Below are 54,816 nucleotides of genomic sequence, written 5' to 3'. Positions count from 1 at the left end.
CCGAACTGGCCGAGCGCCGGGCCGAAACCGTGGAATTAGTCCGGGAGCTGGGCGAGCTGCGTTTCGTGAATGCCGGCGGCACAGGTTCGGTGGAAAGCACTGTCCAAGAACCCGCTATCACCGAGATTGCCGCGGGTTCAGGGCTGTTCGCGCCCGCGCTGTTCGATTCCTATCGTGCATTCCGACCCACCCCTGCCCTGTATCTGGGCTTTCCCGTGGTCCGCCGTCCCGATGAGCGAACGGTCACCATCCTCGGCGGCGGTTGGACCGCATCGGGTCCAGCCGGCAAGGACCGGCTGCCAAGAATCGAGCACCCCAAGAAGCTGCGCTATCTGTCCATGGAAGGAGCCGGCGAGGTGCAGACCCCGCTCACCGGCCCCAGCGCACATCGCATCGCCATTGGCGAAACGGTCTGGCTGCGCCATGCCAAGGCCGGCGAACCTGCGGAACGGGTTAATAAGGTTGCGGTGTATTCCAAGGGCAAGATCATCGAGCAGTGGCCCACCTACCGCGGGGAAGGCAAAGCATTCCTGTGAGCACCTTCAAGAACTTCGCGCGCACCGTCGTCGCGCACCCGGCAGCCATCCGCTCCCCGCGCAGCATTGCGGAATTGGCGCAGGTCCTGGAACAGGCCGCCGATCTGGAGCAGCCGGTGCGCACCGTCGGCGCAGGCCATTCCTTCACTCCGCTGGCGGATACCGAGGGCATCTTGCTGAACCTGGATGGCTTCCAGGGAATCGAGGAAGTCGACGCCCTCACCCACGAGGTGACCTTCCGCGCCGGGACCCGGCTATGGCAGATCCCCGCACTGCTCAAGCCCTTCAATCTCGCGTAGGAGAATATGGGCGATATCGACAAGCAATCTGTAGCCGGAGCCATCAGCACCGGCACCCACGGCACCGGCCTGCGGTTCAGCGGATTCAGCGGAACGGTCACCGGGGTGCAGCTCATGCTGGCCGATGGCAGCCACCTGCGCGCCAACTCTCAGGAGAACACCGAACTATTCGAGGCCTCCCGGCTTGGCCTGGGAGCGCTGGGGGTGCTCACCCACGTGCGGCTGCGCTGCGTCCCGCACTACATGATGCGTGCGGAGGAAATCATCGAACCCATCGGGCTGATCGCCGAAAGCTTCGTCGAGCGCGCACGGGAAGAAGACCATCTGGAATTCTTCTGGTTTCCGGGCACCGGCAAGGCCCAGGTGAAGATCAATACCCGCCTCGACGGCCAAGTCCCGGCCGAGCAGCCGCCAGCGGCAGCCCGCTGGCTGAATGATGAAGTTGTCTCCAATGGCGCACTGCAGCTGCTCAGCTCGGTGAGCGCGGCGCTGCCGAAGACCACGCCGGCCTTGGCCAAGGTGGCGTGCGCAGCGTTGCCCGAAAGCAGCCGCATCGCACCGTGGAACGAAGTGTTCACCAGTGCGCGGCGGGTGCGTTTCACCGAAATGGAATATGCGCTCCCGCTGGCCAACTTCGATGAGGCTTTCGCCAGGGTGCGGGCGTACTTCAAGCGTTCGGGAACCGGGGTCTTCTTCCCTGTCGAGGTGCGCACCGCGGCCGAGGATTCCACCTGGCTGGGAACTGCCAGCGGCCGGCAAACTGCATATATTGCCGTGCACCGCTACATTCGCGATCAGGCTCCGGGATACTTTGCAGCCATGGAAGAGATCTTCCGCTCCCTGGGCGGCCGGCCGCACTGGGGCAAGGAGCATACGCTTCAGGCTGGGGAATTGGCTCAGCTCTACCCGAAGTTCAGCGATTTCACGCGGGTTCACCAGGCTGCCGATCCGGAGGGCAGATTCCTCAATCCGTACCTGCGCAGCTTGCTCGGCGCCTAGAATTGGATGTCGGCCCAGATCAGCGGGCTTGATTCCTTCGCGAAGTCGGGGACTGTTCCCGGCAACGTCTGGGAAGTGCTCGGCTGGTTCTCCTTGATGCGGCCCTGGCCCAATACCTGCCAGGTTTCGCTCGGCACCAGGTAGCTGCCCGAATCATTGACAGCGTTCGCGTGCTTGAGTTCCTTGAGGAAAGGGTCAACGCGATCAGCGGAGCCATCTTGCAGACCCAGTGCACCGGCGATGACAAAGCGGTCCTCGCCCACGCCTTCTGCGTGTTCGCCCTCGTCGGTGCGAACATAGTTCTCGCCGGAGAGATAGCCGTCGATGACCTTCAGCTCGTCCATCTGGCGTGCCTTGGCGAATTCCTTATCCTGCGCATCCGGCTGGGTTTGCGTCGCCAGGATATGCACCGGCTCGCCACGGTACTGGATGGGAATGTCCCATAGGCCGGTGCTCATCACGGGGATGGACGCTGCCAGCACGCCGGATAAGTCGGTGTGGTGCAGCATGTCGTTGGCAACGTCTTGCCACTTGAGCTGGGAAACGGTGGTGACCTGTTCTTGGGCGATCGGGTACTTCGACAGCACGACGATCGAGCCCTGTTCGGCGAATGCGGCTTGGCCCCATGCGTCCTCGGCGCTGCCGACCACGCCGTCGGCGTTCAGATCGGCGCCGCTTTGCAGGCCTTTGGAGCCCACCGCCAGATAGGAATACCCGTAGTCCACGTCGGCGCGGTCGTCGCCCAGATTGTTCAGATAGTTCTCATTGAGCGCGTCAACTGCCTCCTGGGTGGCGTCCATATACGTCAGCACCACCACGTCCGCGTTGGCGCTGCTGATCTTGTCCGCAACTTGGGCTGCCTGCCGGTCGGTTCCGCGCATCAGGGCCGCAGGCAGCTCTTCGGGGGTTTCGCCGGTGAGATTTGCCTGGATGGTTGCCACGCGCAGCGAGGTCTCCGAAAGCTGCGCGGCATTGGCGCCTGCTGGGTCGCCGGGTCCGGTGGGTGCGGCAAGTGCGCCGGTTGCGGGGAGCATCAGTAATGCCCCTAAACCCAGGCTCGCTGTTCCGACTAATAACTTGCGCACCCATCCACCCTACGACGTTCAGCTACCGCTTTCCAGCACCTTTACCGGATTGTAATGCCGCAGCCGCAGCGACCTTCTTGTTCGCGGAAAGGACTTCTTCCATATACGGGGCACGCACATGCGTGGATACCCGGGCGTCCACCAGGCATACGCCGCGGGCGCCTCCATCAACCCACTGCTGCACGGCGGCGAGGTCTTCCAGCGTGCCAACGCGGATTCCGGTCGCTCCCATGGAGTTGGCAATGCCGGCAAAATCCACGGTAGGGATCAGCATCGGATCTTCGTGCAGGCCGACGGATCCGTACTGGTGGATTTCCGCACCATAGGCGGAGTCGTTGTAGATGACGATGACGCCGCTTTCCACGGTGCGCACGATCGATTCGAGGTCTGCCAGGCCCATCAGGAATCCGCCATCTCCGGCGGCCAGCACGACCGTGCGGCCTTCCGCCGCCGGGGCCGCACCCACCATGGAGGCGATGCCCAGGCCGATGGACTGGTAGGCGGTTCCCACACAGGCCAGGGAGCGCGCACCGGAAGTCGACCAGTACATCGGACCCCAGCCGATGAAGTGCCCGCCATCCTGCACCAGCACGCGGTTGGCCGGCAGGATGCCCTGCAGCTCGCTGGCGACGCGGCGCGGATCCAGCTGCCCGTCGGAGGCCTGGTCGTCGCCGGCGGGGCGGCTGCGCAGCTCGGACAGGTCAAGGCCTGCGCGCCATGCGTCATCGGCTTGCTCCACGGCACCGAGCAGGTCCGCGGCAGCCAGGGCCGCATCGCCGGTGGCGAAGTAGTCGACGCGCGGATTGGTGGCCGCGCATCCCAGATCGATCTGGATCAGCGTGGCATCGTCCGCCACCAGCTCGCCAAAGCGCATGGTGAACTGGTTCAGCGAGGCGCCGAGCACCAGTACGGTATCTGCCTGCGCGATGATCGCGGCGTTGGCCTCCGTGGAGAACCCTCCGGTGATGCCCAGGTCGAACGCGTAGTCCAGCAGGTCGCGGGCCAGCAGCGTGCCCGAGGTGGTGGCCCCCAGCTTCTGAGCCAGCGCCTGGACCTGCTCGGCGGCATCAATTGCGCCGCGGCCATAGAGGATGTGGGTGCGCTGCGAGGCGTTGAGCTTGGCAGCGATCTGCTCCAGCTGGGTGGAGTTCAGCTGCGGCGCCGGCGGGGTGCTGCGCAGGGAGGCGAAATCGGGAAGCTGCTCTTCGAGGGAATCCAGCGCTGCCAGGTCGTAGGGAATGGCCAGGACCACCGGCAGCTGCTCGCGCAGCGCATGGGCCGCCGCCTCAAGGGCGGTGGCACCCGGGGTGTTGCGGTCGACGACGTAGCGGGGCGCCCGCACCGCGGCATCGATCGCGGGCTGGTCCACGTCCCAGCCGCGCAGGCCCGACGTCGGCGCGTCGCCGGTGACGAACAGCAGCGGGGTCCGCGCCGCGGCGGCCTCGGCCAGGGCAGTGGTGGTGTTGGTGTAGCCAGCACCGTAGGTGGTGGAGGCGATGGCCAGCTTGTTGGAGATGCGGAAGTACGCGTCGGCGGCCGAAACCGCGGCCGACTCATGGCGCACTGCGGTGTAGTCGAAGCCTGCACGCACAGCGGCATCGAGGAAGTGGGCATTGCCGTTGCCCATCAATCCGAAAATTCGCGGGGCCAGAGGCTTGAGGGCATGGGCAATGGCAGCTGAAACGCTAGACATTATGGACTCTTTTCAAGAAATCGTGCTGAAGAAATTCCATATATGTCTGCCGTTACCGGTTGCTTCACCGCAACGGGTATCGCCCCTTTTGAGAGCGCCGGAACCAGCTGGAGCCGTGTTCCTGACTCACTGATGATAAGGCAGGGATCCTGCTCGGCGCTAGGAGCCGGTGACCGCGATCCGGAAAGCCAGGGAGGCTAAACTCCTCCAAAAGTACCATGTACAGCAAACTACATTCTCGATAAGATCAAGATAACTCATAGTTGACTTGTACCTTATAAGGCAACAATCGAACCTTATCGAGAGGGAACGCATGCTGAAGTTCTTCGGGATCACCACTGGCGCACCGGCCGGCGGCAAAGTCCCCGCATGGCAGGGCGTGGACCGCAAGCACCGGGGCATCGCCTTCGCCGTGTCGCTGGTACTGGTATCGGCCGCGTTCCTGGCCGCCCGCTGGCTGCTCTCGAGCCTGCCGCCCGAGCACTCCCTGCCTTATGTTCCCTGGCTTGCCGCCGCGGCCCTGCTGCTCATCAGCACCCTGGTGGCCGAGCGCTCCCTGATCCGCAACCAGCCGGCCGAAGCTGGCGGCATCTAGGCGCAAAAAAGCTGGGGGAAGATACGGGCAACCCGGATCTTCCCTCAGCTTCGCGCCAACCGGCTAAGCGTTGCCCAGCCAATCGGCGGCGTCGTTGACCAGCTGCTGAAGCGAGGCCGAAATATCCAGCACCACGCCGCGCTCGTCAGCCTGCGGCTCGTCAAGCGTCTCGAACTGCGATTTCAGCAGGTCCACCGGCACGAAGTGCCCGGTGCGCTCGGCTATGCGCTGGGACAGCAGCTCGAAGCTGCCGTTCAAATGGATGAACACCGTATCCGGCGCCTGCGCCCTGATCTGGTCGCGGTACTTGCGCTTGAGCGCACAGCACGCAATGGTCAGCGGCTTGCCATCCTCGGCTCCCAGCCGCTTGTCGATGTCGCCGAGCCGCGGTTCGCGGTCTGCATCATCCAGCGGGATGCCGGCAGACATCTTCGCGATATTCGCCTGCGGATGCAGGGAATCCCCGTCGAGGAACTCCGAGGCGATCCGCTGACCCAGCAGCTCGCCCACGGTGGATTTGCCGCAGCCGGAGACCCCCATGACCACGATGCGTCCGGCCCAGGTGCCCGATGGCGCCGACAGCGGCTTGTCCATGATCGCCTCCGCTCACCAGTCGTGCACCGTGCCGTCAACCAGGCGGTTGTCCGGCAGGTAGACCTGCTGGTACGGGTAGGACAGCGCGGCTTCCTCGTTGAACTCGACGCCCAGGCCAGGCTTGTCGCCTGGGTGCAGGTAGCCGTCCTTGAAGGTCATCGACTGCTCGAAGACGGTGTTGGTGGCGTCCGAGTGCTGCATGTACTCCTGGATGCCATAGTTGTGGATGGCCAGGCCCACGTGCAGCTGGGCGGCGAAGCCCACCGGGGAGATGTCGGTCGGGCCGTGGAAGCCGGACTTGATCTGGTACTGGGCTGCGTAGTCCATGACCTTCTTCAGCGGCACGATGCCGCCGAAGTGGGTGGAAGCCGCGCGCACGTAGTCGATCAGCTGGTCCTTGATCAGGGTCTGGAAGTCCCAGATGGCATTGAAGATCTCGCCGATGGCCAGCGGGATGGTGGTGTGCTCGCGCACCAGGCGCAGGGCGTCCTGGTTCTCGGCCGGGGTGCAGTCCTCGAGCCAGAACAGGTCGTAGGGTTCCAGCGACTTGCCCAGCTTGGCAGCCTGCAGCGGGGTCATGCGGTGGTGGCCGTCGTGCAGCAGCGGGATCTCCGGGCCGAATTCGTTGCGCACCGCTTCGAACACTGTCGGCAGGTGGCGCAGGTAGGCGCGGGTGTCCCAGTCCTCTTCCTGCGGGTAGGTGCCGCGGCCGGCCGGCTCGTAGTCGTAGCGTTCGCCGGAGGACTGGGCCTGGGCGGCTACGCTGTAGACAGCCTTGATGCCCGGCACCGCGGTCTGCACGCGGATGGACTTGTAGCCCAGTTCCAGGTGCTCGCGGATCGAGTCGAACAGCTGCGGGATGTCGGTGCCCGCGCGCGTCGCCGCGTCGATCTGGCGGCCACGCGGCTGACCACCCCGATGCTCCAGATGGGCCTGTTCGAGAATCCCTATGTGGATGCCGAAGCGGCCGGCGGAATCGTCGGCAGCGCAGAGCACCGAGAGGTAGGCCTGGACCTGCAGCGCAAGTCCGCGGTGCTGCTGCAGAACAAGGAAACTGCCGATGGCGGCAAGGTGCTGCCGCTGAAGGAGAACTCGGATGTCTACATCCTGGGTGACTTCACCGAGGAAACCCTGGCCAGCTACATCTACGGCGTCACCAACGGCAACACCGAGGACCCTGCGCAACGCCCGAGCGCCGAGGGCAGCGACTACGCGCTGATCTCGGTGTCGGTGAACAACAAGAACACTAGCTCCTACAAGTCCGATGACCCGGAATCCGGAATGAACCCGGAGCGCATCAGCTCGATCACCATGGACGGCGTGGAAGGCCTGGACGGCAAGAGCCCGTTCGACGCGGACGAATCCACCGAAGACGGCCTGCGCTTCGGCGGCTCGCTGCCATGGGAATCGAGCATCCTGGACTTCTCCGGGATGGCCGTCCGAGTCCTGGGAGATCGGCCCCTCGCTGGATACCATCAAGCAGGTCATGAGCGAGGTCAATGACTCGAGCAAGGTCGTGCTGCACGTATACTTCCGATGCCATTCGTCATGGACGAGGCCAGCGGCCTGCGCGATGCAGGCGCCATCGTCGCCAGCTTCGGCATGTCCGACACCGCGCTGATGGATAGCCTCGCGGGCAAGTTCGCCCCGCAGGGACGCATGCCGTTCGCGCTGGCCGGCACCCGCGAGTCGATCACCGAGCAGTTCAGCGACTTGCCTGGCTATGCGCAAACCGCCGACGGCGCGCTGTTCGAGTACGGTTTCGGGCTCAGCTACTAGGTAATGAAGCGTGCTGTGCGGCTACCGCGCGTTTGCGTGGCTGGCCGCATAGTCCTGCGCACTGAGCTGCCCCAGGCGCGAACGGCGCCGTCCGTAGCCCAGGTAGAGCGCCACGCCGACGATCATCCAGATGATGAACACCAGCCAGGTGTGCCAGCCCAGCTGGCTCATCAGGAACAGGCAGGCGAAGATGCCCAGGATCGGGGTGACCGGATACAGCGGCAGCTTGAACGTCCGCGGGGCCTGCGGCTGCTTGCGGCGCAGATAGATCACCGAGGCGCCGACCAGCGCGAAGGCGAACAGCGTGCCGATGCTGGTGGCGTCGGCCAGCGCGCCCAGCGGGATGAACCCGGCGGTGATCGCCACCAGGATGCCGGTGATCCAGGTGCCGGCGACCGGGGTGCCGGTGCGGTTCGACACCTTGCCGAACACCGGCGGCACCAGCCCGTCGCGCGACATGGCCAGCAGGATGCGGGTCTGCCCGTAGAGCACGGTCAGCACCACCGAGGCGATGGCCAGCACGGCGGCCACGGCGAAGGCCAGCACGAAGATCGGCTGGCCGGTCAGGTCGCCGACGATCTGCACCAGCGGCGCCTGGGCACCTTCGAACCAGTTCCATTCGCGCGCGCCGATCGCCGAAACTGCCACCAGCACGTAGGTGATGGTCACGATCAGCATCGAGAGCATGATGGCCCAGGGCAGATCGCGCTTCGGGTTCTTCGCTTCCTCGCCGGCTGTCGAGGCGGCGTCGAAGCCGATATAGGAGAAGAACACGCTCGATGCCGCCGCGGTCACGCCGGCCGCGCCCATCGGCAGCAGCGGCTCGAAGTTGCCCGCGTTGAAGGCGCTGAAGGCGACGACCGAGAAGAAGATCAGGATGCCTGCCTTGATGGCCACGACGATCGAGTTCACGATGGCCGATTCGCGCGCCCCGCGCACCAGCAGCACGGTGGCCAGCACGACGACGATCAGCGCCGGCAGGTTCACCACCCCGCCCTCGGCCGGGCCGCCGGCCAGCGCCGCAGGCAGCTCCATGCCGAAGGCGCGCAGCGTCTCGTTCACGTACTGGCCCGCGCCGACGGCCACCGCGGCCACGGACACGGCGTATTCGAGCACCAGGCACCAGCCGCAGATCCAGGCGATGCCCTCGCCCATGGTCGCATAAGAATAGGAGTAGCTGGAGCCGGATACCGGGACCATGCCGGCCATTTCGGCGTAGGACATCGCCGAAAGCAGCGCGGTGATGCCGGCGATCACGAACGAGATCCAGATGGCCGGACCGGCGATCGGCACGGTATCGCCAAGGATCACCAGGATTCCGGTGCCCATGGTGGCGCCGACGCTGATCATGGTCAGCTGCCACATGCCCAGGGTGCGGCGCAGTTGGCCTGCTCCTGCATTGGTTTCTGCCTCGGCGATCATATTCGTGATCGACTTGCGGCGGCGCAGCTGCGCGCCCAGCATAGTCGCCGGGCCGGCGCTCACGGATGGTTTGCGATTCATCGCGGATCCTCAATGGGGTGGTCTTGCCGCCTCGCCCCGGCCTTGGATGCGGACGGACGCTGCGCGTGGAAGTTCTGAACTGGAATATCATGTCACGGACGGATCGGGCCCAGCTTTTCCAGAATCCACCAATTTCTCGCCAATTGCCGCCCCTTCTTGGGGTTTAACTGAATTCGCGATCTAGACGGAACGCGTGCACTGAGATGGAATTCATTATCTGGAGTGCATAATTATGCACGAATCGCCGCACGCCACCAGCTCCGCAGGCACCCCAACCCTCCCTGTGTACATCGAAAACCACCCAGGTTTTCCATAGAACTAGAAGACACATTCGAATAAGAGAAGTATAATTAGAACATGTCCGAAGCAAAGGCGCACGGAAACGGCCAGACCCCACTAGCACCCCCAGATGCCTTCGACCTGCATCTGGAGCAGTTGAACGACGACCTCGTCCAGCTAGAAGAACACGGCACCAAAGCCGAATGCGCCCACGCCATCGAAGGCCTCGAAGCACTAGCCTCCTATATCCGCTACCGGCAGGCCTGCCTCTCTCACCAGATCGAGAAGGACTTCGTGCGCGACCACGAGGAACGCGGCGTCCACATGGATGACCAGACCCGTGGCGCCGCCGCCTGCGTCGCCCTGGCCCGCAAGCAATCCCCGCACGGCATGCGCAACTACCTGGTCAACTGCCGCATCCTCTTCGAAGACACCCCTCACCTGGCCGCCGCCTGCTCCCGCGGAGAATTCACCGAAGCGCAAGCCCAAGCCATCCTGACCCCGCTCCAGGACCTCAGAGCCCAGCGCCGCACCGAATTCGACGAGTACTACGCCCAGAACCCCGACATGTTCGACTCCATGGGCACCCGCCAAATCACTCAAACCGTGCGCAAGTTCGTCCTTGCCTACACCTCTGATCAGGAATCCATCAAGCAGAAAACCGTCGAAGAAGACCGCAACCTCACCCTGGAAATCGACCAGCAACGCGGCTGCATCAAGATCCGCGGCGAATACCCCCTGCTGCCCGGCATGTGCCTCAAGCGCTACCTGGACGAGGAATCCAAGACCTTGCGCAAGAAAGGCGACCCGCGCACCCGCACCCAGATCCGCGCCGACCTGCTCTTCAGCTACATGATGATCGGCGAACCCTCCAAAATGCCCGTCGCCCTGAACATCGGGGTGATCATGACCGACCGCGCCCTGTTCGCCGGCGAACGCGAACCAGCGCTATTGGAAGGCTACGGCTACATCCCTGCCCAGAGCGTGCGTGAATGGATCGGCGGGCACCAGATCCCCAATGACCTGACCTTCGAGCAGATGGAAGCGAAAGTCACCCGCGAAAACATCGAGCAAATCGAAGTGCGCACCGAACTCGCCCGCTTCTACACCGCGCCGGGCGACCAGGAACTCATTTCCATGGACTCCAAGGCGCGGCTTTTCCCGGAGAAGCTCAAGAAGTTCATCGCAGTACGCGACCGGCACTGCCGAACCCCGTTCTGCGACGGCACCGTGGAAGAAATAGACCACGTCAAGCAATATGCCCGCGGCGGCAAAACCACCGTGTCCAACGGCGATGGCCGCTGCGCGGCCTGCAACAAGGCCAAGCAAGCCGCCGGATGGTACGAGTACACCACCTACGGCAACGGGCACAGCATCACGATTTGCCCCGGCTCGGCCATGTCCTACAAATCCACCGCACCACCAGCCACCGGGTACGCGCACAAGCCATTCCCGCAACTGATGCGCGACGGCACCTGGCTGCAAAAACTCAAAGAACGGCTGAGGCCGCCTGATGACCCCGAATGTATTGCCGCCTGATAGGCGGCAAGCAACTACTGCGCACTCTCTTGGCTCGCAATCCGGTTGAAGCCGCTGGCTTCGGGCAGCAGGATATGGCGAAGCCGCCTGGAAGTTGCCTCCCAGGCGGCTTGGTTCCGGGCTCTACTTGCCGGCGGCTTCTGCCAGCAGTTCAACGATGTGCCGGTATTCCTTGCCAGTCGCCCGGGTCATGCCCAGTTCGCAGGTGCGGTTGCATGAAGCGTGTTCCTGCGCATCCAGTTCACGGACCTCAGCTGCCTCGCGAGCGGTAGCCGACTCGGTCAGCTCTGGATGCAGCATGCCGCGGTCGCCGGCATAACCGCAACAGCCCCAGTTCACCGGCGTATTCACGGTATCTGCCACAGCCTCGGCAATCTTCTGCATATCCGGGTTCAGGCCCATCTGCGTGGACGAGCAGGTCGGGTGCAAGGTGACCGAGGCGATCTTCTGCAGCTCTGGCAACTTGTCCAGCAGGTGCTGCGAAGTGAATGCCAGCAGGTCAACCACGTCATAGCCATGCTCGGCCAGGGTATGCGCAAAGCCTTCGGTGCAGCTGGAGGCGTCCGAGATGATGGGCAGATTCTTGCCAGGCATGGCGGCGCGGACTTCTTCCAGCACGCGCTGGCCCATGATTTCATGGCCCTGCGCGTAGCCCTTGGAAGTCCATGGGGTGCCGCAGCAGGTGGATTCGATGCCCTCGGGGACATAAACCGAGACTCCGGCGGCGTGCAGCAGCCGGGTGAACGACGATGCAACACCTTCACCGTCGCCGGCCGGGCCGAACATCGAGTTCACGCAGGCAGGCAGGTAGATGGCCAGCGGCTCAGTGCCCGCGGCCCCCAGGTTCCCGGCCATCGGCTTGCGAGCCTTGCCGCCGGCAGGCAGTTCAGCGTCGTAGCGCGGCATGACGTCGGTGCTGACCACCTTGCGGGCAACATCGGTAACGCCGCGGACCAGCGTCGTCGGGAACTTGTCGGCGACGCTCAGGGCCAGCGAACCAGCCCGGGTGGCCCCGCCCCAGCCCTTGGCCGCGGCCTTGAAGCCGGCTTCCAGCACAGGGTGCGCGTCTTCGCGGCGCAGGCGCTTGACCAGCAGGCCGGTGTTGATGCCGACCGGGCAGGCGGTGACGCACATGCCGTCCACGGCGCAGGTCTGGACGCCGTTGTACTCGTAGTCGCGCTCAAGCTCGGCAGCCAGCTCAGTGTTGCCCTCGGCTTCGGCCTTGGCGATGGCGCGGCGCACGACGATACGCTGGCGCGGGGTCAAGGTCAGGTCCTTGGACGGGCAGACCGGCTCGCAGTAGCCGCATTCCACGCAATGGTCGGCCTCGACCTCGATGGTCTCGTTGAGCTTGATATTGCGGATGTGCGCGGCATGGTCCTCGTCGATGATCACACCGGGGTTCATCATCAGGCGCGGATCGCAGGCTGCCTTGAGTTCCAGGTGCACCTCGTAGAGCTCATCGCCGTACTGCGCGCGGACGAATGGCGCCATGGCGCGACCGGTACCGTGCTCCGCCTTGAGGTTGCCGTCCTTATCCAGGATCAGCTGGACCATCTTGTCGTTGAAGGAGTTGTAGCGGTTCAGCGCCGTATCGCCTTCGAAGCGGTCGGTCAGCATGAAGTGGATGTTGCCATCCTTGGCGTGGCCGAAGATCACCGAATCCTCGTAGCCGTACTCGGTGAACAGCTCCTGCAGGCTGCCGCAGGTTTCAGCCAAGGTCTCGACCGGGACGACGACGTCTTCGAGCAGCGCGGTGGTACCGGTGGCGCGGGCGCCGGCCACCGATGCGTACAGGCCCTTGCGGAACTTCCAGGCGGCCTGGCGGTTCTTGGCATCCGGGGAAAGGAGCGCCGGGGCGCGCAATGCGGAGGCATCGAGCAGCGACTGGCCGGCTGAGCGCAGCCCTGCCAGCTCCGCTTCTGAGTCCGCATGGTATTCGACCAGCAAGGCGGCCTGCTGGTCGACCTCGAAGCCCATGATGGCATCGGGCACGCCGGGCAGCGACTGGCCCACGCGCAGCGAGGTGGAGTCCATCAGCTCCAGCGTAGCTGCGCCGGAATCCACGAGTTCGGGCAGTGCGCGGGTGGCCAGATCCAGGTTGTCGAAGACCGCCAGGGTGGCGATGGCCAGCTTGCGGATCGGCACGGTGCGGAACACCGCCTCCGCGACGAAGGCCAGGGTGCCCTCGGACCCGATGATCAGGTGGGCCAGCAGCTCGGCCGGGGTGTCGTAGTCCAGGAAGGCGTTAATGCCGTAGCCCATGGTGTTTTTCAGCCCGAAGTGCTTCTGAATCTTGGCAACCGATGCAGGGTTGCTGCGCACGCGCTTGACCAGCTTGTCCAGAGTGGCGACCAGCTGCGGCTCGGCGGCGGCCAGCTTGCGGTCGGCCTCGGGATCCGCGGTATCGATCATGGTGCCCGAAGGCAGGACGAACGTCATGGATTCCAGGGTGCGGTAGGTGTTGAGCTCTGTTCCGCAGGCCATGCCCGAGGAGTTGTTCGCGATCACGCCGCCGATGGTGCAGGCTGCCTCGCTGGCCGGATCCGGCCCGAGCTTGCTGCCATAGACGGCCAGACGCGCGTTGACCTGGCGGACGGTGGCGCCGGGCTGCACGCGCACGCGCGCTCCGTTATCGAGCACGGTAATGCCGCGGAAGTTGCGGCGCACGTCGATCATCAGGCCGTCGCCGCTGGCCTGTCCGGCCAATGAGGTGCCGCCGGAGCGCAGGGTGACCGGCTGGTTGTTCCGCGCGGCCGCCGCAAGCAGCGCGGAGACTTCCGCAGCGTCCTTGGCCAGCACGACAGCTTGCGGGGTGTACAGGTAGTGCGAGGCATCCGAGGCATAGGCGACGCGATCGATGGAACGGGTCTTGACGCGGTCCTGGTCGCCGACCAAGTTGAGGATTCCGGATGAAACCGTCGTTTCTCCGAGTGCTGGCGTGCTCAATGCCATGGTGCGCTCCTGTGCAGTTGGCAAGCGGCGCTTGCCGAATACGAAAATTGTCTTACAAGTACACATTTCATAGTAGTACCATTCATGGGATACTTGTTAGGCATATTTTCCGCGGCTCGAAAGGACCCTTGTGGCAGCCCGTTTAGGTGTCGTTTCCGTAGTCCAGGCGGTCATCCGGTCCCTGCGCGCCCGTATTTTCAGCGGCGAACTGGCACCCGGCACCCCGCTGGCCGAGATCGATGTCGCCGCGCAATACGAAGTTGCCCGTCCAACCGCCAAGGCCGCACTGGAGAACCTTGTCGCAAGCGGCCTGCTGACCCGCAATGTGCACCAGACCGCAAGGGTCACGCTGCTCTCCGCGCGCGATGCGCTCGATATCTACCGCACCCGCGCCATCATCGAAGCAGAGGCCGTGCGCCTGCTGGCCGCCCAACGCGAAGTCCCATCCGAGGCGCATGAAGCCAATGCGGAAATCACCGAACTGGTCGGCGCCTCGCCGATCGACATTATCGATCCCGACATCCGCTTCCATTCCGCTCTGGTCCAGGCGCTCGGCTCGCGGCGCACCAGCGCAATCTACGCGCAGCTGACCGACGAGATCCGCCTGTGCATGACCCACGTGCAGGATGCCACGCTGCTGTCCACCAAAGACATTGCCGCCGAGCACGCACGGCTGCTGCAGCTAATCTCCCAAGGCCAGGCGGCCGCCGCGGCGAAGGTGCTGGAAGAACACCTGCACACCGCCAGCAACAAGCTGGCCGAGCATTTGGAGAGCCTGTAGGCATGGGACTGTTCGGCCGGAAGCCGCAGTTCAGCTTCGATCAGATCGACTCGCTCATGTCGCGGATCCCTGATCTGCAATTGGGCGCAGTGAAGTTCTCGGCCCACACGCTCGCAGCCGGATGGAGGAAGACCACTCCCAAACCGGGCATCGACCTGACTACGTGCGGGCTGACCGGCTGGCTGGAACTTGAAGAAACCCTGCGCTTCACCGAGGGCACGCTGTCGGTGCATGAAACCTGGAACGGCTCGCCCGCACTGCTCTTCATCTCCACCCCGGCGAGCGCTCCGGCGGATTCCGCGGCAGGCGAGGCGCTGGCTGGCGTCCCCGAAGGCCATGCGGGCATTCTGCATCCCGGCGAGGACGGAAATCTGCAGCTTCTTGCCACCTTGGATCCGGTGCAGCTGGAACAGCTCGACCGGTGGATGCGCACCTTTCCGAGGCTGTAACACCCCGCCTGCCCTGCAAGGACGCTTCGCGCTGAATACCGCAACCTGACGCGGGAATCCTGCGGATGGCCCCATCCGCTTCCACCAATATCAGCACAGTCATTCGACGCACATTCACGCATACCCCCACCCCTATTTTTGACATACCCCCTGGGGTATGTCCTATGGTTAATTCAACACCCCACAGAAAGGATGCACCATGCTTCTGGAACGCTTCTACGACGAAGACCTGGCACAGGCCAGCTACTTCATCGGCTGCCAAGCCAAGGGCGAAGCAATCGTCATCGATGCCCGCCGCGACATCTCCGGGTACCTGGCGCTGGCCGCCAAGCACGGGATGCGCATTGTTGCGGTGACCGAAACGCACATCCACGCCGACTACCTCTCCGGCACCCGCGAACTGGCCGCCGCCACCGGAGCGGCCACCTACGTCTCGGGCGAGGGCGGCGCCGACTGGCAGTATGGCTTCGAGGCCGAACGCCTGATGGACAAGGACACCATCGCCCTGGGAAACATCACCGTGACCGCGCGCCACACCCCGGGCCACACCCCGGAGCACCTCTCGTTCCTCATCACCGACGGCGCCTTCAGCGACCAGCCCGGCTACATGCTCTCCGGCGACTTCATCTTCGCCGGCGACCTGGGCCGCCCGGACCTGCTGGACGAGGCGGCCGGCGGCGTGGACACCCGCTTCGCCGGGGCCAAGCAGCTCTTCGCCTCGCTGAAGAACGTCTTCCTGCAGCTGCCTGACCACATCCAGGTCTACCCGGGCCACGGTTCGGGCAGCGCCTGCGGCAAGGCGCTGGGCGCCGTGCCCTCCACCACCGTGGGCTACGAACGCAACTTCGCCTGGTGGGGCAGCTACCTGGCGAGCAACGACGAGGCAGGCTTCATCGCCGAGCTGCTCGACGGCCAGCCCGACGCCCACGCCTACTTCGCCCGCATGAAGCGCCAGAACCGCGATGGCGCCAAGGTGCTCGGCCCCCTGCCCGAGCTCGTCGAGTTCACGGCGGAGCAGATCATCGAGCAGACTGCCTCGAATGACGCGGTCTTCGTCGACACCCGCGGACACCTGGCAGTGGCCGAGGGCACCGTCGCCGGCGCGCTGGCCATCCCCGCCATCGCCAAGATGGCGAACTTCGGAGCTTGGGCCTTCGACCCGGAAGCCGATGACCGCCAGCTGATCCTGTTCGCCGAGGACCTCCAAGCCGCGCAGCAGATGCGCGATCACCTGATGCGCGTGGGCATCGACGCGGTGTCCGGCTACGCGACCAGCCTCGAGGGGCTGCCGGCCTTCACCCCGCCAAGCGTGGCCCCGGCCGAGCTGGAGCACTTCGAGCACGCACTGCTGCTGGATGTGCGCAACCGCAGCGAGTTCGCTGCCGGCGCCATCCCGAACGCCAAGCACATCTCGGGCGGGCGCGCCCTGTGGTCCCTCGACGAACTGCCGGCCGACGGAAAGATCGTCACCTACTGCCAGAGCGGACTGCGCAACTCGATCGTCGCCAGCGCCCTGCGCGATGCCGGCTACGACGTAATCGAGCTGGCCGGAAGCTATGCCGGCTGGACCGCCGCCATGGCCAAGACCAACGCCTGACCCATCCCGAACCCCAAGGAAGCACCCGAAATATGAGCACCCCCATCAACGTCATGGACCCCGCGACCCTGAAGAACCTGCTGGCCGCCGAGGATTCGGCCGTCGCAGTCCTGGATGTGCGCACCCCCGCGGAATTCGAATCCGTGCACATCCCCGGCTCGTACAACCTGCCGCTGGACCTGGTAGCGGAACACGCCCACGACGTGACCCGCAAGCTGGCCAAGCAGATCGTGCTGGTCTGCCAGTCCGGCACCCGCGCAGGGCAGGCGCAGCAGAAGCTGGCCGACCTCCAGATCGAATCCGGCAGCGTGCTGGATGGCGGCATCTCCGCCTGGGAGAAGTCCGGCGGCGAGGTGGTGCGCGGCACCCAGCGCTGGGCCATGGACCGCCAGGTTCGCATGACCGCAGGCTCGCTGGTGCTGCTGGGCTTCATCGGCTCCAAGCTGGCCAGCCCCAAGCTCGGCTACTTGTCCGCGGGCATCGGAGCGGGCCTGGTCTACTCCGCGGCCAGCAACTCCTGCGCCATGGCCAGCGTGCTGTCCAAGATGCCGTGGAACAAGGCAAGCACCAATGGCAAGGCCACCCCGCTGGCGCAGATCCCCAATGCCGGGCAGCAGCTGAACCCGCACGGCAAGTAGGCGCGGGCAGTGGAACCATTTTTGATACTGGTCCTGGCCCTGTCAGTCGTCGTCGGCCTTGCCCTGGGCCTACTCGGTGGCGGCGGTTCCATCCTGATGGTTCCACTGCTCACTTATGTGGCGGGCATGGAAGCCAAAGAGGCCATCACCACGTCGCTGTTCGTGGTGGGCGCGACCTCGCTGGCCAGCCTGCTGCCGCATGCGCGGGCCCGCAATGTCCGCTGGGCCGCAGGCCTGGTCTTCGCCGCTTCGAGCATGAGCGGCGCGCTGCTCGGCGGCCTGGCCAGCGCCGCCATTCCCGGTGGCGTTCTGATGGCGGCCTTCGCCATCATCATGATGGCCAGCGCACGGAACATGATCCGCGGACGGAAGAAGGACAACGATGCCGCGGCCAAGGGGCGGTCGCTGCTGCTGTACATTCCCGTCGGACTGGCAGTCGGCATGGTTACCGGATTGGTGGGGGCCGGCGGCGGATTCCTCATCGTTCCGGCCCTGGTGCTGCTGGCAGGGGTGCAGATGAAGCACGCGGTCGGCACGTCCTTGCTGGTCATCTCGCTGAATTCGGCCTCCGGAATGCTGGGGCACCTGAATTCCACTTCGGTCAACTGGCCGTTGGCGCTGTCCATTACCGCGGCGGCGATCATCGGCTCGCTGGTCGGGGCACGGCTGACCGCCCGGGTTCCGGAGCAGAAGCTGCGCCGGGGATTCGGCTATTTCGTCCTGGCCATGGGCATCTTCGTCCTGTCCCAGGAACTGCCGAATCCGGCAGGACTCGTCCTTGCCAGTGCCGCCACGGTCGTCGCCGTTGCCTGGGTGCTGTGCACCAAGGTCCCGGCAGTGGCCGCCATCTGTCCCTGGCGCAAAGCCCACGCTGGCCCGGCCCCGACTGCGGGCTAGCTCGCATCTACCCATAGGAATACCCATGAAACCGCTAGAATTGACCGAGACGAACTTCGCTGAAACCGTCAAGTCCTCCCAGATGCTGCTGGTCGACTTCTGGGCAGCCTGGTGCGGCCCGTGCCGCAACTTCGCGCCCGTCTTCGACACCGCGGCCGGCCTGCACGAGGACGTGGTCTTCGGCAAGGTCAACACCGAGACGCAGCAGGACTTGGCGGCCGCCGCCCAGATCACTTCCATCCCGACGCTGATGGCATTCAAGGACGGCGTGCTGGTTTACTCCCAGCCCGGCGCACTGGATTCCCGAGGCCTGGAAGAATTGGTCGTCTCGCTGAAGAACTTGGACATGGACGCCGTGCACGCCGAACTGGCCGCCGCTCAGACGTCCGAGCCATAACCCCGGGGTCCGCCCCACGGTCTTTTCGAAATGGAGCACATCATGCGCAATGCGGATGAAGCCACACGCAAGCGAATCCTGAACCGCCTGAAGCGGGCCCGCGGCCAGCTTGATGCTGTCATCAACTCGGTGGAGGGCGACGGCAAATGCCGCGATGTGGTGACCCAGCTTTCCGCCGTATCCACCGCGCTGGACCGCGCAGGATTCGCCATCGTTTCCTCGGCCATGCAGCACTGCCTGGTTGATCCGGAGCAGACCGCCGAAGCCGAAGACGGCTTGACCATCGAGGAGCTGGAAAAGCTCTTCCTTTCACTTTCATAGATCTACGGCTATCACGCCAGAAAAGGAGGCACCCGATGTGCCGACAGGTTTCCTGCAAGAAATGCGGCAAGACCACATGGGCCGGGTGCGGCCAGCACGTTGATTCGGTCATGCGCGGCGTTCCCGCCCGCGACCGCTGCCAGGGCCACGATAACGAGCCGAAAACCGGCTTCTTCAGCCGCCTGTTCGGCCGCTAGAACCTGCCTTCGCCCCCGCCCATCCACCACAGATGCCTGCGCGGGGGCCGCAGCAGCTCGCGTTGTTCACACAATGGTCCCGATAAGCCAACCATTGTGGCAACGATGAGCCGTGGCAGTTGCCTGCCCGTTCAGGATACCCAGGCGACATAGACAGGTCGCAGTTACCCTGCGCCAGCGTTCTTTGGAATAATCCGAGGTAATGACCATGCGCGTGCTGCAGATCGGATGCTCCGCGGGTCAGCGAGGCATCCGGCACCGCGCTCCGGCTGACCCCAAAGGAATCCCATCATCATGACCTCTAAAATCCGTATTGGCATTGCCGGCTACGGCAACCTCGGCCGCGGCATGCAGGCCGCGATCGCGAAGAACCCGGACATGGAGCTGGTCGGCGTCTAGACCCGACGCGACCCGCAGGACCTGCAGCTGGCCAGCCCGGCGCCGCGTTTCGCCATCACCGAGCTTCAGCAGCACACCGACCAGATCGACGTGCTCATCCTGTGTGGCGGTTCGAAGTCGGACCTGCCGGAGCAGGGCCCGAAGTACGCGGCGCTGTACAACACGGTGGACAGCTTCGACACCCACGCGCGCATCCCCGAGTACTTCGAAACCGTGGACGCCCCGGCGAAGGCCGCCGGCAAGACCACGCTGATTTCCGCGGGATGGGATCCCGGCATGTTCTCGATCAACCGCGTGTACGGCGAGGCGCTGCTGCCCGACGGGGAGACCTACACCTTCTGGGGCCGGGGCCTGAGCCAGGGCCATTCGGATGCTGTGCGCCGCGTGCCGGGTGTCGCCGCCGGCGTGCAGTACACGATCCCCAGCCAGGAAGCGATCGACCGCGTGCGGGACGGCGAGCGCCCGACCCTGGGCACCCGAGAAAAGCACCAGCGCGAATGCTTCGTGGTGCTCGCGGACGGTGCGGATGCCGAGGCGGTGCGCGAAGCGATCGTCACCATGGAGCACTACTTCGACCAGTACGACACCACGGTTGAATTCATCGACCAGCAGACCCTGGCGGCCGAGCATTCGGCGATGCCGCACGGCGGGTTCGTGATCCGCTCGGGCAACACCAGCGATGCGCAGAAGCAGGTCATCGAGTACTCGCTGGCGCTGGGTTCGAACCCCGAGTTCACTTTCAGCGTGCTGGTGGCCTACGCCCGCGCCGTGCACCGCATGAACCAGGCCGGGATCACCGGCGCGCAGACCGTCTACGATGTGGCCCCGGGGCTGCTCTCGCCGAAGTCGGCGGCCCAGCTGCGCGCGGAACTGCTCTAGGAAGCGGCCAGCGGGTCCTTCTCCCAGGACTCCACCGGTCCCGGGACCTGCACGAACAGCGGATGCAGGGCCAGCTGGCCGGCTGGTTCCAGGCGGGCGATGCGCGCAGGATCCCGGACGGTCAGCTTGCGCAGCAGGTGTTCGCGCTCGAAGCGCACCTGCCCGCCGGTGACCGGGATCTTCTGCAGCTGCGCGGGTGCTGCCGGATGCAGGATCTTGGAGGCGTCGAAGCTATAGCCCCGGGCATCGGCCTCGTCTAGCAGGCCCTGAAGATAGCCGCCCAGATGCACCAGCGGAGCGGGCTGCGCCTTGAACCGCAGCAGCTGCGGGTGCTCCGTGTACCCCTTGGTCTGGCCGGCCAGCGTCTTCTGCGCCAGCAGGGTTTCACGCCAGCAGGCGACGAGCCCTTTGGGGTCGAGCAATGAAGGGTGCAGGGACCAGAGGCGCATGGGCCCAGACTAGTGCCAGTGCTAGCCGGCAGGGAACTCGATGATCTCGCTTCGGATCAAGAAGCGCTTGCCTTCAGGGGCCTCCACGGAGAAGCCGGAGCCGCGCCCGTTGACCACGTCGACGGTCAGCTTGGTGTGCTTCCAGTATTCGAACTGCTCCTTGGACATCCAGAACTCGATCTCGCCCAAAGCGGCACCCTCGGCATCGTCCAGGGCGAGCACGCCGAGCAGGATGTCCGATCCGCCTGTGCGGAATTCGCCGGCCGGATAGCACATCGGCGAGGACCCGTCGCAGCAGCCTCCGGACTGGTGGAACATCAGTTGGCCATGGATCCCCCACAGCTTGCGCAGCAGTTGAAGGGCGCCGGAGGTGAAAGCCACCCGGGAGAAATCCTCTCCCTCGATGGCGGCGCGCGTTTCGGTGACGGTGCTCATGGCCTGTTCCTGTTCATGGTGGGCCGCTGCGCGCGGCCCGGCAGGAAGCTCCCGCCGGGCCGCGCACCGGGCTATGCAGTGTAGTCGATGACGACGCGCCCGTCGATCTTGGCGTGGCGCATCTCGTCGAAGACCGCGTTGATGTCTTCCAGTGGACGGGTGTGGAAGGTCGGCTTGATCTTGCCGGCCGCATAGAAGTCCAGCGCCTCGATCATGTCCTGGCGTGTGCCGACGATCGAGCCGCGGATGGTCAGGCCCTTGAGGACGATGTCGAAGATCGGGGCAGGGAAGTCGCCGGCGGGAAGGCCGTTGAACACGATCGTTCCCCCGCGCCGGGTCACGCCAATGGCCTGCCCGAACGCTGCCGGGTGCACGGCGGTGACCAGCACCCCGTGGGTCCCGCCGACCTTCTCCTGGATGATCTCGGCCGGGTCCTGCGCGAACGCGTTCACCGTCAGCTCGGCCCCATGCTTGGTGGCCAGCGCGAGCTTGTCGTCGGCCACGTCGATGGCGACCACGCGCATGCCCATGGCCACCGCATACTGCACCGCGATGTGCCCCAGCCCGCCGATGCCGGAGATCGCGACCCACTGGCCCGGGCGCACCCCGGTCATCTTCAACCCCTTGTAGACGGTCACCCCTGCGCAGAGCACCGGGGCGATCTCGTGCGGGTCGGAGCCCTCGGGAATGCGGGCGGCGAATTTCGCGTCCACCAGCATGTACTGGCCGAAGGAGCCGTCCATCGAGTAGCCGCCGTTGGACTGGGATTCGCACAGCGTCTCCCAGCCGGTACGGCAGTATTCGCAGCTGCCGCAGGCGCTGGCCAGCCAGGCGTTGCCGACAACATCGCCCTCTTCGACCTCGGTGACGCCTTCGCCGACGGCGACTACGGTGCCCACGCCCTCGTGCCCGGGGACCAGCGGAAGCTTCGGCTTGACCGGCCAGTCGCCCTCTGCGGCGTGCAGGTCGGTGTGGCAGACGCCGGAGGCGATGAGCTTGACCAGGGCCTGGCCCGGTCCGGGCTGCGGGATCGGGATCTCGCCTACCTTCAGGTCATCGCTGAAGTTCTCGACTATTGCGGCTTTCATGGTACTCATGTACGTTGTCCTTTGCATAGCTTCAAAGGCGCGCGACACCCTTGCGGGTCCGGGAAATGAGGCCAATCGTGCCCCGGACGCGGTCCTGGGCGGACCGCGCGCCTTTGAAGTTCATGGGATGGATCTCCGAACCGGGCGGTTCGGGTGGGATGGTGCTTCCCCGGCTTAGAAGAAGCCGAGCTTGTCCTCCGAGTAGGAGACCAGCAGGTTCTTGGTTTGCTGGTAGTGGTCCAGCATCATCAGGTGGTTTTCCCGTCCGATGCCCGAGGACTTGTATCCGCCGAAGGCGGAGTGCGCCGGGTAGGCGTGGTACTGGTTGACCCACACGCGGCCTGCCTGGATGGCTCGGCCGGCGCGGTAGGCCACGTTGCCGTTGCGGCTCCACACGCCCGAACCCAGTCCGTACAGGGTGTCGTTGGCGATGGAGATCGCGTCGTCGTAGTCCTTGAACTTGGTCACCGCGACCACCGGACCGAAGATCTCCTCTTGGAAGATGCGCATGTCATTGGTGCCCTCGAAGATGGTCGGCTGCACGTAGAAGCCGCCGGACAGTTCCCCGCCCAGATCCGCGCGGCCGCCGCCAAGCAGCACCTTGGCACCCTCGGCTTTGCCGATGTCCATGTAGGACAGGATCTTCTCCAGCTGGTCATTAGAGGCCTGGGCACCCATCATGGTCTCGGTATCCAGCGGGTGGCCCTGCTTGATGGCCTTGGTACGGGCCACGACATCTCCAATGAACTTCTCGTAGATGCTTTCCTGGATCAGTGCACGCGATGGGCAGGTGCAGACCTCGCCTTGGTTCAGCGCGAACAGGGTGAAACCTTCCTGCGCCTTGTCGTAGAAGGCGTCGTCCTTGGAGGCAATGTCCTCGAAGAAGATGTTCGGGGACTTGCCGCCCAGTTCCAGGGTGACCGGGATCAGGTTTTCCGACGCGTACTGCATGATCAGCCGGCCGGTAGTGGTTTCGCCGGTGAAGGCGATCTTGCGGATGCGCTTGTTGGAGGCCAGTGGCTTGCCCGCTTCCACGCCGAAGCCATTGACCACGTTCAGCACGCCGGCTGGCAGCAGGTCGCCGATCAGTTCCATGAGAACCAGGATGGAGACCGGGGTCTGCTCGGCGGGCTTGAGCACGATCGCATTGCCGGCAGCCAGGGCCGGGGCGAGCTTCCACACGGCCATGAGCAGCGGGAAGTTCCACGGGATGATCTGCCCGACCACGCCCAGCGGCTCGTGGTAGTGGTACGCGGTGGTGTCCTCGTCGAGCTGGGAGAGGCTGCCTTCCTGGGCGCGGATTGCTCCGGCGAAGTAGCGGAAGTGGTCAACTGCCAGCGGCAGGTCGGCGTTCAGGCACTCGCGGATGGCCTTGCCGTTGTCCCAGGTTTCGGCCACGGCCATCATTTCGAGGTTCTCCTCGATGCGGTCCGCGATCTTGTTCAGGATGACAGCGCGTTCGGCAGGACTGGTCTTGCCCCAGGCCGGTGCCGCCGCATGCGCCGCGTCCAGCGCGACTTCGACATCTTCTGCGGTGGATCGGGCCACCTCGCAGAAGACCTTGCCGGTGACTGGGGTGATGTTCTCGAAGTACATGCCCTTGACCGGGGCCACCCATTCGCCGCCGATGTAGTTCTCGTAGCGTGGCTTGAAATCTACCAGCGCCCCATCGGTATTCGGATTTGCGTAAACCGCCATTGCTCCACGTCTCCTTCATCGGATGTCCTGGCCGCGATTGCCTCATCGCGGAACCTTGAATGTGACTCTAGTCACTCAAAGGTTGCAGGAAGGTTGCAGCGTTCGGAGCCGGCGGGCAGAGCCTCAGCCGGACTGGCGAGCCGGCGCTGCCGGCTGCAGTTCGCGCTCGGCGCCAGCCTTCTCGCGCCGCCCGGTCCGCGCCGCTCCGATGCCTGCGGCGATCACCAGCACAAGCCCGGCCAGGGCCGCCATACTGGGCACCTGGTGCAGGAAGACCACGCCGACGGTGGCGGCGATTGCCGGTTCCAGGCACATCAGGGTGCCGAAAGCCGAGGCGGCCAGGCGGCGCAGGGCCAGCAGCTCCAGGCAGAAGGGCACGACGGGAAGCAGCAGGGCCAAGCCCAGGCCGATGGCCAGCACCGGCAGATCCAGCCGCCCCAGTACCCCTGGTCCAACCACCAGCGTGGCGGCCAGGGCCGCGACTGGCATCGATACCGACAGGGCACCGACCCCGTCCACCGCATCTCCGGCGCGCTGGGTCAGCAGCACATATGCCGCCCAGCAGACGGCCCCGCCCAGGGCATAGAGCACGCCGACCAGGTCGGCCGATCCGTTCCAGGGTTCGGTCAGGCCCAGCATCCCGGCCGCCGCGGCCAAGGCCCACCAGCGCCCGGCACCCCTCCCCTGGACCAGCGCCACGGCCAGCGGCCCGGTGAATTCCAGGGCGCTGGCGGTGCCCAGCGGGATCGTCTCGACGGCACGCATGAAGGAGAGCGTCATGCCTGCGGTAGCCAGCCCCAGCAGCGCGCACATCACCAGCGTGGAGCGGCTGAAGCGCAGCCGCCAGGGCCGGGCGAAGGCCACGAGGATCACCGCGGCCCAGGCCAGCCGCAGCCAAGCCACGCCGTCGGAGCCCAGGGTTGTGGCCAGGCCGATGGAGGCAGCCAGCCCGAGCTGGACGCAGCTCATCGAGGCCACGGCCATCAGCGATCCGGCACCAGCTGAATTCACGGCGTGCACGGGGGTTGAAGTCATGGATCCAGTAGAGACCACCCGGGCCATCCATGTCCACGCGAGAATTATCGACATATCATTCAGGATTCATGGACAATGTTTTCCATGGAAACCCGCCGCCTGCAATACCTGTACGAGCTGTCCCGCACCGGTTCGATGCGGGCGGTGGCCGACGTGCTGGGAACCACCACCTCAACGGTCTCCCAGCAAATCGCACAGCTCTCCCGGGAGGTCGGAGTCAAGCTGCTGGCACCCGACGGCCGCGGGGTGCGGCTGACGCCAGCCGGCCGCCGGCTCTCCGAGCATGCCCGCGGCATCCTCGGTGCCGTGGATGCCGCCCGGCTGGATCTGGATCCCGAGGCTGCGCCGTCGGGCACGGTGCGGGTTGCGGGTTTCGCCACGGCCATCCGCACCACCTTGATGCCGATCATCCAGCAACTGGCCAGCGACCACCCGGCGGTGCAGATCGTGGTGCTTGAGCTGGAACCCGCCGAGGCGCTCCAACGGCTGGCCGCCGACGATATCGACCTGGCCCTGACCTACGACTACAACCTGGCCCCGGACACGATCGGCCCGGAAGTCGACACCCTTCAGCTGTGGAGCACCCCCTGGGGACTGGGTGTTCCCGCGGCCGATGCAGCGCGCCTGGGCGCGGGAGCGCTGGCGGAAGCGGCTGGCGTGCTGGCAGCCTTCCGGGAACGGGATTGGATCGGCAACTCGCGCAATATCGCCGACGAGACGGTGCTTCGCCTGCTGTCTTCGATGACCGGCTTCAGCCCGCGGGTGCGCCACCACGCCGACAGCCTCGACCTGGTCGAGGACCTGGTCCTCGCCGGGATGGGGGTAGGGCTGCTGCCCGAGAACCGGCCGGCACGCGAAGGGCTGTCGATCCTGCCGCTGCACCGGCCAGATTTGCGGCTGCGGGCCTTCGCCCGGACCCGTGCCGGACGCAGCGCATGGCCGGCACTGGCCCTGGTGCTGCAGAAGATGCGCGAACTGCGATAATCCGGGAGCTCAGGATTCGAGTTCCTGGACCTCGGCAACTATCAACGAGCGCGCCGGCGACTGCGCAGGAAGCTCGCGCAGGGCTGCCCGCAACAGGTCCGAGTCGGCCAGCTGGCGGCCCAGGTTCAGCAGCTGCCGGGCGGTGCCGCGGTCCAACGCCATTTCGCGCAGCGCCGCTTCCATCCGGTGCAGCAGCGCCACGATGCCAGGTGCTTGGGAGCGGGCCAGCAGTCCCGGCGAGTGCAACGGCAGGGCGGCTTCGAGGTCGCCGGCTTCCAGTGCTTGCCTGAGGCGGCCGAAGGTCGTCTGCAGGTCCCATTGCAGGCGGTAGGGGCGCGAGGTCAGGTTGCGGCCCGGGGAACCCGCAAGCACCTTGCGCAGCCTGACGATTTCGGCGCGGACGGTGCCTTCGGCCGCGGCATCCGGGCGCTCAAACAGCTCCTCGACCAGCTGCGCGGTGCTCAGGCCTTCGCGATAATGCGCAAGCAGCGTCAGGATCTCCGCATGGCGCAGGGATACGGGCGTCGAGCCGAGGTGGGCTCCGTCGGAGCGCCCCAGGTCCAGGTAGTCGGGATCGGCCACGACGCCGGCGCCGGGCAAGAGCAGCTGCGTTTCCGCGGCCATGACCGCCGCTTGCAGCAGCGGCAGCGAGTGCGTGGCGATGGCCTCCGGGCCGCCGGTCAGGTCTATTGCGCCAATCACCTGCCCCGTGCGCGGATCGCGAATCGGCACCGCGGAGCAGCTGAAGCGGTGGGCCTGCTCGTAGAGGTGCTCAGCACCGGAAACCTGCGAGCCGGCGCCCGTTGCCAGCGCCATCCCCGGCGCGGACGTGCCCACGCTCTTCTCGGCCCAGTCGGCACCCGCCATGAAGCCCACGCCTTCGGCTTGGCTCATGGCGCCATTTCCACCCGCTACCCACAGCAAGGTTCCGCCGGCGTCGGCAAGGGCCACCAGGAGATTGGCGTCCATGGCGGACGGGACCAGGAGCTTCTCGAAAACTGGCCAGATCCGCTGGAGTTCGCTGCGTTCGCGTGCCAGACGCAGATGGTCATCGCTAAGTACTGACGGGACGCGCAGGTCAGCGGAACTTTCCAAAGATCGCTTCCAGGAATCCCGTACATCCTGACGCAATGGGAGGTCGGCAACGCCGGCTCCGCTGGAGCCCAAAAGCTCATGGGCATGCTGAGCGCGACGCGATGCGCCAGGCCAATCAATGGCAAACCCACTCATGCAATTTCCTCGCTAGCAAGGCTCGATTTCCGCAGTTCCCACAAGCGTAGGCGACGGGCGGGCCTTTGAGAAGAGCCTGTCCTGCCGGGGCAAGGATTGATAGTAGATAATTCACCTGAATCGCTGCTAGAAAATAGGTGAAATATCTACTGAAAATTATTTCCCTTCCTTTTTGACCCTCACCGTCCACGCCGAATTCCCGGTCAGCGTAGCCCGGCTCTGGGACGCCTACCTCGACCCGCGCCAGATTGAGAAGTTCTGGGGACCGGTAGAGTACCCGGCCACCTTCACTCGCCACGACGCCGCCCCCGGAGGCTACTCGAACTACCACAAAACCTCGCCCGAAGGCGAACAGTACCACGGATACTGGCACTGGCAGGAAGTGGTCGACCAGAAATTCTTCGAGGTCATCGACGGTTTCGCGAACAACGACGGCACCTCGAACACTGAGTTTCCCAACTCGCGGCTGGTCTTCACCTTCGACCCGCTGCCCGAAGGCACGAAGCTCACGGTCACCGGAACGTACGCTTCGGCGGCGGACCTGGAACAGGTCGTCGCAATGGGAATGATCGACGGCACCCGTTCGACCATGAGCCAGATCGAGCAGGTGCTCATCGACCTGCGCGACTACGCGCAGACCTTCGCCACCGCGGCCGAAATTGTTTCCGACACGCAAGTTCGCGTCAGCCGTCTGGTTCGCGGCACCCGCCAGCAGGTCTGGGACGCCCACCACGATCCGGAACTGGTCAAGCGCTGGCAATACGGTCCCGATGGCTGGAAGATGACCAAATGCGAATTGGCCTCCGGCGTCGGCGAGAGCTACCTGCTGTGGTGGGTCCCTGACGATGGCGGCAAGGGGTTCGGATTCAGCGGAACGATCCTCGAACGCGTTGAGGGCCACTACGAAGCGAGCACCGAGCTGCTCGAAGGTGGAGAGGAAATGCTCGGTTCCGGCGTGCCCGGATCCGTCAACCTGCTGACGTTCACCAGCACCACCGGCGGCACATTGGTGATCACCTTGATCACCTACCGCGACAAGGCCGCTCGCGACGCGATGCTCGCCACCGGAATGGCCGATGGCATGGAAGCCAGCTACGCCCGGCTGGAATCGATTCTCTAAGCGATTCGCCCCACATCCGGCGCCTTGGCGCGCGCATATATGAAAGACTTAGACCCATGAGTTCTCAGAATGCGCGCGCAGGCCTGGATAAGCAGGCCGAACAGGTCCAGGACATGTTTGACAAGCTGGCTCCTCGCTACGACTTGCTCAATACCTTGATGACCGGCGGCATCGTGAACTACTGGCGCAAGATCACCACCGAGGCGATCGCGCCGAAGCCCGGCGAGCGCATTCTCGACCTGGCTGCAGGTACCGGGACTTCCTCGGTCCCGCTGGCCGAAGCAGGCGCAAAGGTGACCGCCTGCGACATGTCCAACGGCATGCTCGCCGAGGGCCGCAAGCGCTACCCGCAGCTGGACTTCGTGTACGGCGACGCCCATGAGCTTCCTTTCGAAGACGACACCTTCGACGCGGTGACCATTTCCTACGGCCTGCGCAATATCGACGACACCGAGAAGGCCCTGTCGGAAATGCGCCGCGTGACCAAGCCCGGCGGCCGCATCGTCGTCGCCGAGTTCTCCACCCCGACCGTCACCCCGATCAAGGTGGCCTACCAGCAGTTCCTGCCACGCGTCATCCCTGCGCTGGGCTACCTGGTGTCGCCTAACCCTTCCGCCTATGCCTACTTGGCTGAATCCATTGCCGCCTGGCCAGACCAGGAAAAGCTGGGCACCAAGTTCGTCAACGTCGGCTGGAAGAACGTGGAATACCGGAACCTGACCGGGGGCATCGTCGCCGTTCACCGCGCCTGGAAGTAGGGCTTCCGCAGAATTTCTTCTTGGTCCGCATCCACCGGATGCGGGCCAAAAGACTTTAAGCGGACCTGCTTCGAACCCGGGCGGTGTTATTTTGCCCGCTCAGCTGGCATGCTTGAGTCCGTGAGCCAGACCTCGACCGAATCGCGGCATTGCGCGATGAGCTGGAAGCTGGTGCCTGCCGCCTTGCTCTCGGCTTCCGCAGCGCTGCTCTTCGGCGCCGGCAACGGCCCTGCGGGCTACGGCTTGCTGGCGCTGAGCCTGCTGTGCGCAGCTCTCATCGACCGCAGGCTCGCCCAGCATCTTTCGCTGATCGCGGCAGGTCTGGTGCTCATCAGCCTGGTTCCGCTCAACGCCGATCTGAGCTTGGGCCACATGGCGCAGATGGGCACGGCGCTGGCAGCGGCGGTCCTGCTGCCCTGGCTGATCTCGCGCTTCGCTTGGCGCGAGCAAATCATCAAGTTCCCAGTGAACACCGGTCGCAAGTGGCCTTTGGCGGCGAAACTGTATCTGCTGGGCGTGGTGGCGCTGGGCTTCCTCATCTTGCCGGTGTACCTGATCAGCACCGGCGTCTACCAGAACTGGCCAGACGCCTCGGACCCAGCCATCTTCTGGCGGCTCTTCATCGGAGTCAATTCGGTGGGCATCTGGGACGAGCTGTTCTTCATCTGCACGGCATTCGCCTTGCTGCGCCAGCACTTTCCCGACTGGCAGGCCAATATCCTGCAAGCGGTGATCTTCTCCTCTTTCCTGTGGGAGATCGGCTACCAATCCTGGGGCCCGTTGCTGACCTTCCCCTTCGCCCTGCTGCAGGGCTATACCTTCAAGCTGACGAAGTCCTTGTCCTATGTCGTGAGTGTGCACCTGATCTTCGACCTGGTCCTGTTCCTCGCGCTGGTCCACGCGCATAACCGGGACTGGCTCCCGGTCTTCTTGTATTGAACGGTCAACTCCAGTTTTCCTCCCGGCTGCACGCGTTGGCATGGATACCTGCTAAGCCAGCCAATGACCCCGCACCGATTCTGATCGGTGCACCTTGTTCATTTCGGCTTCCGGCTTAGGTATCCTTATTCCGGCTCCCCTGCGACCGTGAGCCGAACCACGAGCGGATCGCCGCGATGCACGATCCATAGGAAACTTCTACCTGCCAATAGGCGCCCAGGACCACTAAGGGCGGTTCAGCTATGAGTGACTTCGACGAAAAGGGATTCCACTACGCGCCGCTGCACGGCGAGTACGAGTCTGGAACTTTCCCTGTGCTGCCGCATAAGATGGCTAGCAATCTGAAGGCAATGTCGATTGCAGCGGTCTGCGACATGGATGAGACCCTGACGGACAATTTGAGGCCAAGCATCAGCGTGAAAATCACGCAGTGCATTTTGATGAGCGATGGGTCGATGATCAGTTTGGATCTGGCTCGTGGTTTCACAGCCATATCCCATGGGCCCGGACCTGCCAGGTGGAGGCGGTCGTCAGATGAGCTGATTGCTGAGATTCTCGATTTGGTGCGGGTCGACGACCCGGAAAACCCCGGTGAGCATCCGTGGGACGAAATTGCCGCTGCGGCCCAAAGCCGCGGCATCGAGATCGACGCTGCGCAGTTGAAGCAGTTGCCGTACCAGGTCCTGCTCAGCGACAAAGTGATCCGGACATTTGAGATCTAGGACTTCCCGAACGGCTCCCGACCTTCTGGTGCTGAGGGGTTAATTCCTGTTCTCCGCCCTGCTACACTCTTTGGCATGGATACCTACTAAGCCAGCCAATGACCCTGCACCGATTCTGTACGGTGCAACTTGTTCATTTCGGCTACCGGCTTCGGTATCCTTTTCTTTCCGGCCCCTCTTCGAGGTTGAGCCATTTCTGTGATCCCCCAAGTCGGCAGCCCCTTCGCATTAGCGGGAGGAACCTGCATGCCTTTGACACCACCCATTACCCTGAACCATCTCAGCTTCGCCTGGCCCTCGGGAGAAATCGCCCTGGCCAACTTGGACGGCACTTTTCCCTCCGGACGGACCGGGCTGATCGGCGCCAATGGCAGCGGCAAATCGACGTTGCTGAAACTGATCGCCGGGCAGCTGCACCCAACCAGCGGAACGGCGGAATCGAGCGCACCGCTGAGCTACCTTCCGCAAACGCTGGCTTTGGAACAGGACGCTACTGTCGCCGAGCTGCTCGGGATACAGCGGATCCTGGCTGCCTTGGAAGCCATCGAGTCCGGCAGTGTGGACCCCGCGCATTTCGATGCAGTGGGCGCCAACTGGGATGTGGAAGCCCGGGTTCGCGCCGAACTGGAGCCGCTGGGTTTCAGCGGCCTGGATCTGGGCCGGAAGGCATCCACGCTATCGGGCGGCGAAGCGATGCTGCTGGCAGTGACCGGGCTGCGCATCGCCGATTCACCCATCACCTTGCTCGACGAGCCGACGAATAACCTCGATCGTCCCACCCGCGAATTGCTCTACGAGCTGGTCCGCACCTGGAAGGGCACGCTGGTCGTGGTGAGCCACGATATCGAGCTGCTCGAATTCATGGAGCACACGGTGGAGCTCTACGACGGGAAGCTCAGCGTTTACGGAGGCCCCTACAGCGCATACCGAGAGCAGCTGGAAACCGAGCAGCTGGCAGCCGAGCAAGCCGCCAGAACCGCCCAGGCCTCCCTGAAGGTGGAAAAGCGCCAGCGCGTCGAAGCGGAAACCAAGTTGGCCCGTGCCAAGCGCAAGGGGCGGGCCACCCAGCTTTCCGGGGGCATGCCGAAGATCCTGGCAAACCATCTTCGCCAGAAATCCGAGGCAAACGGCGGGAAGATGCGATCCCACCTGGATGGCAAGGTCGAGTCCGCCCAGGCACGGCTCGACGAAGCAGATCAGCGGGTACGCCAGGTCGAGCACATCAACATCGAGTTGCCCGATCCGAAGCTGCCCGCGGGCAAGCAGGTTGCCGTGCTGGGTTCAGCGCAAGACCAGTTCATTATCCAGGGAGCCGAACGCGTAGGACTTGTCGGACCCAACGGTTCGGGGAAAACCACGCTGCTCAGGCAGATGCTCGCAGGCGTTGTTCCGGGCAGCGGTCTGGGCGGAAAGCTCTTCGTGGACCGGGTCGGGTATCTGCCGCAGCGCCTGGAGGGCCTGGACGGCCAGCTGAGCGCCATGGAGAATGTGGCGTCGGTGGCGCCAGCGGCCACGGCGAACGATGTGCGCCAGATGCTTGCCCGGCTGCTGCTTCGCGGAGCCAGTGCCGACCGCCCCTTGTCGGCGCTTTCCGGCGGCGAGCGATTCAGGGTCTACCTGGCGACGCTGCTGCTGGCCGAACCTACGCCGCAGCTGCTGGTCCTCGACGAGCCCACGAATAATCTGGATGTGGACAGCGTGCGCCAGCTCAGCGAGGCACTGGGCGCCTACAAAGGTGCGTTGCTGGTGGTCAGCCACGATCAGCATTTCCTGTCGCAGCTGGATCTGGACTATTTGCTGGAAACCGGTCCCGGGGGAACCTTGGCGAAGTCCTATCCGAATCCGGTTTGATAACCCCACGGCGGTGTGCTGCCGGTTTAGACTTGTTCAAAGCACACCGCCGAGGACCCCGAAAGCAAGTTGAACATGTCCTACCCCCAGCGCACCGTCGAAGTCGTCAACACCGGCCTCGTGATCGACCAGTCCGCGACCCTGCTCTGGCAGGACATCAAACGCGCCTTCATCTATGAAACGGGATCCGGTCAGGAAGCACTTACCTGCGCAGAATTCATGCTGGTTGAGGGATACAGCGTGGAAATCAATAGCCAGATGCCCGGCTGGGACGTGGCCATTGAGCACCTGCCGCGGCGCATTGAGAACCTGGTCGACGAACGCTAGCAACCAATAGGAGCACCCATGGCTACGATCGTTCTTTTCCATCACGTCCAGGGCCTGACCCCTGGAGTGCAGCAGATGGCCGCAGAATTGCGCGCGGCCGGCCACACGGTGCACCCGGTGGACCTGTTCGCGGGCAAGCTTCCCAAGGACGTGGAAGCCGGCATCCAGCTGGCCAACAAGGTCGGCGAGGACAAGATCCAGCAGCGCGTGGACAAGCTGTTCAAGAACCTGCCCGAAGAGCTGGTATACATCGGCACCTCGTGGGGCGCCGCGCTGGCCCAGCAATGCGCGCAGCAACGACCCGGCGCCGTCGCCGCGGTCCTGCTGGAATCCTTTGTGGACTTGGAAGCCCAGTGGAGTTTCGGGCCGTGGCCGGAAGGCGTGCCGGTGCAGATCCACGGCATGGACCAGGATCCGTTCTTCGCGAAGGAAGGCGATCTGGAAGCGGCGCAGCGCTTCGCCAGCAACGAGGGCGAAGGGCTCGCCGAGCTGTTCACCTATCCCGGCGACAAGCACCTGTTCACCGACAGTTCCCTTCCGTCCCACGACCCGCAGGTCCGCGCACTGGTGATGGAGCGCATTAAGAAGTTCCTGGCCGACGTCTGAGGACGCCCGCCGGCCGAGGACCTGGAACTGCTGCTGCAGCTATTTTCCCAGCGCAGTGAAGAAGCCGATGATCGCCGCAGAAACCGCAGCAGGCTGCTCGTCCACGACGAAATGCCCTGCGTGATCGATCGTCGCCAGGTTCACGTCAGTACCGTAACGGGTGGTGTCGGAGAAAATCCGCTGCGTGATAGCCGGCGGGAAACCGGCGTCATCGGCGCCGAAGACGAACAGCGTGGGCATGGCCAGCCGGTCCGCGCGGTACTTTCCGCTGATGATCCTTCCCAGCCCGTGCAGGGCCATCCGGCGGCACAGCAGTTCGGTCGCTCGGGCGTTGGCTTCGCAGCGCATCACCGAGGCATACTGCTCGAATACGTCGGGGTCCAGCGGTTTCACCCTGAAGACCGGTGAGAAGAAGTGGCGGGTCATCCGTCCAGAACGCATGAGCCATGGGCCCAGGCCGGGTGTCGAGAGTGCTTCCTAGTGCCATAGGTGCCGCATGCCGGGCACCATGCCCAGCTGGAAGCGCATCTGCAGCGGAGGCACGGCGATCATGACCTGGCTCTGGATCATCCCGGATGCGCCAAAGCCAGCTGGAATGCGGAAATCGCCCCCATGTCGTGGCTGACCATGCGTACCGTGCCCAATCCGAGCCGTTCCAGCAGCTCAAGCAGGTCCCGGTACCGGCTCGTCCGGTCGATGTTCCGGTACGGCAGCTGGCTCCAGCCTTCGCCGCGCAGGTCCGGGGCGATGGCACGGTATCCGGCGGCCGCAAGGGCGGGCATCACCTCTCGCCATTCCCACCACGTCTGGCCGAATCCTGCCAGAAGGAGCACCGGCGCGCCGGCCCCCATGGTTGCCACATGCATGTGCCCGTCGGCAAGCTCGACATATTCGTGCTTGACGCCCTGCGCCGCCGGCATGTCTGGCATGGCCTGGTTTTGTGTTTTCATGCTGCATCCCCGCCACAGCTCAATCCATGCGAACCATGCCAGCTCGTCATCGAGCCCAAATAGCAGGGAGCGTGAAGGTCCTGAATGGTCGCTCCATCCCGTATCCGGTGCCCGCGTCGGGTCAGGTTCGGGACGGCAGTGCAAGTGCGTCGGCTCGGCGTCTTGCGGCCGGCCGCGCATAGAACGGTCGCTGGACGCCGCGCTCCAGATCCTCGGCGAACAGGGAGTCAGGGCGTTGAGCCACGCGCGCATCGACCGCACCGCCGGGTTGCCGCAAGGATCCACCTCGAATTATTTCCGCACTCGCCAGGCGCTGATCGAGGGCGTCGCTTCGCATCTGGCGCGACGTGAGCGCGAAGACTTCGAGCAGGCCGCTCCGCTGCTTGACCGGGAGGCGGCCGAGGAAGCCTTCACCAGGCTTCTGGAAGTCCAAAGCGGGCCCTTCCGCACCCGTACGCTCGCGCGCTATACGCTGTTCATCGACCTGACGCATTCCCCGGAACTCGTCGCGCCACTGAAGGACAATCGGAAAATCTTCGAAAACTGGACAACCGCGACACTGGCCGCGCTGGGCGCCAAAGACCCTCTGGGCTGCACGGGATTCATCATGGCCACGCTCGACGGCGCGCTGCTGCATCGGATCACCGTCGACGACTCGATGGATTTCGTTCCGGTCGTCCGCCGCGCGCTGGCTGCCTGCCTCGATGGCTGGCGGGCACAAACCCGAAGAGTTGGGTTCAGTGATTCCCGGCTAAAAAAGCAGCCCCTCCTGGCTTGGATACTTCCAAACCAGGAGGGGCGTTCTGTGCGCCCTGCGGGGATCGAACCCGCGACCAATGGATTAAAAGTCCAGTGCTCTACCAGCTGAGCTAAAGGCGCACGGCACAAGGCCAAAATCCATACTACCTGATGGACCGGCATGATCATTAATCGGCGCATTCCGCACCGTGGTAGCCCGTAATTCCCGCTTGATCTTGGGGGTTGCAAGCTAAATCACCTGTTGGCAAAGAACTCAGGTTCAGCGAGTATTCTGGAGCGCATGAGAGGTGCACGTGCAGGATCAAAAGTTGCCCAGGATGCGGGATTCCGCCATCACAAGCCACGCCCCTTCGCCCCGGAAGATTTCGAGCCCTACGAAGGAGGCGCTGACCCGGCGCGCGTCTCCGAGGCCGCCCATTTGTCCGCCCAGGCTTTCGTGCAACGCGGCATTGCCAACAACGACCCCGAAGTTTCACGCCGGCTGATCGCCGTTGCCGAGGAAGAGGGCTTGGAAGTTCTCGCTGAGCTGTGGAGCGAAGCTCCCGCCCACTCCCTGCCCGGCGCGCTGTGGCGCCTGTATGCGGTACGCGCGGCCACCATGGGCAAGCCGGAAGTGCACGCGGCACGGTTCCAGGCAGGAGCCCACCGTGCCCAGGTCGAACGCATCGTCGCCGGGGTGGCTGAACCGCCGACCGCCGAAGAAATGAAGAAGATGACCGGGTCGATTCTCTCCGGCGCCTTCAACGGAGACTTCGCACACGCCCTGGAACGCACTGCCGCCTATTGCCGGGTCGTGGCCCTTGGCATGACCGAGCATGCCGATGCCGCAGATTTCTCCAACAGCGACCGGGGAACGAAGCTGACCCAGCAGGCCAAGGCGCTGACGGCTACGGCCGCTGATCTGGAAGTCTGCGCCCGGCTGTGGCGCCAGGACGCATTGGACTGAAAGGCGCTCCCGCGCCATTAGGATGGATTGAGGAAGTTACCCCTCAGTTCTAGGCAGGTGGGTGTGGGCGCCGCATCGAGGACCAACTCTTCAGGACTCGTACGCTGGTTGCTGATCTTGATCGCGACGGCGCTGCTATCCCAAACAGCGCTGAACCTCATCCGGCCGGTCACCACCTACAAGCTCATCTCCTTCGGCTCCGGCGCGTTTACCGTCGGCGTGGTGACTGCCGCCTATGCGATCCTTCCGCTGTTCACCGCGATGATGCTGGGCCGGGTCAGTTCGCGCATCCGCAGGATCCGGTTCCTGATGGTTGCCGGCGTCGCCCTCTTGGCCGCCGGCGGCATCGGCATCAACTTCTCGCCAAATGCCCTGACCGTGGCGCTGGCCAGCGCCGTGCTGGGGCTTGGGCACCTGATGTTCACCATTGGAGGGCAATCGTCGATTGCCCGGTTCTTCCCCGACAGCGATCTGGACAAGGGGTTCGGCTGGTTCACTGCGGCCTATGCCGCTGGGCAATTCATCGGGCCGCTGATCGGCGGAATGGTGCTCGGCTCCGACACCGACGCGCTCTCCGCCGAGCGCGTTGCCGATATCAGCCTGTCGCTGTGGATTGCCGCCGGGTGCTCGCTGCTGGCTGTCCCCTTCCTGCTTCCGAGCTGGCAGCCGAGGATCTCCAAAACGGCGTCGCAGACCCGTCCGCCGAAGTCCAAGGCCTCCATTCCCTCGGTGCTGCGCATCAAGGGCATGGCCTCGCACATGTTCGCCTCGATGACCTTGCTGGCGATGCTGGACATCCTCACCGCATTCTTGCCGCTGGTGGCGGAGAAACATGGCGTCACACCGGAAAATGTTGGTGTGCTTTTGGCCATTCGAGGTTTCGCTTCAGTTATTTCGCGGCTATTCATCCCGAAGCTCTCGGCCCACTTCGAACGCAACCACCTGCTGGTCACCAGCTTGTGGGCTTCGGGCATTGCCATCGCCCTGGCGCCGGCGTTCATCGATTCGCTCTGGGCCGCTGGGGCGGCGCTGCTGGTCGGCGGCTTCTTCCTGGGACTGGGCCAGCCGATGACCATGACGATGATTTCCACGTCGGTGCCGGCGATGGACCGCGGTGCCGCATTGGCCGTCAGGCTCATGGGAAACCGCGTCGGACAAGTAGCTTTGCCGGTTATCTCAAGCACTGTAGCCGCCGGGTTGGGTCCAGCTGGCGCGATCTGGTTCTGCTGCGCGCTGCTCTGCCTGAGCGGAGCAGAGAAGGGCCTTCGCCGGTAGCGTGAGAAACCGCACGAGCACCGCCCCGGCGGTTGACAGCGCACCGGTCAGGCGAGAACACTAGATACCGGTGCCGGGCTGCTGGTAACCCCGGGCTCCAAAATTCTGCCGCTTCGAGCGGCCTTCCGCCGAGAGGCGTTCCCGGTCCGGCACCATCAAGTACCCGGCGTTCACTTCCGCGTCGTAAACTGTTCTGCGTTGGTTCCAATAGCAGTCGAATCGAATGGTGCGCCAAAACGTGAAGTTCCAGATCTTTCCCTCCGCCTCGCGCGGCATCGAGTTGCTGTGTGGGTTGGCGACGACCATTCGCACCTCCGTTGCCAATGTCGCCGAAATGATCGGCTCACCCGACACCCGTGCAGATCAGCTGCGGGATTTGGCCGCCGCGGAAGCCGAGGCCTCCGACCTGGTGCACGCGGTGCTCACCCACCTTCGAACCAGCTATATCAGCCCGCTGCCCCGCGAAGACATGTACACCCTCTCGCGCTTGCTGCACGAAACCATGGAGCAGCTGCGCGGCACCGGCGAGCTGATCATGACCGTTGGCTCCACCCCGCTCTCCGAGCGTTCCTCGGAGCAGCTCGAACTCATTTCGCAGCTGGCCGAGCTGGCTTCCGATTCGGTCCAGCGCCTGCACAACCTCGATGATCTGGAGGACAACTGGCTGCAGATGCTGCAGTTCTCCAAGCGCGCGGCGCGCACCCACCTGGTGTGGGTCAACGAGATCTCGAAGTTCGCCAAGGCGGGCACCATCCACCGCCACCAGCGCGTGGCCGACCACCTGATGCTCACGGCCAACACCCTGCGCCAGTTTGCCGACCACCTCGGTCGCGTGCTGGTGAAGGAGTCCTAGGGACATGACCATCCTTTCGGTCCTCACCGGAATCGCGATCGTCCTCACGCTGGGCTATGGCGTGCTCAACGGCTTCAGGGATGCCTCCACCGCCGTAGCCGCCTCGGTGCGCACCAGGGCGCTGCGCCCGGCCGTCGCGGTCTCCGTGGCGGCAGTATTCGCCTTCCTCGGCACCTTGGCCACCTCGGGGCTGAGCGTGGCGCTGGTGGACAAGCTGAATTTCAACGTCCCCGATGGCGTCGTCGGACTGAAGCTGCTGATCTGCGGCCTGCTGACCGCCGGAGCCTGGGGCCTGTATTGCTGGTGGCGCGGCTTGCCGGTCAGTTCCACCCATGCGTTGCTCTCCGGCCTGGTGGGCGCCAGCGGCGCCTCGGCCTTCATGGGCGACCTGTCGGTATCCGGCGCTTGGGGGCTGCTGCTCGGCTCGGTGCTGCTGCCCCTGCTGATCACCCCGGTGATTGCCTACCTGCTGTCCTATGTGCTGGTGATTCCGGCGACCTGGCTGATGCGCCATAATTCCTCGCGTTCGGTCAACAACGGCTCGCGCGCAGGCCAGGCCATTGCCGCCTGCGCGGTAGCGCTGGGGCTGGGGCTGCAAGATGGCCAGCGCACCGGCGCGATGATCGCACTGGTGCTGATCACCGGGCATGCGATGGACCCGGGACCCGTGACCTGGGCCATCCAGCTGGCCGCCGGCACGGCGCTGGGCCTCGGCGTGCTGCTGGGCGGATGGCGCATCACCTACACGCTCGGCCGCCGCCTGGTGAACTTCGATCCGCTGCGCGGCATGATCGCCCAGGGAGTTGCCGCGGCGTTGCTGTTCCTCGGCTCGCTGGTCCTGCACCTGCCGCTGTCCACCACGCAGGCGGTCACCAGCGGCATCGTCGGCGCCGGCAATAACCAGGCTTTCGAATCGGTGGTGTGGCGCAATGTCACCAAGGTGCTGCTGCACTGGGTGCTGACCCCGGTGGCCTGCGTTGCTTGCGGCGCGATCCTGACCTTGGCGGTGCACCCGCTGCTGGGCAACGCCTAGTCTTCACCTGGAATGAAGAGGTCTTCGATCTTGCACCCGAAGACCGCTGAAAGCTTGAAGGCCAGCGGCAAGGACGGGTCGTAACGGCCCTTTTCCAGTGAGATAATCGTCTGCCGCGAGACGCCAAGCAGGTCCGCCAACGCCTGTTGGGAGAACCCGTGTTCCTTGCGGTATTCGCTGAGGTTGTTCTCCACTAGCTTTCGGCTCGCTTACTCGGCTGCACGAAGCGCGAGCGGGCCGATGCTACGGCGCGGGAATCGGAATCGCGCTTGTGCATCAGCCTTCCACCTTCTTGATCACCAGGTAGCGCACGAGCACGTCCACGGCAGCCAGCAGAACGACCCCGACAAGCAGCATCACCGGATCTACGTCAATGCGCAGCAAGCCCAGCGCCATGGCGCCTAGCCCGCACAGGGCGATCAGATCATGAAATGCTCCGAAAACCGCCTTTTCGTACCATTTTCCCTCGATGGATGAGTCCGGATCCCGCACGGCTCCGGCCAGGGTATCCCTGTCCAGCATGAATACCCAGCACAAGGCGGAGGCAGCGGGCAGCGTCATCAGTGCAAAGACCAGCCCGGCCAGCATCTTGCGCTGCTGATCGGCCTCGGGGCCGAATGTCAACCAGATCAGCGCCATGGCAGCGCAGAGGACCAGCCCCCCGAGCAGTGACAGGATGATCAGCAGGGCTGTCGATCCGCCGAATCGCGAACGGCCCCACTTGCTTTGACCAACTGACTCTTTTGAATCCACCGTTATCCCCTTTCCGATAAATGTAAACCTCACTTTACTGACAAGGTCGCTTTACAGTCAAGGGTGCTTTACGTGAATGGTTAAAGTGCAGCGGCGCACCGCAATCGGTGCGCCGCTGGCGGTGATCCCCTCCAGGATCCCCGGAAGACCCCCCTTCCGGTCCGTCTACCGCCGGCTCAAGGAGCGGCGGTATCCGAAATCTTTATCCGAAGCGTCCGGAGACGTAATCCTCGGTGGCCTTCTGCTCCGGGTTGGAGAAGATGGCTGCGGTGTCGTTGTACTCGATGAGCTTGCCCGGCTTGCCGGTGCCGGCGATGTTGAAGAACGCGGTCTTGTCGCTCACGCGGGCGGCCTGCTGCATATTGTGGGTCACGATCACCACGGTGTAGTCGTTCTTCAGCTCGTTGATCAGGTCCTCGATGGCCAGGGTGGAGATCGGGTCCAGTGCCGAGCACGGCTCGTCCATCAGGATCACGTCAGGCTTGACCGCAATGGTGCGGGCGATGCACAGTCGCTGCTGCTGGCCGCCGGAAAGACCCGAGCCCGGCTTGTCCAGGCGGTCCTTGACCTCATTCCAGAGGTTCGCCCCGCGCAGCGACTTCTCCACCAGCGCGTCGGCGTCGGACTTGGAGATCTTCTTGCCGTTCAGCTTCACGCCGGCCAGCACGTTGTCCTTGATGGACATGGTCGGGAACGGGTTCGGACGCTGGAAGACCATGCCGATCTGGCTGCGCACGGTCACCGGGTCCACGCCCGCGCCGTACAGGTCGTCGCCGTCCAGCAGGACCTGGCCCTCGACGCGGCCTCCGGGGATAACCTCGTGCATGCGGTTCAGGGTTCGCAGGAAGGTGGACTTGCCGCAACCCGATGGGCCGATGAATGCGGTGACCGACTTCGGCTCGATGTTGATCGAGACGCCTTCAACGGCGAGGAACTTGGAGTAGTAGACGTTCAGGTCATTCACGTCGATGCGTTTTGCCATGATGTAATCCTTGAAAAAGTTTGGGTTTGTCCGGACCGGAGCCTAGGCTCAACGGCCCTTCTTTGGGGCGAAGATCGAAGCGACCAGGCGGGCGAGGAGGTTCAACGCCATCACCATGAGGATCAGCAGCAGGGCTGCGGCCCAGGCGCGCTGCACCGATGGGTCGATGTTCGTCGGGCTGGTCGGGGTCAGGATCTGGTAGTAGATGAAGGTCGGCAGCGTGGACATCCAGTTCGCGAAGACGTTCAGGTTGATGTTGCTTGCGATGCCGGCGGTGACCAGGATCGGTGCGGTCTCGCCGATCACGCGGGCGATGGCCAGGGTGACACCGGAGGCGATACCGGAGATCGCGGTCGGGATGACCACCTTCAAGATGGTGCGCCAGCGGCGCACGCCCAGTGCGTAGGATGCCTCGCGCAGCTCGTTCGGGACGATCTTGAGCATTTCCTCGGTGGAGCGGACCACCGTCGGGATCATCAGCACGCTCAACGCGACCGCTGCGACAATGCCCATGCGGGCGTTCGGGCCCAGGATCATGCCGAAGAAGGCCGCCGCGAACAGGCCGGCGACGATCGAGGGAATGCCGGTCATCACGTCGACAAAGAAGGTGATCGCCTTGGACAGCGCCTTGCCCTGGCCGTATTCCACCAGGTAGACAGCGGTCAGCATGCCAACCGGAACGGAGATCAGGGTAGCCCACAGGGTGATCAGCAAGGTGCCCATCACCGCGTGGTACGCGCCGCCGACCACCGGGGTGCCATTGGCGACGGTTTCGTTGTCCACCGCGCCGGTCACACCGTTCATGGAGCTGAACAGGAAGTGGCTGTTCATGCCCGGCATGCCCTTTTCCAGCACCGTGAAGAGCACGGATACCAGCGGGATCACTGCCACGATGAAGGCGGCGTAGATCAGGTAGGTCCACATCGCGTTCTTGCCGCGGCGCTTGCCTTCGGCAACGGTGGTGATTACCGAGGCGGCCACCAGGAAGATGATCGCGGAGTAGATGGCGAAGGAGGCCACGTTGAAACCGGTCAGCGTGGACGCTGCCGCGCCGATGATGATGGAGCCTGCGGCGATCGCCCAGATGGCCCATTTCGGCAGCTTGCCCTTGGCCAGGGAGTTGCGCTTGCGCACCGGTGGAGTCGGCTTGCCCGAGGTGCTGTTCTGGTTGGTTGTCATGGTGCTCATCAGTTGGCTCCCGAGAATTCCTTGTGGCGGGCGATGATTCCACGAGCGATCATGTTCACGACCAGGGTGATCAGGAACAGGACCAGGCCGGCGGCGATCAGCTCTGCCAGACGCAGGCCGAAGGCCTCAGGGAAGTTCAAGGCGATTTCCGCGGCGATCGTCTGGTTGCCGGTCTTGATCAGCGATGGGATCAGGTTGCCGGTGGAAAGCACCAGCGCGACGGCCATGGTTTCACCCAGGGCGCGGCCCAGGCCCAGCATGACGGCGGAGATGATGCCAGGGCGGGCGAAGGGGATCACCGCGGTGGTGATCATTTCCCAGCGGGTTGCACCCAGGGCGAGGGCGGCCTCTTCGTGCAGCTTCGGAGTCTGCAGGAAGATTTCGCGGCTCAGCGAAGTGATGATCGGCAGCACCATCACTGCCAGCACGATGCCGGCCGTGAGCATGGTCTTGCCGGTCTGGCTGGCCGGGCCTTCGAAGAGCGGGATGAAGCCCAGGTTCTTGGCCAGCCATTCGTAGCCTGGAACCAGAGCCGGAGCGAGCACCATGTAGCCCCACGCGCCGTAGATCACCGAGGGGATCGCGGCGAGCAGGTCGATCAGGTAGCCCAGCGGGCCGGCGACCTTGCGTGGAGCGAAGTGCGAGATGAACAGTGCCACGCCGATGCCGATCGGGGTGGCGATCAACAGCGCGATAGCCGCTGCGATAACGGTGCCGATGACAATCGGCCAGATGTAGGCGAAGAATCCTTCGCCGCCGGAAATCTCAGCCGGATCGGCTAAGAACGTCGGCAGGGCTTGGATCAGCAAGAAGACCGCGACCGCGAAGAGCGTGATCAGGATCAGGACACCGGCAGCCAGTGCGGCGCCGGAGAAGACCTTGTCACCAGCGCGGCCGGAAGTCGATGACTTGCTTGTCAAAGCATTGGTAGTCATGGCTAGAGCCTTTACGAAACGGGGGTGATGCAGTTTTCACTGCGGGGGTGGAGGGGTACTGCTGGTGCGGGTGGTTGAGTTCGGCCACCCGCACCTGTTGCCGGTTGCCCGGCGGGGTACTACTCGGCGACGGTGATGCCGTCGATCGACTTCTTGGCCTTCTCGGCGATGGATGCCGAAATTGGGGCGTTGCCTGCCGAAGCCTGGGCGGTCTTCTGGCCGTCTTCGGAGATGACGTAGTTGCCGAAGGCCTTGACCAGATCAGCGGTTGCCTGGTCCTTGTAGCTGCTGCAGAAGATGTGGTACGAAACCAGGACGATTGGGTAGGTGCCCGCTTCGGTGGTGTCGCGCTCCAGATCCAGGGCCAGGTCGTTCTCGGCCGCACCTTCAACCGGGGTTGCGGTCTCGAGGGCCTTGGCAGCTGCCTCGGCGGAGATCTTTGTGTACTCATCGCCAACCTTGACGTTCACGGTGGACAGGTTGCCCACTGCGGAGAAGTCAGCGTAGGTGATGGCGCCGTTGGTCGAAGTGGTGGTCGAAACCACGCCGGAGGTGCCCTTGGCGTTCTCCGACTGGATGTCGCTTGGCCAGTCGCCGGAGACATCGTAGGTCCAGACATCAGCCGCTGCGGCCTTCAGGTACTCGACGAAGTTCTCGGTGGTGCCGGACTCGTCGTTGCGGTGCACAACGGTGATTGCGGTATCAGGCAGCTCCACGTCCGGGTTCTGCTTGGCAATGGCCTCATCGTTCCACTTGGTGATTTCCTTCTTGAACACCTTGGCGATGGTGGCTGCGTCCATGTTGATCTCTTCAACGCCTTCGAGGTTGAAGGCGATCGCGATCGGCGAGACGTAAGCCGGGATGTTGAATGCGCCTTCTGGGCCGCAAACTTCCTTGGCCTTGGCGGCCTCGTCTTCCTTCAGGTAGGCATCCGAGCCGGCGAACTGCGCGCCGCCTGCCAGGAATGCTTCGCGGCCTGCGCCGGAGCCGTCTGGCGAGTACTGCACGTTGGCGTCCGGGTTGGCAGCCTTGAAGCCGGTGGCCCATGCTTCCATGGCCGAGTTCTGGCTGGATGCGCCGATGCCGGTCAGGGTGCCGGTAACGCCGGAACCTGCGGTGGTCTCCGCGCCTTCGGAACCGGCAGCGGCGGTTGGGTTATCCGAGCCGCAAGCGGTCAGTGCGAGTGCTGCGACGGAAAGAACGGCAGCTGCGCTGCCAAAGCGGTTGAGCTTCACGAGATTTACTCCCCATGTTGGTAGATCGATGTAAAACTTTCAGCGGCTTCTCTCCGCTTCATCTACGACGTTAAGGATCGAAAGTAACCAGCTTCCCCGGCGAAGGTGAACAGAAGGTTAACAACTTGTCCACAGGCAGGTGATCCTGCTCACCAGCGCAATATCCCGGCAGCTTCTGCCATCTGGGACCGAACACATGGAAGACTGAAGCCATGGCAACTACACGGAAGGCCAAGCGCATGCCAGCGCATGTATTGGGCTTCTTATCCCAGCGCAATCGCGCCGGGCTGATACGCTCGCGCAATTCCCTGCCTCGAATCCTGCGCATGACCCTCGGCGCAATCGGCGCCTTCTGGATCGCCGAAAGCATCTGGGGGCATTCCCAGCCGATTTTCGCGGCCACCAGCGCACTGGTTTCCCTGGGCTTCGGCGCCTCCACCACGGTGCGCAAAACTGCCGAGGTCGCCCTGGGATGCACCCTCGGCGTGGCCCTGGGCGACACCCTCATGCACTGGTTCGGGCAGGGTATCTGGCAGGCCGCGCTGGTGATGTCGCTCAGCCTGGTCATAGCCCGCTACCTGGATTCAGGTGCCATCTTCTCCACCCAGCTGGGTATGCAATCGGCACTGGTGGTGCTGCTGCCGATCAGCGCCGACGGCCCATTTGCCCGTTCCATCGATGCCCTGACCGGTTCCCTGCTCGCCCTGCTGGTCATTATTTTCTGGCCCACCGACCCGAGGCGCAGTCCGGTTTCCGCATTATCGGATTTGTTCAAGGAGCTTTCCGAAGCGCTTTTGGAATGCTCCTGGGCCATCCGCGACGATGACCGGCGCTCCGCATTCCACGCGCTGATCAAGGCACGCGGCACCCAGAAGCATCTGGACAAGCTGCCAGCCGCCTTCCGCGCGTCCAAGGAAATCGCCACGATTTCCCCCGCCGGGCGGCGCCACCGCCACGAGCTGAACCGGCTGTCCAAGCGCTTCAACCACTACGACTGGGCCGCCCGCAACTCGCGGGTTTTCGCCCGGCGGCTGGCTTCCGTGCTCAGTAACAGCGCGCTGACCCCGGAAGGCGCGCAAACCCTGGCTCCGCTGATGCGCGAGCTGTCCGAGGCGGTCAACACCTTGGCGCACTCGGTGCGCGAGACCACGGTGGCGGGCCAGCGCAAATACGAGAAGTCCGCCCAGCAGCAGCTGGAAGGAGTCGCCGCCCAGCTGGATCCGCGCGCCCTCGGCGTCGAAGGGCTCCAGGGCGAAGGCCTGGTCCTACTGCTGCGCCCGATGGTGGTGGATCTGCTCGAGGCAGCCGGCCGCGTGCACGAGGAAGCCATCGAAGTGCTGCCCAAGCTCTCCTGAACAAAAATGTCCGCATGGCTCGATAGCATTGAGCCATGGCCAAAACTTCCACCCGCAGCAAATCCAGCGCATCGTTCAAATGCTCCGAATGCGGATGGACCACGATCAAATGGGTGGGCCGCTGCGGCGAATGCCAGGCCTGGGGCACCGTCGAAGAAGTGGGTGTGGTCTCGGCGCGCACCGTGGCCGCGGCCAAAGTCGCCCACCCGGCCAAGCCGATCGCGCAGATCGACGGCTCCGAAGCCGCCTTCCGCCCCAGCGGTGTCTCCGAGCTGGACCGCGTGCTCGGTGGCGGACTGGTCCCGGCAGCCGCGATCCTGCTCGCCGGAGAACCCGGCGTAGGCAAGTCCACGCTGCTCCTGGACGTCGCAGCGAAAGCGGCGCAGACCGGCCTGCGCGTGCTCTACCTGACCGGCGAGGAATCGGCCGCGCAGGTCAAATCCCGCGCCGAACGCATCAACGCCATCGCCGATACGCTGTTCCTGGCAGCCGAAACCGATCTGGCCCTGGCGCTGGGGCAGATCCAGGAGATCGATCCGCAGCTGCTGATCCTGGACTCGGTGCAGACCTTCTCCTCGGCAGAGGTGGACGGCGCCGCCGGCGGCGTGTCCCAGGTCCGCGAAGTCGCCGCCTCGATCATCAACGCGGCCAAGACCCGGGCCATGTCCACCATCATGGTCGGCCACGTCACCAAGGAAGGGTCGGTCGCCGGCCCGCGGCTGCTCGAGCACCTGGTGGATGTGGTCTGCCAGTTCGATGGCGAGAAGCATTCGCGGCTGCGCATCCTGCGCGCGCTGAAGAACCGCTACGGCGCCACAGATGAGGTGGGTTGCTTCGACCTGAATGAGGACGGCATCGAATCGCTGACCGATCCTTCCAAGCTGTTCGTCACGCGAACCCGCAACCCCGTACCGGGCACCTGCATCACGGTCACCCTCGAGGGCCGCCGGCCGCTGGTGGCCGAGGTGCAGACCTTGCTCTCGCGCAGCAACGCCCCGGCCGCCCGCAGGGCCACCAGCGGCCTGGATGCGGCACGGGCGCAGATGGTGGTGGCGGTGCTGCAGGCCCGCGCGCATATGGACCTGTCGTCCATGGACTCGTATATCGCCACGGTGGGCGGCGTCAAGATCGCCGAACCGGCATCGGATCTGGCCTGCGCGCTAGCCCTGGCCTCGTCGATGAACGAGTTCCCGCTGCCGCAGGACTTCGTGGCCTTCGGCGAGGTCGGCTTGGCCGGCGAGGTGAGGCAGGTACCGGAAATCTCGCGGCGCATCACCGAGGCCCAGCGCCTGGGATTCTCCTTCGCGATGGCCCCTGCCACCCCGGAACCGTTGAAGAACATCCCCGAGGGCATCCGCGTCTTCCAGGTGGAGAATATCGCCCAGGCCCTGGACATCGCCTTCAACCAGCGGCAGAAGCCAACCCGATAAACTTGATTATTGCCGCCCGCCGAAAGGACGCCAGTTGAAAGCGCACCCCACCCCCGGATTCCTTGCCGTTCTGGCCCAGATTGCCCCCGGTACCGAACTCGCCCAGGGTCTTGAGCGGATCCAGCGCGGCCGCACCGGCGCCCTGATTGTGCTGGGTCACGACAAGCTCGTCGAGTCGATCAGCTCCGGCGGCTTCCGGATCAACACCGAATACACCCCTACCCGCATCCGCGAACTGGCCAAGATGGATGGCGCGATCATCCTGGATGGTAACGGACGGCAGATCCTGCAGGCAGGCGTGCAGCTGATGCCGGATGCGCAGATTGAAACCCAGGAGTCGGGCACCCGCCACCGCACCGCGGAACGCGTGGCCGCGCAATCCGGGTTCCCGACGATTTCGGTGTCGCAGTCGATGCAGACCATCACCCTTTATGCCGACGGCGAGCGCCATGTGCTCGAGCCTGCCGAGCGCCTGCTGGCCCGCGGCAACCAGGCCATCGCCACCCTGGAACGATACCGCCACCGCCTGGACCAGGTCACCAGCGCCCTGTCTGCGGCGGAAATCGAGGATGTCGCCACTGCGCGGGAAGTGCTGGCGGTGCTGCAGCGCACCGAGATGCTGCGCCGCACCAGCGAGGAAATCTACCGCTACGTGCTGGAGCTGGGCATCGACGGGCGCCTGCTGGCAGCCCAGCATGCCGAATTGCTCTCCGGCATCCAGGCAGATAACGAGCTGCTGCTGCGGGACTACTCCGACGCCGAGGGCCAGGACCTGGATATCGAGCATGCCTTGGAGACGCTGCATGAAGTGTCCGACGCGCAGCTGGTCGAGCTCGACGGGCTGACCAAGATCCTGTTCCCGCATTCCAGCATTGGCCAGGACGACCAGCTGACCCCCAAGGGATACCGCCTGCTCTCGCAGATCCGCACGGTTCCCAAGGTGGTCGGCGATCGCCTGGTGGCGGCATTCGACAACTTGCAGCTGCTGATGTCCGCATCAACCAGCCAGCTCATGGAAATTGAAGGCGTCGGCGAGCAGCGCGCACGTTCCATCCGCGAAGGCCTGGCCCGCATGGCCGAGTCCTCGCTGCTGGACCGCTACATCTAGTCGCTTACTCCAGGGTGAAGGTCACCGGCTCGGAGACGAAGTCGCCGACAGCCGCGGTGAACTTGTAGGTTCCCGGACGCGGCTGCACGCTGACCGCTTTGCAGCCGGGAGCCGAACGCTCGCGGTTCCAGGTGAAGCGCGAATTCTCCTTCTGCCCGGGCTTGAAGGCCAGGATTACGTCCTCTGCGTTCTCGAGGCAGTCGACCGTGGAGAAGATGCGGTCCGAACCGCTGGAAACCAGGAACTCCTGCTGCGTGCTTCCGACGTTCACCTCGCATTCGCGCTTGGAAACATTCTCGATGCCGAGAATAAGCGTCGGCTTCTTGTCCGAGGCGTAGCTTTTCGCATCAGTCGTCGCGGTAACCTCGATCTCCTCGCCGCTGCACATCTTGGCCGAATCTTCATCCTCTTCCGGCTCGGCCGATGGCGAAGGGACCGGTTGTGTCTGCTGGGCGGTCGGTTCATTGCCTGCAGTTTCCTGCTCATCGGGGGCAAAGACCCCCACCAGGGCAACGACGCCCCAGACGATCAGGCCGATGAGCACCAGGGCAAGTACTGCCACGGTAATCCGCCGGCGCCGGTAAACGCTGGCCGATGGTTTCCTCCCTGATGCGTTGCTCATGGCTTAAGGCTAATTCATTGCACTGCCCGAACCCGGTAATGGCGTAGGATCCGGGGCGCATCGCGTTCCCCACTGGATCCCCTCGGATTCCGGGTCTTCCGTGCGCTGGCCTAGAGTGGTGGGGTGCAGCAAATCCACGAAACCATCAACGACTGGTACCTAGAGAACGCCCGCGACCTGCCTTGGCGCCGTCCTGGCGTGAGCGGATGGGAAGTCATGGTCAGCGAGTTCATGCTTCAGCAGACCCCCGTGGTTCGTGTCCTGCCGGTGTGGGAAGAATGGATGCGCCGCTGGCCGCGGCCACAGGATCTGGCCGCGGAGCCGCTGTCCGAGGCTTTGAAGGCGTGGGGACGGCTTGGCTATCCGCGGCGTGCGCAGCGCTTGCATGCCGCCGCCGTGGAGATCACCACCGAATACAACGGCGAAGTCCCGCGCACCGAAGCGCAGCTGTTGGCCTTGCCCGGCATCGGCGACTACACCGCGGCCGCGATTGCCTGCTTCGCCTTCGGCGAGCGCACAGTCGTCGTGGATACGAATATCCGCCGTGTGCATGCCCGGCTCTTTGGCGGCATGGCATTGCCCGAGCCAAGCCCGCGCGCCAGCGAGTTCGCCCGGGCCAGGGAAGTCCAGCCCGAAGATGACCGGGCAGCAAATCTGTGGAATGTTTCGGTGATGGAGCTCGGTGCACTGGTCTGCACTGCACGCAGCCCGAAGTGCGGGCAATGCCCGGTGTACCAGCAGTGCGCCTGGGTTGCCGGCGGGCAACCGGCACCGCACTACACCCCGAAAGGCCAGGCTTGGAAGGGTACCGATCGCCAGGTCCGCGGGGCCATCATGGCGATTCTGCGCGAACATGAGGAGGCGGTGCCGCAGCAGTCATTCCTGGCCGATCTGGCCCAGGAATCGCACGCAGGATATGTGGCACTTGCACGGTTGCAGTCTCCGCTGGACCAGCGTGAACGCGCGCTGGCCGGGCTGCTGAAAGATGGCCTGGCGATCGCCGAGGATGACGGCATCCGCCTGCCTTCCTGATACCGGCAAAGAACACGCGGGTGCCTGCTGGCTTTATCTGCCAGCGCGTACCTATGCTTAGCCCATGAACGCTTCAGTTGACCCTGCCGGCACGGTTCGCCACGTAGCCGAGCATCCCTGGTTCGAGGGTGCCGCCCGCTTGGGATTCGTCGCCAACGGGATTCTCCATGCGACCCTGGGAGTCCTTGCAGTTGTTGTCGCCGCCGGCCGCAAGGCGGAAGCCGACCAGGGCGGAGCAATGGGCGCGCTGGCAAATCAGCCCTTCGGCATGGTTCTGCTGTGGATCTGCGCAATCGGCGCCCTGCTGCTGGGCCTGTGGTCCATGGCGCAGGCCTTCTTGCCCGAGAAGAAGCTGAAGGAAAGGCTCAAGTCCGCGGCTACTTCAATATCGTTCTTGGCTGTCGGATTCACCTTTGGACGATTCGCCGCGGGCAATCCCAGCGATTCGGGAAAGACCGCCAGCAGCTTCAGCGGCGAACTGATGCAGACAGGCCTTGGCCGGGCCTTGCTGATCGCCATCGGCCTCGGCATGCTGGTCATGGCCGGCTATTACATCTACAAGGGAGCCGCCAAGAAGTTCCTGGAGGATCTGCGGGGTTCTGGAAACGAGGAGGTTTCCCGCGCGGTGAAGTTCTCAGGCATGCTCGGCTACCCGGCCAAGGGCGCAGTCCTGGGTGCAGTTGGCCTGTTGTTCATCGTGGCCACGGTGCAGCGCGACCCGGAAGAGGCCAGCGGCATCGATGGCGCGTTGAAGGCCATCCAGGACCAGCCTTTCGGGCCCGTTGCCTTGATTGCCATCGGTGCTGGCCTGGTTTGCTACGCGGTCTTCCTGCTGTTCCGCGCCCGCTATGACCGGATGGAGTAGGAATATCAGTCCAGCGTAATGATCATGCGGGTATTGCCCAGGGTATTCGGCTTCACCCGTGCAAGGTCCAAGAATTCAGCGACGCCTTCATCCCGGGAGAGCAGGATCTCCTGGTACACCGCGGGATCCACGGCGCTCTGGTCAGCCATCACCTTGAACCCTTGGCGTTCGAAGAATGCAACTTCGAAAGTCAGGCAGAAAACACGCGACACCCCGACAGCCTTGGCGCGTTTGAGCAGTTCTCCCAGCAAAAGGTGCCCGACCCCCATGCCGCGGACCGTATCGGAGGTGGCGAGGGTGCGAATTTCGGCGATGTCCTCCCAGATGACGTGCAAGCCGCCGCAGCCGACAACGCTGCCCTCCGGATCCTCGGCTACCAGGAATTCCTGGATGGACTCGTAGTAGGTGACCGCTTCCTTATCCAGCAGGATTCGTTCCTCGGCCAGGGGGCGCACCAGATTGCGGATTGCGTTGACATCACTGGTTTTGGCTGGGCGGACGGTAAAAGAGTTCACGTTTAGATCCTATGCCTCCCAGTTTGCAGAATCGAAGAAGTCGCTGGATATGTCCTGGAAGGAACATCCTGCACGCAGAACTGCCACAATAAGCTTGAACATTGAAGCCCCGGGAGCAAGGACGAGGATGACAGCTGGAACAGCACGCCCCGGATTCGGGTTGCTTGCCATCCTGCTCTCCGCAGTGGGTATCGCTCCCCTGCTTAATTACGGGTTGAGCGCCACCAGCGACCTGGTCATCAGGGATTTGGGAATCACCGAATCCCAGTTCGGCCTGCTGGCGACGGCCTGCTTTGGCTGCGCCGCACTGGGCAACGCCGTCTTCGGGAAGTTCTCGGACAGGCAACCGGATACCAGGCTGATGCTGCTGATTTTCGGCACCACCGCGGTTGCGCTGGGCCTGGCGGCAATTCCCGCCGGCTACCTCCTGCTGCTGGTGGCATCCGGGCTGGCCGGCTTCGCGCAGTCATTCCCCAACGGGGTCACCAACCGCATTCTTGCCCAGCGCGTCCCCAGCGCCCAGCGCATCACCTGGACCGGCATCAAGCAGTCAGGGGTGCAGGTTTCACAGCTCGTAGGCAGCGTGGGGTTCCCGTTGCTGGCGGCGTTCATCGGCTGGCATGGCGCGTCGCTGGCTGGCGCGGTACTCGCCGCAGTGCTCGCGCTCATCGCCGTACGAGTAGTCCGCGCCACCCCCATGCTCAGCGTGCCTGCACCGAAAAGGCCGGAAGCAGGTGCGGGCAAGCAGATCGCCGCGGCAGCCCCCTCGACGAAGTTCGTCATTTTCGCGCTGGCCCTGTTCGGTTTCATCAACGGCGTCGGCGTGCAGGCAACCAATGTCTATCTGGCGCTCTTTGCGGTCCGCGAACTGGATTTCTCCTTGGTGGCCGGCGGCCTGACCGCTGCGGTGGCCGGAGTCGTTGGGGTCAGTGCCCGCGTCGGCTGGGGGCAGATGATGGCCCGCGGGGTTTCAGCGCCCAAGCTCCTGCTGCTGTTGGCATCGCTGGCCACTGCGGGCGGAGCCAGCTTCCTTCTGGCCCAGCAAATGCATTCGGTGGCGCTGCTCTGGCTGGTGGTTGCCCTGCATGGCGCCTCGGCCCTGGGAGTTTCGGTGGTGCTCATGGCGGGGTTGCTGCGTGCGATCCCGGCAAGCCGCTTGGGCAGCGCCAGCGGAATCGTCTCGGCAGGCCAGTTCGGCGGATTCACCGTCGGGCCGCTGGCCATGGGCCTGCTGGTGGGATCGGCCGGTGGATTCACCGCGGGCTGGATCGCGGTCATCGGGATCTACCTGTGCTCGACTGTGCTCGGTGCAATCCTGGTGCTGCGGGCCAGGAATCGAGGTTAGCCCGGGTATTTCATGAAGACAGCAGTCATTAACTGACTTAAAAGAAGAAAAGGTGACCTGAACTGGAAAAATAGGAGTTGTCGAAGCTCTAAATCACCAGATCGAAGGATCACCTTTTCAATGCACCATTCTACCCACGTTTTCCCTGCTCTCTCGACCCAACTCACCGGCCAGTCCCTGGTCTCCCATGCTGGCCTGTCAGTGCTCAGCAACTTCCTGAACGCACTGGACTTCCAACGGGTCTGCGAAGACCGTTTCTCCCAGTTCGTGCCAGCCACCGCAGCCCACCGGTCAGGAAGAATCCTCGGAGCACTGGCGCTCTCGTTGGCCGCCGGCGGCGAGCAAGCCACTGACATTGACCAGCTGCGCGCCGCACCAGGACTCTTCGGCCCAGTGGCGTCTGATGCCACGGTCAGCCGGTTCATGAGCCGGATCAAGGAGCAACCAGACGCTTTCGCCTATGGCTTCGCCACCATGACCCGGACCCTGCGCTCCAAAGTTTGGGCCGCGTCCGGGCCACGGAATCCTGCCCGGCTGGCTACGCCAGCTGATCCTTTGATCATCGACATCGATGCCTCCTTAGTGCACGTCCACTCCGAAAAAGAATTCAGCGCAGGAACGTATAAAGGCGGGTACGGGTTCTCGCCCATGATTGCCATGGCCGACTACGGAAAGACGAATGGGACTGGTGAAGTCCTCGCCGTGCACCTGCGCCCGGGCAATCGGGGAGCGAATTCCGCGGCCTCGCATATCGAGGTGCTCAACCAAGCGTTGGCGCAGCTGCCTGATGATTTCTATGACGAGCGCGGAAACCTGCGTGGTGAGAAGATCCTGGTCCGTACCGATAGTGCCGGTTCGTCCCGGGAGTTTTTGCACTACCTGGATTCGTTGGGGATCCAGTTCTCCACCTCGTACTCGTTACCCGTCATCAAGGAACGGTTCATCCGGTGGATCGATGAGAAGAAATACTGGGAACCAGCGCTGAACGCTGGCGGGGATCAGCGTGATGATGCGTGGGTGATCGACGCGAGCAAGGTGATCGAGTTGAAGGACTACCCTGCGGGGACAAGGATCTATTTGCGGGCTGAGCCGTTGCATCCTGGGGCGAAGGCGACCTTGTTCGATACGGACGGGAACAGGGTGACCGCATTCTTGACCAACAGCCCGCGATTCAATGTGGCGTTCCTCGATGCCCGGCACCGGGCGCGTGGCCGGTGCGAGAACCGGATCAAGACGCTGAAGAGCACGGGGTTGGGCAAGCTGCCGTATTGGTCTTTCGCCTCGAACCAGGCGTGGGCGGTCCTGGCGATGCTCGCACTGAATCTGGTGGCCTGGCTGCAACTGGCCGTGCTGCCTGGTGGCCATGAGGCTTCGGTCTGGGATGTGAAGCGGTGGCGGTACCGGCTGTTTTCAATGGCAGGGAAAGTCGTCTCTGGCGGCCGGCAACGCCGGCTTCTGATCCCTGAGAAGGCGCCTGAAGCGCGGCTGTTATGCCAGTTGCACGAGGGCATCGGTGCGTTGTTCCAGCGGTGGCGGCACGGCGAGCTGGCCGCCTGAACTGGTGGTTGCCCTGTTGCTTCTTTGATTTCGAAAGGTCATTACAACCCAGGTCGGTGGAGCCTGGCATTCAGCGCTGGTGGTTCCGGCGCTCTTTGGCGTGGGCAGAAGCGCAGACGGCCTCCGAAAATCACTGGGTAGTGGATTTCGATGGCCGTCGGAGCTCGGATGAAAAATCTGGGTTAGCCGGTGGATGCCGAAGCGCTGAAGGCACTGGCGCATTTGCGCCGTGCCAAGGACCTGATGGATCGGAACTATGCCGAGCCTTTGGATGTGCCGGCATTGGCCCAGCGGGCGTCCATGTCTCCTGCGCACTTTTCCAGGGAGTTCAAGCGGGCCTATGGCGAGACGCCGCATTCCTATTTGCTTACCCGCCGCATTGAGCGTGCCATGCATCTGCTGCGCGCGTCAGTCTCGGTCACTGA

At 64.2% G+C, this 54,816-nt stretch carries 57 protein-coding genes, 1 tRNA gene and 3 pseudogenes (2 of these 61 cut by a window edge); 37 read left to right on the top strand and 24 right to left on the bottom strand.

Going from position 1 to position 54,816, the window contains the following annotated elements:
- The 3 genes in view from ACLQ8T_RS00860 to ACLQ8T_RS00850 are tightly spaced (at most 6 nt apart) and all read left to right on the top strand, a layout consistent with a single transcriptional unit that may run on beyond the window.
- On the top strand, positions 1-536 hold the 3' end of the coding sequence (locus ACLQ8T_RS00860) for an alanine racemase (protein WP_413455387.1). Its footprint begins 655 nt before the window's first position; only the last 536 of its 1,191 coding nucleotides appear in the window; the start codon falls outside the window, past its left edge; the stop codon is at positions 534-536.
- Positions 533-835: an FAD-binding protein gene (locus tag ACLQ8T_RS00855; protein WP_413455386.1), complete on the top strand. Its 303-nt coding sequence runs from the start codon at positions 533-535 to the stop codon at positions 833-835. Before ACLQ8T_RS00860 ends, ACLQ8T_RS00855 begins: the two co-directional genes overlap by 4 nt.
- 6 nt (positions 836-841) lie before the next feature.
- Positions 842-1,834, top strand: coding sequence for a D-arabinono-1,4-lactone oxidase (locus ACLQ8T_RS00850; protein WP_413455385.1), 993 nt, complete (start codon positions 842-844; stop codon positions 1,832-1,834).
- Here the strand turns inward: ACLQ8T_RS00850 and ACLQ8T_RS00845 are convergent.
- Positions 1,831-2,868, bottom strand: coding sequence for an endonuclease/exonuclease/phosphatase family protein (locus tag ACLQ8T_RS00845; protein WP_413455384.1), 1,038 nt, complete (start codon positions 2,866-2,868; stop codon positions 1,831-1,833). The two genes, ACLQ8T_RS00850 and ACLQ8T_RS00845, sit on opposite strands and share 4 nt — an antisense overlap.
- Before the next feature lie 73 nt (positions 2,869-2,941).
- Entirely contained in the window at positions 2,942-4,612 is a 1,671-nt protein-coding gene (locus tag ACLQ8T_RS00840; protein ID WP_413455383.1) for a thiamine pyrophosphate-binding protein, read from the bottom strand.
- Between the two features lie 313 nt (positions 4,613-4,925).
- On the opposite strand from ACLQ8T_RS00840, the gene ACLQ8T_RS00835 reads away from it, so the two are divergent.
- Positions 4,926-5,207: a hypothetical protein gene (locus ACLQ8T_RS00835; protein WP_413455382.1), complete on the top strand. Its 282-nt coding sequence runs from the start codon at positions 4,926-4,928 to the stop codon at positions 5,205-5,207.
- Between the two features lie 63 nt (positions 5,208-5,270).
- Here ACLQ8T_RS00835 and ACLQ8T_RS00830 read toward each other — a convergent pair whose 3' ends face one another.
- Together ACLQ8T_RS00830 and ACLQ8T_RS00825 are read right to left on the bottom strand one after the other, a co-directional pair.
- Positions 5,271-5,801, bottom strand: coding sequence for a gluconokinase (locus ACLQ8T_RS00830; protein ID WP_413455381.1), 531 nt, complete (start codon positions 5,799-5,801; stop codon positions 5,271-5,273).
- Positions 5,802-5,813: 12 nt separating this feature from the next.
- Positions 5,814-6,671 (bottom strand): annotated as a pseudogene (locus ACLQ8T_RS00825) (D-galactonate dehydratase family protein); the annotation flags it as partial.
- Positions 6,672-6,752: 81 nt separating this feature from the next.
- On the opposite strand from ACLQ8T_RS00825, the gene ACLQ8T_RS00820 reads away from it, so the two are divergent.
- Together ACLQ8T_RS00820 and ACLQ8T_RS00815 are read left to right on the top strand one after the other, a co-directional pair.
- Positions 6,753-7,304: a hypothetical protein gene (locus tag ACLQ8T_RS00820; RefSeq protein WP_204719970.1), complete on the top strand. Its 552-nt coding sequence runs from the start codon at positions 6,753-6,755 to the stop codon at positions 7,302-7,304.
- 33 nt (positions 7,305-7,337) lie between these two features.
- A complete protein-coding gene (locus tag ACLQ8T_RS00815; protein WP_204719968.1) occupies positions 7,338-7,580 on the top strand; it encodes a hypothetical protein in 243 nt (80 codons plus the stop codon).
- Positions 7,581-7,601: 21 nt separating this feature from the next.
- Here the strand turns inward: ACLQ8T_RS00815 and ACLQ8T_RS00810 are convergent, their stop codons facing one another.
- Entirely contained in the window at positions 7,602-9,083 is a 1,482-nt protein-coding gene (locus ACLQ8T_RS00810; RefSeq protein WP_413455380.1) for an amino acid permease, read from the bottom strand.
- A gap of 357 nt (positions 9,084-9,440) precedes the next feature.
- Here ACLQ8T_RS00810 and ACLQ8T_RS00805 point away from each other — a divergent pair, with 357 nt between their 5' ends.
- The gene (locus tag ACLQ8T_RS00805; protein ID WP_413455379.1) at positions 9,441-10,901 is read left to right on the top strand and encodes an HNH endonuclease; all 1,461 of its coding nucleotides are present in this window, start codon (positions 9,441-9,443) and stop codon (positions 10,899-10,901) included.
- Between the two features lie 123 nt (positions 10,902-11,024).
- Here the strand turns inward: ACLQ8T_RS00805 and ACLQ8T_RS00800 are convergent, their stop codons facing one another.
- On the bottom strand, positions 11,025-13,856 hold the full coding sequence (locus tag ACLQ8T_RS00800) for an FAD-binding and (Fe-S)-binding domain-containing protein (protein WP_413455378.1): 2,832 nt from the start codon (positions 13,854-13,856) through the stop codon (positions 11,025-11,027).
- 130 nt (positions 13,857-13,986) lie between these two features.
- On the opposite strand from ACLQ8T_RS00800, the gene ACLQ8T_RS00795 reads away from it, so the two are divergent.
- The 9 genes and pseudogenes from ACLQ8T_RS00795 (at position 13,987) to ACLQ8T_RS00755 (ending at position 20,411) form a co-directional block, all read left to right on the top strand.
- Positions 13,987-14,637, top strand: coding sequence for an FCD domain-containing protein (locus ACLQ8T_RS00795; RefSeq protein WP_204719960.1), 651 nt, complete (start codon positions 13,987-13,989; stop codon positions 14,635-14,637).
- 2 nt (positions 14,638-14,639) lie between these two features.
- Entirely contained in the window at positions 14,640-15,086 is a 447-nt protein-coding gene (locus tag ACLQ8T_RS00790; protein ID WP_204719958.1) for a hypothetical protein, read from the top strand.
- Positions 15,087-15,285: 199 nt separating this feature from the next.
- On the top strand, positions 15,286-16,683 hold the full coding sequence (locus tag ACLQ8T_RS00785; RefSeq protein WP_204719956.1) for an MBL fold metallo-hydrolase: 1,398 nt from the start codon (positions 15,286-15,288) through the stop codon (positions 16,681-16,683).
- 32 nt (positions 16,684-16,715) lie between these two features.
- A complete protein-coding gene (locus ACLQ8T_RS00780) occupies positions 16,716-17,321 on the top strand; it encodes a rhodanese-like domain-containing protein (RefSeq protein WP_413455377.1) in 606 nt (201 codons plus the stop codon).
- A 9-nt stretch (positions 17,322-17,330) separates the two neighbouring features.
- Positions 17,331-18,218 (top strand): TSUP family transporter, encoded by an 888-nt coding sequence (locus ACLQ8T_RS00775; RefSeq protein WP_204719952.1) that lies wholly within the window; start codon positions 17,331-17,333, stop codon positions 18,216-18,218.
- Between the two features lie 25 nt (positions 18,219-18,243).
- Positions 18,244-18,615, top strand: coding sequence for a thioredoxin (gene trxA, locus ACLQ8T_RS00770; protein ID WP_038993623.1), 372 nt, complete (start codon positions 18,244-18,246; stop codon positions 18,613-18,615).
- A gap of 42 nt (positions 18,616-18,657) precedes the next feature.
- On the top strand, positions 18,658-18,936 hold the full coding sequence (locus ACLQ8T_RS00765) for a metal-sensitive transcriptional regulator (protein WP_038993621.1): 279 nt from the start codon (positions 18,658-18,660) through the stop codon (positions 18,934-18,936).
- A 35-nt stretch (positions 18,937-18,971) separates the two neighbouring features.
- Positions 18,972-19,133 (top strand): hypothetical protein, encoded by a 162-nt coding sequence (locus tag ACLQ8T_RS00760; protein WP_204719950.1) that lies wholly within the window; start codon positions 18,972-18,974, stop codon positions 19,131-19,133.
- A gap of 294 nt (positions 19,134-19,427) precedes the next feature.
- Positions 19,428-20,411 (top strand): annotated as a pseudogene (locus tag ACLQ8T_RS00755) (diaminopimelate dehydrogenase).
- Here the strand turns inward: ACLQ8T_RS00755 and ACLQ8T_RS00750 are convergent.
- The 5 genes from ACLQ8T_RS00750 to ACLQ8T_RS00730 all read right to left on the bottom strand — a co-directional run bounded on the left by ACLQ8T_RS00750 (position 20,408) and on the right by ACLQ8T_RS00730 (position 25,116).
- Positions 20,408-20,860: a pyrimidine dimer DNA glycosylase/endonuclease V gene (locus ACLQ8T_RS00750; protein WP_204719948.1), complete on the bottom strand. Its 453-nt coding sequence runs from the start codon at positions 20,858-20,860 to the stop codon at positions 20,408-20,410. The pseudogene ACLQ8T_RS00755 and the gene ACLQ8T_RS00750 sit on opposite strands and share 4 nt — an antisense overlap.
- A 21-nt stretch (positions 20,861-20,881) precedes the next feature.
- Entirely contained in the window at positions 20,882-21,295 is a 414-nt protein-coding gene (locus ACLQ8T_RS00745; RefSeq protein ID WP_413455376.1) for a DUF779 domain-containing protein, read from the bottom strand.
- 71 nt (positions 21,296-21,366) lie between these two features.
- Positions 21,367-22,392, bottom strand: a complete 1,026-nt coding sequence (adhP, locus tag ACLQ8T_RS00740) for an alcohol dehydrogenase AdhP (protein WP_204719945.1) — start codon at positions 22,390-22,392, stop codon at positions 21,367-21,369.
- Positions 22,393-22,557: 165 nt separating this feature from the next.
- Entirely contained in the window at positions 22,558-24,081 is a 1,524-nt protein-coding gene (adh, locus tag ACLQ8T_RS00735) for an aldehyde dehydrogenase (protein ID WP_204719943.1), read from the bottom strand.
- Positions 24,082-24,204: 123 nt separating this feature from the next.
- Positions 24,205-25,116 carry an EamA family transporter gene (locus tag ACLQ8T_RS00730; protein WP_239543138.1) on the bottom strand — a complete coding sequence of 304 codons (912 nt, stop codon included), beginning with the start codon at positions 25,114-25,116 and terminating at the stop codon, positions 24,205-24,207.
- Positions 25,117-25,191: 75 nt separating this feature from the next.
- On the opposite strand from ACLQ8T_RS00730, the gene ACLQ8T_RS00725 reads away from it, so the two are divergent.
- Positions 25,192-26,100: a LysR family transcriptional regulator gene (locus tag ACLQ8T_RS00725; RefSeq protein WP_204719941.1), complete on the top strand. Its 909-nt coding sequence runs from the start codon at positions 25,192-25,194 to the stop codon at positions 26,098-26,100.
- 9 nt (positions 26,101-26,109) lie between these two features.
- On the opposite strand, the gene ACLQ8T_RS00720 is transcribed toward ACLQ8T_RS00725, so the two are convergent.
- A complete protein-coding gene (locus ACLQ8T_RS00720; RefSeq protein ID WP_204719939.1) occupies positions 26,110-27,330 on the bottom strand; it encodes a GAF domain-containing protein in 1,221 nt (406 codons plus the stop codon).
- A 172-nt stretch (positions 27,331-27,502) separates the two neighbouring features.
- On the opposite strand from ACLQ8T_RS00720, the gene ACLQ8T_RS00715 reads away from it, so the two are divergent.
- The 7 genes from ACLQ8T_RS00715 to ACLQ8T_RS00685 all read left to right on the top strand — a co-directional run bounded on the left by ACLQ8T_RS00715 (position 27,503) and on the right by ACLQ8T_RS00685 (position 33,653).
- Positions 27,503-28,450, top strand: a complete 948-nt coding sequence (locus ACLQ8T_RS00715; protein WP_413455375.1) for an SRPBCC family protein — start codon at positions 27,503-27,505, stop codon at positions 28,448-28,450.
- 56 nt (positions 28,451-28,506) lie between these two features.
- Positions 28,507-29,208, top strand: coding sequence for a demethylmenaquinone methyltransferase (locus tag ACLQ8T_RS00710; protein WP_204719937.1), 702 nt, complete (start codon positions 28,507-28,509; stop codon positions 29,206-29,208).
- 156 nt (positions 29,209-29,364) lie between these two features.
- On the top strand, positions 29,365-30,147 hold the full coding sequence (locus ACLQ8T_RS00705; protein ID WP_204723189.1) for a CPBP family intramembrane glutamic endopeptidase: 783 nt from the start codon (positions 29,365-29,367) through the stop codon (positions 30,145-30,147).
- A gap of 242 nt (positions 30,148-30,389) precedes the next feature.
- The gene (locus tag ACLQ8T_RS00700) at positions 30,390-30,869 is read left to right on the top strand and encodes a hypothetical protein (RefSeq protein ID WP_413455374.1); all 480 of its coding nucleotides are present in this window, start codon (positions 30,390-30,392) and stop codon (positions 30,867-30,869) included.
- A gap of 246 nt (positions 30,870-31,115) precedes the next feature.
- The gene (locus tag ACLQ8T_RS00695) at positions 31,116-32,720 is read left to right on the top strand and encodes an ABC-F family ATP-binding cassette domain-containing protein (protein ID WP_413455373.1); all 1,605 of its coding nucleotides are present in this window, start codon (positions 31,116-31,118) and stop codon (positions 32,718-32,720) included.
- A 75-nt stretch (positions 32,721-32,795) separates the two neighbouring features.
- Positions 32,796-33,047 carry a hypothetical protein gene (locus ACLQ8T_RS00690; protein ID WP_038993609.1) on the top strand — a complete coding sequence of 84 codons (252 nt, stop codon included), beginning with the start codon at positions 32,796-32,798 and terminating at the stop codon, positions 33,045-33,047.
- A gap of 18 nt (positions 33,048-33,065) precedes the next feature.
- Positions 33,066-33,653, top strand: a complete 588-nt coding sequence (locus ACLQ8T_RS00685; protein WP_413455372.1) for a dienelactone hydrolase family protein — start codon at positions 33,066-33,068, stop codon at positions 33,651-33,653.
- A 39-nt stretch (positions 33,654-33,692) separates the two neighbouring features.
- Here ACLQ8T_RS00685 and ACLQ8T_RS00680 read toward each other — a convergent pair whose 3' ends face one another.
- The gene (locus tag ACLQ8T_RS00680) at positions 33,693-34,094 is read right to left on the bottom strand and encodes an alpha/beta fold hydrolase (protein ID WP_413455371.1); all 402 of its coding nucleotides are present in this window, start codon (positions 34,092-34,094) and stop codon (positions 33,693-33,695) included.
- 125 nt (positions 34,095-34,219) lie between these two features.
- Entirely contained in the window at positions 34,220-34,603 is a 384-nt protein-coding gene (locus tag ACLQ8T_RS00675; protein ID WP_204719927.1) for an alpha/beta fold hydrolase, read from the bottom strand.
- Here ACLQ8T_RS00675 and ACLQ8T_RS00670 point away from each other — a divergent pair.
- Positions 34,503-35,249, top strand: a pseudogene (locus ACLQ8T_RS00670) (TetR/AcrR family transcriptional regulator); the annotation flags it as partial. The gene ACLQ8T_RS00675 and the pseudogene ACLQ8T_RS00670 overlap by 101 nt on opposite strands.
- A gap of 160 nt (positions 35,250-35,409) precedes the next feature.
- Here ACLQ8T_RS00670 and ACLQ8T_RS00665 read toward each other — a convergent pair.
- Positions 35,410-35,482: transfer RNA gene (locus tag ACLQ8T_RS00665), tRNA-Lys, on the bottom strand.
- Positions 35,483-35,642: 160 nt separating this feature from the next.
- Between ACLQ8T_RS00665 and ACLQ8T_RS00660 the strand changes: the two genes are divergently transcribed.
- Complete coding sequence (locus tag ACLQ8T_RS00660; protein WP_204719923.1) at positions 35,643-36,308, top strand: hypothetical protein; 666 nt, start codon at positions 35,643-35,645, stop codon at positions 36,306-36,308.
- 63 nt (positions 36,309-36,371) lie between these two features.
- Positions 36,372-37,583, top strand: a complete 1,212-nt coding sequence (locus ACLQ8T_RS00655) for an MFS transporter (protein ID WP_204719921.1) — start codon at positions 36,372-36,374, stop codon at positions 37,581-37,583.
- 60 nt (positions 37,584-37,643) lie between these two features.
- Here ACLQ8T_RS00655 and ACLQ8T_RS00650 read toward each other — a convergent pair whose 3' ends face one another.
- Positions 37,644-37,889 carry a hypothetical protein gene (locus tag ACLQ8T_RS00650; protein ID WP_204723338.1) on the bottom strand — a complete coding sequence of 82 codons (246 nt, stop codon included), beginning with the start codon at positions 37,887-37,889 and terminating at the stop codon, positions 37,644-37,646.
- Here ACLQ8T_RS00650 and ACLQ8T_RS00645 point away from each other — a divergent pair.
- Entirely contained in the window at positions 37,876-38,436 is a 561-nt protein-coding gene (locus tag ACLQ8T_RS00645; protein ID WP_413455370.1) for a hypothetical protein, read from the top strand. The genes ACLQ8T_RS00650 and ACLQ8T_RS00645 overlap by 14 nt on opposite strands.
- Positions 38,437-38,440: 4 nt before the next feature.
- Positions 38,441-39,469 (top strand): inorganic phosphate transporter, encoded by a 1,029-nt coding sequence (locus ACLQ8T_RS00640; protein WP_204719919.1) that lies wholly within the window; start codon positions 38,441-38,443, stop codon positions 39,467-39,469.
- On the opposite strand, the gene ACLQ8T_RS00635 is transcribed toward ACLQ8T_RS00640, so the two are convergent.
- The 6 genes from ACLQ8T_RS00635 to pstS all read right to left on the bottom strand — a co-directional run bounded on the left by ACLQ8T_RS00635 (position 39,466) and on the right by pstS (position 44,562).
- Positions 39,466-39,663, bottom strand: coding sequence for a helix-turn-helix transcriptional regulator (locus tag ACLQ8T_RS00635; protein ID WP_133835042.1), 198 nt, complete (start codon positions 39,661-39,663; stop codon positions 39,466-39,468). The two genes, ACLQ8T_RS00640 and ACLQ8T_RS00635, sit on opposite strands and share 4 nt — an antisense overlap.
- Before the next feature lie 82 nt (positions 39,664-39,745).
- A complete protein-coding gene (locus tag ACLQ8T_RS00630; protein ID WP_204719917.1) occupies positions 39,746-40,222 on the bottom strand; it encodes a hypothetical protein in 477 nt (158 codons plus the stop codon).
- A gap of 202 nt (positions 40,223-40,424) precedes the next feature.
- Positions 40,425-41,204, bottom strand: coding sequence for a phosphate ABC transporter ATP-binding protein PstB (gene pstB, locus ACLQ8T_RS00625; RefSeq protein ID WP_038993599.1), 780 nt, complete (start codon positions 41,202-41,204; stop codon positions 40,425-40,427).
- Positions 41,205-41,252: 48 nt separating this feature from the next.
- Positions 41,253-42,392, bottom strand: coding sequence for a phosphate ABC transporter permease PstA (pstA, locus tag ACLQ8T_RS00620; protein WP_204719915.1), 1,140 nt, complete (start codon positions 42,390-42,392; stop codon positions 41,253-41,255).
- Positions 42,392-43,327, bottom strand: coding sequence for a phosphate ABC transporter permease subunit PstC (gene pstC, locus ACLQ8T_RS00615; RefSeq protein WP_038993597.1), 936 nt, complete (start codon positions 43,325-43,327; stop codon positions 42,392-42,394). Before pstC ends, pstA begins: the two co-directional genes overlap by 1 nt.
- 119 nt (positions 43,328-43,446) lie before the next feature.
- Positions 43,447-44,562, bottom strand: coding sequence for a phosphate ABC transporter substrate-binding protein PstS (gene pstS / locus ACLQ8T_RS00610; RefSeq protein ID WP_413455369.1), 1,116 nt, complete (start codon positions 44,560-44,562; stop codon positions 43,447-43,449).
- Positions 44,563-44,774: 212 nt separating this feature from the next.
- Between pstS and ACLQ8T_RS00605 the strand changes: the two genes are divergently transcribed.
- From ACLQ8T_RS00605 to disA, 3 genes are read left to right on the top strand one after another with little or no spacing between them, the layout of a single operon-like run.
- Positions 44,775-45,917 (top strand): FUSC family protein, encoded by a 1,143-nt coding sequence (locus ACLQ8T_RS00605; protein WP_413455368.1) that lies wholly within the window; start codon positions 44,775-44,777, stop codon positions 45,915-45,917.
- Positions 45,918-45,952: 35 nt separating this feature from the next.
- Positions 45,953-47,347: a DNA repair protein RadA gene (radA, locus tag ACLQ8T_RS00600; protein ID WP_038993595.1), complete on the top strand. Its 1,395-nt coding sequence runs from the start codon at positions 45,953-45,955 to the stop codon at positions 47,345-47,347.
- Positions 47,348-47,381: 34 nt separating this feature from the next.
- The gene (disA, locus tag ACLQ8T_RS00595; RefSeq protein ID WP_413455367.1) at positions 47,382-48,455 is read left to right on the top strand and encodes a DNA integrity scanning diadenylate cyclase DisA; all 1,074 of its coding nucleotides are present in this window, start codon (positions 47,382-47,384) and stop codon (positions 48,453-48,455) included.
- Positions 48,456-48,459: 4 nt separating this feature from the next.
- On the opposite strand, the gene ACLQ8T_RS00590 is transcribed toward disA, so the two are convergent.
- Positions 48,460-49,077, bottom strand: a complete 618-nt coding sequence (locus ACLQ8T_RS00590) for a hypothetical protein (protein ID WP_413455366.1) — start codon at positions 49,075-49,077, stop codon at positions 48,460-48,462.
- Positions 49,078-49,200: 123 nt separating this feature from the next.
- Here ACLQ8T_RS00590 and ACLQ8T_RS00585 point away from each other — a divergent pair, with 123 nt between their 5' ends.
- Together ACLQ8T_RS00585 and ACLQ8T_RS00580 are read left to right on the top strand one after the other, a co-directional pair.
- Positions 49,201-50,109, top strand: coding sequence for an A/G-specific adenine glycosylase (locus ACLQ8T_RS00585; protein WP_413455365.1), 909 nt, complete (start codon positions 49,201-49,203; stop codon positions 50,107-50,109).
- A gap of 64 nt (positions 50,110-50,173) precedes the next feature.
- Positions 50,174-50,974, top strand: a complete 801-nt coding sequence (locus ACLQ8T_RS00580) for a DUF1206 domain-containing protein (protein WP_413455364.1) — start codon at positions 50,174-50,176, stop codon at positions 50,972-50,974.
- A 5-nt stretch (positions 50,975-50,979) separates the two neighbouring features.
- Here ACLQ8T_RS00580 and ACLQ8T_RS00575 read toward each other — a convergent pair whose 3' ends face one another.
- Positions 50,980-51,489: an amino-acid N-acetyltransferase gene (locus ACLQ8T_RS00575; protein WP_073707952.1), complete on the bottom strand. Its 510-nt coding sequence runs from the start codon at positions 51,487-51,489 to the stop codon at positions 50,980-50,982.
- Positions 51,490-51,616: 127 nt separating this feature from the next.
- Here ACLQ8T_RS00575 and ACLQ8T_RS00570 point away from each other — a divergent pair, with 127 nt between their 5' ends.
- The 3 genes from ACLQ8T_RS00570 to ACLQ8T_RS00560 form a co-directional block, all read left to right on the top strand.
- Positions 51,617-52,834, top strand: coding sequence for an MFS transporter (locus ACLQ8T_RS00570; protein ID WP_413455363.1), 1,218 nt, complete (start codon positions 51,617-51,619; stop codon positions 52,832-52,834).
- Positions 52,835-52,954: 120 nt separating this feature from the next.
- The gene (locus ACLQ8T_RS00565; RefSeq protein WP_413454418.1) at positions 52,955-54,391 is read left to right on the top strand and encodes an IS1380 family transposase; all 1,437 of its coding nucleotides are present in this window, start codon (positions 52,955-52,957) and stop codon (positions 54,389-54,391) included.
- A 243-nt stretch (positions 54,392-54,634) separates the two neighbouring features.
- On the top strand, positions 54,635-54,816 hold the 5' portion of the coding sequence (locus ACLQ8T_RS00560; RefSeq protein ID WP_413456359.1) for a helix-turn-helix domain-containing protein. Its footprint extends 163 nt past the window's final position; the window shows 182 of its 345 coding nt (coding positions 1-182); it begins with the start codon at positions 54,635-54,637; the stop codon falls past the right edge of the window.

It is taken from the genome of Glutamicibacter sp. FR1 (assembly GCF_047300825.1).
In the GTDB taxonomy this organism is placed as follows: domain Bacteria; phylum Actinomycetota; class Actinomycetes; order Actinomycetales; family Micrococcaceae; genus Glutamicibacter; species Glutamicibacter nicotianae.
Note: the sequence above shows the minus strand (reverse complement) of the source record. Positions and strands in the feature narration are given on the sequence as shown.

Coding starts and splice junctions, on each gene's coding strand:
- ACLQ8T_RS00850 (WP_413455385.1), top strand. CDS start 842: ATGGGCGATATCGACAAGCAATCTGTAGCCGGAGCCATCAGCACCGGC.
- ACLQ8T_RS00845 (WP_413455384.1), bottom strand. CDS start 2,868: ATGCTCCCCGCAACCGGCGCACTTGCCGCACCCACCGGACCCGGCGAC.
- ACLQ8T_RS00840 (WP_413455383.1), bottom strand. CDS start 4,612: ATGTCTAGCGTTTCAGCTGCCATTGCCCATGCCCTCAAGCCTCTGGCC.
- ACLQ8T_RS00835 (WP_413455382.1), top strand. CDS start 4,926: ATGCTGAAGTTCTTCGGGATCACCACTGGCGCACCGGCCGGCGGCAAA.
- ACLQ8T_RS00830 (WP_413455381.1), bottom strand. CDS start 5,801: ATGGACAAGCCGCTGTCGGCGCCATCGGGCACCTGGGCCGGACGCATC.
- ACLQ8T_RS00815 (WP_204719968.1), top strand. CDS start 7,338: ATGCCATTCGTCATGGACGAGGCCAGCGGCCTGCGCGATGCAGGCGCC.
- ACLQ8T_RS00810 (WP_413455380.1), bottom strand. CDS start 9,083: ATGAATCGCAAACCATCCGTGAGCGCCGGCCCGGCGACTATGCTGGGC.
- ACLQ8T_RS00805 (WP_413455379.1), top strand. CDS start 9,441: ATGTCCGAAGCAAAGGCGCACGGAAACGGCCAGACCCCACTAGCACCC.
- ACLQ8T_RS00800 (WP_413455378.1), bottom strand. CDS start 13,856: ATGGCATTGAGCACGCCAGCACTCGGAGAAACGACGGTTTCATCCGGA.
- ACLQ8T_RS00790 (WP_204719958.1), top strand. CDS start 14,640: ATGGGACTGTTCGGCCGGAAGCCGCAGTTCAGCTTCGATCAGATCGAC.
- ACLQ8T_RS00785 (WP_204719956.1), top strand. CDS start 15,286: ATGCTTCTGGAACGCTTCTACGACGAAGACCTGGCACAGGCCAGCTAC.
- ACLQ8T_RS00780 (WP_413455377.1), top strand. CDS start 16,716: ATGAGCACCCCCATCAACGTCATGGACCCCGCGACCCTGAAGAACCTG.
- trxA (WP_038993623.1), top strand. CDS start 18,244: ATGAAACCGCTAGAATTGACCGAGACGAACTTCGCTGAAACCGTCAAG.
- ACLQ8T_RS00765 (WP_038993621.1), top strand. CDS start 18,658: ATGCGCAATGCGGATGAAGCCACACGCAAGCGAATCCTGAACCGCCTG.
- ACLQ8T_RS00760 (WP_204719950.1), top strand. CDS start 18,972: ATGTGCCGACAGGTTTCCTGCAAGAAATGCGGCAAGACCACATGGGCC.
- ACLQ8T_RS00750 (WP_204719948.1), bottom strand. CDS start 20,860: ATGCGCCTCTGGTCCCTGCACCCTTCATTGCTCGACCCCAAAGGGCTC.
- ACLQ8T_RS00745 (WP_413455376.1), bottom strand. CDS start 21,295: ATGAGCACCGTCACCGAAACGCGCGCCGCCATCGAGGGAGAGGATTTC.
- adhP (WP_204719945.1), bottom strand. CDS start 22,392: ATGAGTACCATGAAAGCCGCAATAGTCGAGAACTTCAGCGATGACCTG.
- adh (WP_204719943.1), bottom strand. CDS start 24,081: ATGGCGGTTTACGCAAATCCGAATACCGATGGGGCGCTGGTAGATTTC.
- ACLQ8T_RS00730 (WP_239543138.1), bottom strand. CDS start 25,116: ATGACTTCAACCCCCGTGCACGCCGTGAATTCAGCTGGTGCCGGATCG.
- ACLQ8T_RS00725 (WP_204719941.1), top strand. CDS start 25,192: ATGTTTTCCATGGAAACCCGCCGCCTGCAATACCTGTACGAGCTGTCC.
- ACLQ8T_RS00720 (WP_204719939.1), bottom strand. CDS start 27,330: ATGAGTGGGTTTGCCATTGATTGGCCTGGCGCATCGCGTCGCGCTCAG.
- ACLQ8T_RS00710 (WP_204719937.1), top strand. CDS start 28,507: ATGAGTTCTCAGAATGCGCGCGCAGGCCTGGATAAGCAGGCCGAACAG.
- ACLQ8T_RS00705 (WP_204723189.1), top strand. CDS start 29,365: ATGAGCTGGAAGCTGGTGCCTGCCGCCTTGCTCTCGGCTTCCGCAGCG.
- ACLQ8T_RS00700 (WP_413455374.1), top strand. CDS start 30,390: ATGAGTGACTTCGACGAAAAGGGATTCCACTACGCGCCGCTGCACGGC.
- ACLQ8T_RS00695 (WP_413455373.1), top strand. CDS start 31,116: ATGCCTTTGACACCACCCATTACCCTGAACCATCTCAGCTTCGCCTGG.
- ACLQ8T_RS00690 (WP_038993609.1), top strand. CDS start 32,796: ATGTCCTACCCCCAGCGCACCGTCGAAGTCGTCAACACCGGCCTCGTG.
- ACLQ8T_RS00685 (WP_413455372.1), top strand. CDS start 33,066: ATGGCTACGATCGTTCTTTTCCATCACGTCCAGGGCCTGACCCCTGGA.
- ACLQ8T_RS00680 (WP_413455371.1), bottom strand. CDS start 34,094: ATGCGTTCTGGACGGATGACCCGCCACTTCTTCTCACCGGTCTTCAGG.
- ACLQ8T_RS00675 (WP_204719927.1), bottom strand. CDS start 34,603: ATGAAAACACAAAACCAGGCCATGCCAGACATGCCGGCGGCGCAGGGC.
- ACLQ8T_RS00660 (WP_204719923.1), top strand. CDS start 35,643: ATGAGAGGTGCACGTGCAGGATCAAAAGTTGCCCAGGATGCGGGATTC.
- ACLQ8T_RS00650 (WP_204723338.1), bottom strand. CDS start 37,889: ATGGTCGTCGCCAACCCACACAGCAACTCGATGCCGCGCGAGGCGGAG.
- ACLQ8T_RS00640 (WP_204719919.1), top strand. CDS start 38,441: ATGACCATCCTTTCGGTCCTCACCGGAATCGCGATCGTCCTCACGCTG.
- pstB (WP_038993599.1), bottom strand. CDS start 41,204: ATGGCAAAACGCATCGACGTGAATGACCTGAACGTCTACTACTCCAAG.
- pstA (WP_204719915.1), bottom strand. CDS start 42,392: ATGAGCACCATGACAACCAACCAGAACAGCACCTCGGGCAAGCCGACT.
- pstC (WP_038993597.1), bottom strand. CDS start 43,327: ATGACTACCAATGCTTTGACAAGCAAGTCATCGACTTCCGGCCGCGCT.
- ACLQ8T_RS00605 (WP_413455368.1), top strand. CDS start 44,775: ATGGCAACTACACGGAAGGCCAAGCGCATGCCAGCGCATGTATTGGGC.
- radA (WP_038993595.1), top strand. CDS start 45,953: ATGGCCAAAACTTCCACCCGCAGCAAATCCAGCGCATCGTTCAAATGC.
- ACLQ8T_RS00590 (WP_413455366.1), bottom strand. CDS start 49,077: ATGAGCAACGCATCAGGGAGGAAACCATCGGCCAGCGTTTACCGGCGC.
- ACLQ8T_RS00580 (WP_413455364.1), top strand. CDS start 50,174: ATGAACGCTTCAGTTGACCCTGCCGGCACGGTTCGCCACGTAGCCGAG.
- ACLQ8T_RS00570 (WP_413455363.1), top strand. CDS start 51,617: ATGACAGCTGGAACAGCACGCCCCGGATTCGGGTTGCTTGCCATCCTG.
- ACLQ8T_RS00565 (WP_413454418.1), top strand. CDS start 52,955: ATGCACCATTCTACCCACGTTTTCCCTGCTCTCTCGACCCAACTCACC.